This is a genomic window from Micromonospora sp. WMMD998 (assembly GCF_029581235.1).
GTDB lineage: Bacteria > Actinomycetota > Actinomycetes > Mycobacteriales > Micromonosporaceae > Micromonospora.
In genome coordinates, this window is sequence record NZ_CP120740.1 from 6,345,497 (window position 1) to 6,400,193 (window position 54,697).

General features: G+C 72.9%; 57 protein-coding genes and 1 pseudogene (2 of these 58 cut by a window edge). 29 read left to right on the forward strand and 29 right to left on the reverse strand.

Features of this window, described 5'->3' with window-relative positions; genetic code table 11:
* A protein-coding gene (locus O7619_RS28860) for a S8 family serine peptidase (protein WP_282284619.1) crosses the window boundary here: on the reverse strand, positions 1 to 202 show its start. The gene continues 3,128 nt to the left of window position 1, outside the view; the window shows 202 of its 3,330 coding nt (coding positions 1-202); its start codon is at positions 200 to 202; the stop codon falls past the left edge of the window.
* 142 nt (positions 203 to 344) lie between these two features.
* On the opposite strand from O7619_RS28860, the gene O7619_RS28865 reads away from it, so the two are divergent.
* Positions 345 to 908, forward strand: a complete 564-nt coding sequence (locus O7619_RS28865; RefSeq protein WP_282284620.1) for a sugar O-acetyltransferase — start codon at positions 345 to 347, stop codon at positions 906 to 908.
* Between the two features lie 88 nt (positions 909 to 996).
* The gene (locus tag O7619_RS28870; RefSeq protein ID WP_282284621.1) at positions 997 to 3,546 is read left to right on the forward strand and encodes a hypothetical protein; all 2,550 of its coding nucleotides are present in this window, start codon (positions 997 to 999) and stop codon (positions 3,544 to 3,546) included.
* Between the two features lie 6 nt (positions 3,547 to 3,552).
* Here O7619_RS28870 and O7619_RS28875 read toward each other — a convergent pair whose 3' ends face one another.
* From O7619_RS28875 to fdxA, 5 genes are all read right to left on the reverse strand, one after another.
* Positions 3,553 to 4,200: a nucleoside/nucleotide kinase family protein gene (locus O7619_RS28875; protein ID WP_282284622.1), complete on the reverse strand. Its 648-nt coding sequence runs from the start codon at positions 4,198 to 4,200 to the stop codon at positions 3,553 to 3,555.
* Entirely contained in the window at positions 4,200 to 4,841 is a 642-nt protein-coding gene (locus O7619_RS28880) for an SIMPL domain-containing protein (RefSeq protein WP_282284623.1), read from the reverse strand. The genes O7619_RS28875 and O7619_RS28880 overlap by 1 nt, the downstream gene beginning before the upstream one ends.
* A 5-nt stretch (positions 4,842 to 4,846) precedes the next feature.
* A complete protein-coding gene (locus O7619_RS28885) occupies positions 4,847 to 5,872 on the reverse strand; it encodes a prephenate dehydrogenase/arogenate dehydrogenase family protein (protein WP_282284624.1) in 1,026 nt (341 codons plus the stop codon).
* Positions 5,873 to 6,049: 177 nt separating this feature from the next.
* A complete protein-coding gene (gene dapC / locus O7619_RS28890; protein ID WP_282288985.1) occupies positions 6,050 to 7,159 on the reverse strand; it encodes a succinyldiaminopimelate transaminase in 1,110 nt (369 codons plus the stop codon).
* Positions 7,156 to 7,482, reverse strand: coding sequence for a ferredoxin (gene fdxA, locus O7619_RS28895; RefSeq protein ID WP_030490464.1), 327 nt, complete (start codon positions 7,480 to 7,482; stop codon positions 7,156 to 7,158). Before fdxA ends, dapC begins: the two co-directional genes overlap by 4 nt.
* A 79-nt stretch (positions 7,483 to 7,561) precedes the next feature.
* On the opposite strand from fdxA, the gene O7619_RS28900 reads away from it, so the two are divergent.
* Positions 7,562 to 8,518 carry a GNAT family N-acetyltransferase gene (locus O7619_RS28900; protein WP_282284626.1) on the forward strand — a complete coding sequence of 319 codons (957 nt, stop codon included), beginning with the start codon at positions 7,562 to 7,564 and terminating at the stop codon, positions 8,516 to 8,518.
* A 2-nt stretch (positions 8,519 to 8,520) separates the two neighbouring features.
* On the opposite strand, the gene O7619_RS28905 is transcribed toward O7619_RS28900, so the two are convergent.
* The 3 genes from O7619_RS28905 to mshB form a co-directional block, all read right to left on the reverse strand.
* Entirely contained in the window at positions 8,521 to 8,985 is a 465-nt protein-coding gene (locus O7619_RS28905; protein ID WP_282284627.1) for a hypothetical protein, read from the reverse strand.
* Between the two features lie 137 nt (positions 8,986 to 9,122).
* Complete coding sequence (locus O7619_RS28910) at positions 9,123 to 9,617, reverse strand: hypothetical protein (protein ID WP_282284629.1); 495 nt, start codon at positions 9,615 to 9,617, stop codon at positions 9,123 to 9,125.
* Positions 9,614 to 10,537: an N-acetyl-1-D-myo-inositol-2-amino-2-deoxy-alpha-D-glucopyranoside deacetylase gene (mshB, locus tag O7619_RS28915; protein ID WP_282284631.1), complete on the reverse strand. Its 924-nt coding sequence runs from the start codon at positions 10,535 to 10,537 to the stop codon at positions 9,614 to 9,616. Before mshB ends, O7619_RS28910 begins: the two co-directional genes overlap by 4 nt.
* 87 nt (positions 10,538 to 10,624) lie before the next feature.
* Here mshB and O7619_RS28920 point away from each other — a divergent pair, with 87 nt between their 5' ends.
* Entirely contained in the window at positions 10,625 to 12,769 is a 2,145-nt protein-coding gene (locus O7619_RS28920) for a prolyl oligopeptidase family serine peptidase (RefSeq protein WP_282284632.1), read from the forward strand.
* A gap of 81 nt (positions 12,770 to 12,850) precedes the next feature.
* On the opposite strand, the gene O7619_RS28925 is transcribed toward O7619_RS28920, so the two are convergent.
* Positions 12,851 to 13,135, reverse strand: a complete 285-nt coding sequence (locus tag O7619_RS28925) for a flavin reductase (protein ID WP_282284633.1) — start codon at positions 13,133 to 13,135, stop codon at positions 12,851 to 12,853.
* A gap of 180 nt (positions 13,136 to 13,315) precedes the next feature.
* Here O7619_RS28925 and O7619_RS28930 point away from each other — a divergent pair, with 180 nt between their 5' ends.
* A complete protein-coding gene (locus O7619_RS28930; protein WP_282284634.1) occupies positions 13,316 to 13,531 on the forward strand; it encodes a hypothetical protein in 216 nt (71 codons plus the stop codon).
* 149 nt (positions 13,532 to 13,680) lie between these two features.
* Here O7619_RS28930 and O7619_RS28935 read toward each other — a convergent pair whose 3' ends face one another.
* The 5 genes from O7619_RS28935 to O7619_RS28955 are packed head-to-tail and all read right to left on the reverse strand — an operon-like array spanning position 13,681 to position 19,571.
* Entirely contained in the window at positions 13,681 to 15,423 is a 1,743-nt protein-coding gene (locus tag O7619_RS28935) for an ABC transporter substrate-binding protein (protein ID WP_282284635.1), read from the reverse strand.
* Positions 15,424 to 15,458: 35 nt separating this feature from the next.
* On the reverse strand, positions 15,459 to 16,445 hold the full coding sequence (locus O7619_RS28940) for an ABC transporter permease (RefSeq protein ID WP_282284636.1): 987 nt from the start codon (positions 16,443 to 16,445) through the stop codon (positions 15,459 to 15,461).
* An 11-nt stretch (positions 16,446 to 16,456) separates the two neighbouring features.
* A complete protein-coding gene (locus O7619_RS28945) occupies positions 16,457 to 17,464 on the reverse strand; it encodes an ABC transporter permease (protein WP_282284637.1) in 1,008 nt (335 codons plus the stop codon).
* Positions 17,461 to 18,471 (reverse strand): dipeptide ABC transporter ATP-binding protein, encoded by a 1,011-nt coding sequence (locus tag O7619_RS28950; protein ID WP_282284638.1) that lies wholly within the window; start codon positions 18,469 to 18,471, stop codon positions 17,461 to 17,463. Before O7619_RS28950 ends, O7619_RS28945 begins: the two co-directional genes overlap by 4 nt.
* Complete coding sequence (locus O7619_RS28955) at positions 18,468 to 19,571, reverse strand: ABC transporter ATP-binding protein (RefSeq protein ID WP_282284640.1); 1,104 nt, start codon at positions 19,569 to 19,571, stop codon at positions 18,468 to 18,470. Before O7619_RS28955 ends, O7619_RS28950 begins: the two co-directional genes overlap by 4 nt.
* Before the next feature lie 239 nt (positions 19,572 to 19,810).
* On the opposite strand from O7619_RS28955, the gene O7619_RS28960 reads away from it, so the two are divergent.
* The 6 genes from O7619_RS28960 to O7619_RS28985 all read left to right on the forward strand — a co-directional run bounded on the left by O7619_RS28960 (position 19,811) and on the right by O7619_RS28985 (position 27,250).
* Complete coding sequence (locus O7619_RS28960) at positions 19,811 to 20,359, forward strand: Uma2 family endonuclease (protein WP_282284642.1); 549 nt, start codon at positions 19,811 to 19,813, stop codon at positions 20,357 to 20,359.
* Between the two features lie 33 nt (positions 20,360 to 20,392).
* The gene (locus tag O7619_RS28965) at positions 20,393 to 21,826 is read left to right on the forward strand and encodes a TldD/PmbA family protein (protein ID WP_282284644.1); all 1,434 of its coding nucleotides are present in this window, start codon (positions 20,393 to 20,395) and stop codon (positions 21,824 to 21,826) included.
* Positions 21,823 to 23,241, forward strand: coding sequence for a metallopeptidase TldD-related protein (locus tag O7619_RS28970; protein WP_282284645.1), 1,419 nt, complete (start codon positions 21,823 to 21,825; stop codon positions 23,239 to 23,241). The genes O7619_RS28965 and O7619_RS28970 overlap by 4 nt, the downstream gene beginning before the upstream one ends.
* 208 nt (positions 23,242 to 23,449) lie before the next feature.
* Positions 23,450 to 24,256 (forward strand): hypothetical protein, encoded by an 807-nt coding sequence (locus tag O7619_RS28975; protein ID WP_282284647.1) that lies wholly within the window; start codon positions 23,450 to 23,452, stop codon positions 24,254 to 24,256.
* A 10-nt stretch (positions 24,257 to 24,266) separates the two neighbouring features.
* Positions 24,267 to 26,180, forward strand: coding sequence for a fumarate reductase/succinate dehydrogenase flavoprotein subunit (locus O7619_RS28980; protein ID WP_282284648.1), 1,914 nt, complete (start codon positions 24,267 to 24,269; stop codon positions 26,178 to 26,180).
* Positions 26,180 to 27,250 (forward strand): succinate dehydrogenase/fumarate reductase iron-sulfur subunit, encoded by a 1,071-nt coding sequence (locus O7619_RS28985; protein WP_282284650.1) that lies wholly within the window; start codon positions 26,180 to 26,182, stop codon positions 27,248 to 27,250. The genes O7619_RS28980 and O7619_RS28985 overlap by 1 nt, the downstream gene beginning before the upstream one ends.
* Positions 27,251 to 27,414: 164 nt before the next feature.
* Here the strand turns inward: O7619_RS28985 and O7619_RS28990 are convergent, their stop codons facing one another.
* Entirely contained in the window at positions 27,415 to 27,804 is a 390-nt protein-coding gene (locus O7619_RS28990) for a (deoxy)nucleoside triphosphate pyrophosphohydrolase (protein WP_282284651.1), read from the reverse strand.
* Positions 27,805 to 28,045: 241 nt separating this feature from the next.
* Here O7619_RS28990 and O7619_RS28995 point away from each other — a divergent pair, with 241 nt between their 5' ends.
* From O7619_RS28995 to O7619_RS29015, 5 genes are read left to right on the forward strand one after another with little or no spacing between them, the layout of a single operon-like run.
* Complete coding sequence (locus tag O7619_RS28995; RefSeq protein ID WP_282284652.1) at positions 28,046 to 28,354, forward strand: 4a-hydroxytetrahydrobiopterin dehydratase; 309 nt, start codon at positions 28,046 to 28,048, stop codon at positions 28,352 to 28,354.
* 31 nt (positions 28,355 to 28,385) lie between these two features.
* Positions 28,386 to 28,748, forward strand: a complete 363-nt coding sequence (locus tag O7619_RS29000) for a PH domain-containing protein (RefSeq protein WP_282284653.1) — start codon at positions 28,386 to 28,388, stop codon at positions 28,746 to 28,748.
* 27 nt (positions 28,749 to 28,775) lie between these two features.
* On the forward strand, positions 28,776 to 29,492 hold the full coding sequence (locus O7619_RS29005; RefSeq protein ID WP_282284655.1) for an ElyC/SanA/YdcF family protein: 717 nt from the start codon (positions 28,776 to 28,778) through the stop codon (positions 29,490 to 29,492).
* 41 nt (positions 29,493 to 29,533) lie between these two features.
* A complete protein-coding gene (locus tag O7619_RS29010) occupies positions 29,534 to 30,265 on the forward strand; it encodes a class I SAM-dependent methyltransferase (protein WP_282284657.1) in 732 nt (243 codons plus the stop codon).
* Positions 30,266 to 30,276: 11 nt separating this feature from the next.
* Positions 30,277 to 30,771: a GNAT family N-acetyltransferase gene (locus tag O7619_RS29015; RefSeq protein ID WP_282284659.1), complete on the forward strand. Its 495-nt coding sequence runs from the start codon at positions 30,277 to 30,279 to the stop codon at positions 30,769 to 30,771.
* A 27-nt stretch (positions 30,772 to 30,798) separates the two neighbouring features.
* On the opposite strand, the gene O7619_RS29020 is transcribed toward O7619_RS29015, so the two are convergent.
* The 4 genes from O7619_RS29020 to O7619_RS29035 form a co-directional block, all read right to left on the reverse strand.
* Positions 30,799 to 31,593, reverse strand: coding sequence for an ABC transporter permease (locus O7619_RS29020; protein WP_282284661.1), 795 nt, complete (start codon positions 31,591 to 31,593; stop codon positions 30,799 to 30,801).
* Positions 31,590 to 32,525, reverse strand: coding sequence for an ATP-binding cassette domain-containing protein (locus O7619_RS29025; RefSeq protein ID WP_282284663.1), 936 nt, complete (start codon positions 32,523 to 32,525; stop codon positions 31,590 to 31,592). The genes O7619_RS29020 and O7619_RS29025 overlap by 4 nt, the downstream gene beginning before the upstream one ends.
* Before the next feature lie 12 nt (positions 32,526 to 32,537).
* A complete protein-coding gene (locus tag O7619_RS29030) occupies positions 32,538 to 33,377 on the reverse strand; it encodes a DUF4097 family beta strand repeat-containing protein (RefSeq protein ID WP_282284665.1) in 840 nt (279 codons plus the stop codon).
* Between the two features lie 83 nt (positions 33,378 to 33,460).
* A complete protein-coding gene (locus O7619_RS29035; protein WP_282284666.1) occupies positions 33,461 to 33,979 on the reverse strand; it encodes a ribbon-helix-helix protein, CopG family in 519 nt (172 codons plus the stop codon).
* A gap of 230 nt (positions 33,980 to 34,209) precedes the next feature.
* Between O7619_RS29035 and O7619_RS29040 the strand changes: the two genes are divergently transcribed.
* Together O7619_RS29040 and O7619_RS29045 are read left to right on the forward strand one after the other, a co-directional pair.
* A complete protein-coding gene (locus O7619_RS29040; protein ID WP_282284668.1) occupies positions 34,210 to 34,791 on the forward strand; it encodes a Uma2 family endonuclease in 582 nt (193 codons plus the stop codon).
* Between the two features lie 6 nt (positions 34,792 to 34,797).
* The gene (locus tag O7619_RS29045) at positions 34,798 to 35,211 is read left to right on the forward strand and encodes a GNAT family protein (RefSeq protein WP_282288986.1); all 414 of its coding nucleotides are present in this window, start codon (positions 34,798 to 34,800) and stop codon (positions 35,209 to 35,211) included.
* Between the two features lie 25 nt (positions 35,212 to 35,236).
* Here the strand turns inward: O7619_RS29045 and O7619_RS29050 are convergent, their stop codons facing one another.
* Positions 35,237 to 35,695: an ArsI/CadI family heavy metal resistance metalloenzyme gene (locus tag O7619_RS29050; RefSeq protein ID WP_282284670.1), complete on the reverse strand. Its 459-nt coding sequence runs from the start codon at positions 35,693 to 35,695 to the stop codon at positions 35,237 to 35,239.
* Between the two features lie 76 nt (positions 35,696 to 35,771).
* On the opposite strand from O7619_RS29050, the gene O7619_RS29055 reads away from it, so the two are divergent.
* The 4 genes and pseudogenes from O7619_RS29055 to O7619_RS30195 form a co-directional block, all read left to right on the forward strand.
* Positions 35,772 to 36,128, forward strand: coding sequence for a metalloregulator ArsR/SmtB family transcription factor (locus tag O7619_RS29055; protein WP_282284671.1), 357 nt, complete (start codon positions 35,772 to 35,774; stop codon positions 36,126 to 36,128).
* Positions 36,125 to 36,862: an aquaporin gene (locus O7619_RS29060; protein ID WP_282284673.1), complete on the forward strand. Its 738-nt coding sequence runs from the start codon at positions 36,125 to 36,127 to the stop codon at positions 36,860 to 36,862. The genes O7619_RS29055 and O7619_RS29060 overlap by 4 nt, the downstream gene beginning before the upstream one ends.
* On the forward strand, positions 36,859 to 37,260 hold the full coding sequence (locus O7619_RS29065; protein WP_282284675.1) for an arsenate reductase ArsC: 402 nt from the start codon (positions 36,859 to 36,861) through the stop codon (positions 37,258 to 37,260). The genes O7619_RS29060 and O7619_RS29065 overlap by 4 nt, the downstream gene beginning before the upstream one ends.
* Before the next feature lie 143 nt (positions 37,261 to 37,403).
* A pseudogene (locus tag O7619_RS30195) lies at positions 37,404 to 37,475 on the forward strand (GntR family transcriptional regulator); the annotation flags it as partial.
* Between the two features lie 29 nt (positions 37,476 to 37,504).
* On the opposite strand, the gene ychF reads toward O7619_RS30195, so the two are convergent.
* The 3 genes from ychF to O7619_RS29080 all read right to left on the reverse strand — a co-directional run bounded on the left by ychF (position 37,505) and on the right by O7619_RS29080 (position 39,899).
* A complete protein-coding gene (gene ychF / locus O7619_RS29070; RefSeq protein ID WP_281586736.1) occupies positions 37,505 to 38,590 on the reverse strand; it encodes a redox-regulated ATPase YchF in 1,086 nt (361 codons plus the stop codon).
* Between the two features lie 11 nt (positions 38,591 to 38,601).
* Positions 38,602 to 39,363 (reverse strand): peptidase E, encoded by a 762-nt coding sequence (locus O7619_RS29075; protein ID WP_282284677.1) that lies wholly within the window; start codon positions 39,361 to 39,363, stop codon positions 38,602 to 38,604.
* Between the two features lie 71 nt (positions 39,364 to 39,434).
* Complete coding sequence (locus O7619_RS29080; RefSeq protein WP_282284678.1) at positions 39,435 to 39,899, reverse strand: hypothetical protein; 465 nt, start codon at positions 39,897 to 39,899, stop codon at positions 39,435 to 39,437.
* Positions 39,900 to 40,111: 212 nt separating this feature from the next.
* Here O7619_RS29080 and O7619_RS29085 point away from each other — a divergent pair, with 212 nt between their 5' ends.
* The 4 genes from O7619_RS29085 to O7619_RS29100 all read left to right on the forward strand — a co-directional run bounded on the left by O7619_RS29085 (position 40,112) and on the right by O7619_RS29100 (position 45,823).
* A complete protein-coding gene (locus tag O7619_RS29085; protein WP_282284679.1) occupies positions 40,112 to 41,563 on the forward strand; it encodes an AlkA N-terminal domain-containing protein in 1,452 nt (483 codons plus the stop codon).
* A complete protein-coding gene (locus O7619_RS29090) occupies positions 41,560 to 42,072 on the forward strand; it encodes a methylated-DNA--[protein]-cysteine S-methyltransferase (RefSeq protein WP_282284680.1) in 513 nt (170 codons plus the stop codon). Before O7619_RS29085 ends, O7619_RS29090 begins: the two co-directional genes overlap by 4 nt.
* 35 nt (positions 42,073 to 42,107) lie before the next feature.
* Positions 42,108 to 43,922, forward strand: a complete 1,815-nt coding sequence (locus O7619_RS29095; protein ID WP_282284681.1) for an ABC transporter ATP-binding protein — start codon at positions 42,108 to 42,110, stop codon at positions 43,920 to 43,922.
* Between the two features lie 68 nt (positions 43,923 to 43,990).
* Complete coding sequence (locus O7619_RS29100) at positions 43,991 to 45,823, forward strand: ABC transporter ATP-binding protein (RefSeq protein WP_282288987.1); 1,833 nt, start codon at positions 43,991 to 43,993, stop codon at positions 45,821 to 45,823.
* A 286-nt stretch (positions 45,824 to 46,109) separates the two neighbouring features.
* Here the strand turns inward: O7619_RS29100 and O7619_RS29105 are convergent, their stop codons facing one another.
* Complete coding sequence (locus O7619_RS29105) at positions 46,110 to 46,313, reverse strand: DNA-binding protein (protein ID WP_282284683.1); 204 nt, start codon at positions 46,311 to 46,313, stop codon at positions 46,110 to 46,112.
* A gap of 232 nt (positions 46,314 to 46,545) precedes the next feature.
* Here O7619_RS29105 and O7619_RS29110 point away from each other — a divergent pair, with 232 nt between their 5' ends.
* Positions 46,546 to 46,704 carry a hypothetical protein gene (locus tag O7619_RS29110; protein ID WP_282284685.1) on the forward strand — a complete coding sequence of 53 codons (159 nt, stop codon included), beginning with the start codon at positions 46,546 to 46,548 and terminating at the stop codon, positions 46,702 to 46,704.
* A 114-nt stretch (positions 46,705 to 46,818) separates the two neighbouring features.
* A complete protein-coding gene (gene valS, locus O7619_RS29115; protein WP_282284687.1) occupies positions 46,819 to 49,383 on the forward strand; it encodes a valine--tRNA ligase in 2,565 nt (854 codons plus the stop codon).
* A gap of 94 nt (positions 49,384 to 49,477) precedes the next feature.
* Here valS and O7619_RS29120 read toward each other — a convergent pair whose 3' ends face one another.
* From O7619_RS29120 to O7619_RS29135, 4 genes are read right to left on the reverse strand one after another with little or no spacing between them, the layout of a single operon-like run.
* Positions 49,478 to 50,188 carry an ABC transporter permease subunit gene (locus O7619_RS29120; protein ID WP_282284688.1) on the reverse strand — a complete coding sequence of 237 codons (711 nt, stop codon included), beginning with the start codon at positions 50,186 to 50,188 and terminating at the stop codon, positions 49,478 to 49,480.
* Positions 50,188 to 51,147, reverse strand: a complete 960-nt coding sequence (locus O7619_RS29125; protein WP_282284690.1) for an ABC transporter ATP-binding protein — start codon at positions 51,145 to 51,147, stop codon at positions 50,188 to 50,190. Before O7619_RS29125 ends, O7619_RS29120 begins: the two co-directional genes overlap by 1 nt.
* Entirely contained in the window at positions 51,144 to 52,025 is an 882-nt protein-coding gene (locus O7619_RS29130) for an ABC transporter permease subunit (RefSeq protein WP_282284692.1), read from the reverse strand. The genes O7619_RS29125 and O7619_RS29130 overlap by 4 nt, the downstream gene beginning before the upstream one ends.
* Positions 52,018 to 52,932: an ABC transporter ATP-binding protein gene (locus O7619_RS29135; protein WP_282284693.1), complete on the reverse strand. Its 915-nt coding sequence runs from the start codon at positions 52,930 to 52,932 to the stop codon at positions 52,018 to 52,020. The genes O7619_RS29130 and O7619_RS29135 overlap by 8 nt, the downstream gene beginning before the upstream one ends.
* A gap of 224 nt (positions 52,933 to 53,156) precedes the next feature.
* Here O7619_RS29135 and O7619_RS29140 point away from each other — a divergent pair, with 224 nt between their 5' ends.
* Positions 53,157 to 54,697, forward strand: the 5' portion of a protein-coding gene (locus O7619_RS29140; RefSeq protein ID WP_282284694.1) for a glycosyltransferase family 2 protein. Its footprint extends 22 nt past the window's final position; the window shows 1,541 of its 1,563 coding nt (coding positions 1-1,541); the start codon lies at positions 53,157 to 53,159; its stop codon lies off the right edge, out of view.

The following is a 54,697-nucleotide window of genomic DNA, read 5'->3' on the forward strand; positions in this document are numbered from 1 at the left end:
GGCCGGGGCGTACCGCGATCCGGCCGGCGGTGGCGACGGTGACCCGGTCGCCGGTGATGAGGGTGACGGTGGCCGGTCGGCCGGACGTGGCCGTGGGGGCCGGCGCGCCGGTCGGGGCGGCGGCGTGTGCGGGCACGGGCAGGCCGAGCGCCAGGCCCAGGGCGAGGCCGAGCGCGGCCAGCTTTCTGCGATTCCGGGGCAACCTTTCCTCCTCCGTGAGGCGTTTCATCGACGGATGTCACATCGATGTGGGTTACCAGCATTGCATACCGGGTATGCAATCGGAAGTCACTAATCCGACCGAACCGGTACCAAACCTCCACCCCGGCCGGGATGATCCGTCGATGACTATGAAGGACCGGATGCTGGCCGGCGAGCCGTACGTGGCCGATGATCCCGCGATCATCGCCGACCTGGACCGCGCCGCCCGGCTCACCGAACGCTTCAACCGCAGCTCCGCCGACGACCCGCAGGGTCGCCTCGCCGCCCTGCGCGACCTGCTCGGCTCGCTCGGTGAGGGCGCCTGGATCCGACCGCCGTTCCACTGCGACTACGGATTCCAGACCCACCTCGGGCCGCGCAGCTTCGTCAACTTCAACGCGGTCTTCCTCGACGTCGCCCGGATCACCATCGGCGCGGACGTCCAACTCGGACCGAACGTGCAACTGCTCACCGCCACGCATCCGGTGGAGCCGGAGGCCCGCCGGGCCAAGTGGGAGGCGGCCGAGCCGATCACCATCGGCGACAACGCCTGGCTCGGCGGCGGGGTGATCGTGCTCGCCGGGGTGCGCGTCGGCGACAACACGGTCGTCGGCGCCGGCGCGGTGGTGACCCGCGACCTGCCGGCGAACGTGGTGGCGGTGGGTAACCCCGCCCGCCCGATCAAAAACCTGGCCAAATGTGCCTGAGCTGCCGAAACAACCCCTTCGGGGGGATGCGGATTCCGCAAATGGCGAGCACCCTGGGTAGTGGAACGCTCACTCTGGGGGAACCGCGATGGGGCGCGTGCTGGAACTACGGGTGCACGGGGTGTCCAACACCCCGCCGGATCAGCTCCTGGGCCTCGCCCCCGGGCCATGTGCCGGCGCGCCCCAACCGAATCTGGTCGCCGGCGGACAGGTGACCGGTTTCTACCGCTCCCCCGGCGCCGAGCGGGACGATCCGATCAGCGTCGAGGCGTACAGCTGGGGGACGTTGACCTCCGGCGCGCGGACCCGGCGCGACCTGCAACGCGCGCTCTGGACGCTGCTGCTGCCCTTCGCGCTGGCGAACGTCGCGCTGCACGCCCGGGCCGGCATCCCGGCGGACCCGGACCGGGAACGCTGGGCCAGCCGGTCCGGCATCACCGCCTGGCTCATCCGGCTGTTCTGCCTGAGCCTGACCTGCACACTGGTGGTCACCGTGACCGGGATCGGCGTGGACCTCGTCGGCTGGCAGTGCGTGGGCCCGCAGTGCCTCGGCCAGATCCCCGGCCCGTGGGAGTTCCTCGGCAACTCCTGGTGGCGCGAGGGCACCCGGACGCTCGCCTTCGGGCTGCTGCTGCCGCTGCTCGTGCTGGGCGTGATCGGGCTGCTCGCCTGGCGCACCTACCAGTACGAGGCGGAGATGCCGGCCGAGCCGCGCCCCCGGCCGGCTCGCGGTGACGACCCGGCCGAGCCGCTGGAGAACCCGCTCCAGGACCCGACGTTCTGGAACGGCGAGGGCCAGTTGCGCCGGGCCGCGGTGCTGCACCTGTGCACCGGGGCGGTGACCGCCGCCGCCGTGCCCGTCGCCGCGGTGCTGATCATGGATCCGCCGCGCGGCCTGCGGGCCGCCGTCGCCTGGCCGACCGTGGCGCTGTTCGTCACCGTGGTGACGATCGCCGTGGTCGCGGTGGGCCGGCCCTGGCTCAGCCGCCGCCAGGGCGCCACCCCACTGGGCCGGTGGAGCGTCGCGGTGGCGGTGCTCACCGGGCTCGGGCTGGTCGGCACGTTCGTCCTGCTGCTGCTCCCGGACGGTCCGGCCGGCCGGCCGCTGAGCACGTACCGGCCGCCGGCCGGGTGCGCGACGACACCGGACCTCGCCGGCTGTCTCACCGCGCGCCCGCTGCCCGGCTACGAGACCGGACTCGCCTGGCTGGTCACCTACCAGGTGCTGCTGCTGGTGGCGATCGGCGCGGCCAACCGCTCCGGCCGGCGGGCGCTGACCGGACCGGTGGCCGCCGCCGTGCTGCTGCCGCTCGGCGTGGCCTGGATCGAACGCGGCCTGCCCGGCCTGCCCACCGCCCCGGCCGGACTACGGACCTGGATGCTCGTCGGTCCGGCCATCGCGCTTGCCGTCGCCGGGCTGCTGCTGCCCCGGCTCCGGCCCGCCGTGCCGGCCCAGCCGCTCGGCGCGTACACCGGGCTCGCCTGGCACGGCTGTGCGCCCGCGGTCATCGCCGGCTTCGGCTGGATGATGGCCGTCGCGTACTGCGCCGGGCTGCTCTACTGGGTCAGCGAACGGCTCGCCGGGTCGGCCGGCGCGAGCGGCGTGACGCCGCCGCTCGCCGTCTTCTGGGCCGGGCTGGCCTGCGTGGTCGGGCTGCTCACCCTGCTCGCGCTGCTGGTCCGGGCCGCGGTCCTGCTGCACGGCCTGCGCCGCGCCGAGTACGCCGGGCTGACCGCCGCCGGCGGCCTCTCCGCGCACGACAGGCGCCGCTGCCGCGACGTCAGCACCTACCGGGCGCTGCACCGGCTGGTGGGCGAACACGCGGTCCGGCTGGTCGGCGGCTACGCGGCCGGGTCCGCGGTCCTGATCACCCTCTGCTGCGCCGCCACGCTCTCCGGCCACCGGCCCGGCCCGCTCTCCCCGGGCTGGCAGCTCGCCGTCCACTGGGCCGCCGAACTCGGCGACGCCGTGCTCGGCTGGCTGCCGGTGGTGACGAGCGCGCTCGGCTGGCTTGTCTACCGCACCGACTCGGTACGCCGCTCGGTCGGCGTGATCTGGGACGTGTGCACGTTCTGGCCGCGGGCCGCGCACCCGCTCGCCCCGCCCAGCTATGCCGAACGCGCCGTGCCGGAACTCCAGACCCGGGTGGCCGGGCTGCTGGCGCTGCCGCCCCACCACCCGGACCGGATGGACGGCGTGATCCTCTCCGGGCACAGCCAGGGCACCGTCATCTGCGCCGCGATGCTGCTGCAAATGCCCCGCCGGTGGCGGCGGCGGACCTGGTTCTTCTCCTACGGCTGCCAGCTCACCCGGCTCTACGGCCGGGTCTTCCCGTCGTACTTCGGGCCGGAGCGGCTGCGCTCCCTGGCCCGCGCGGTCACCTGGACCGACGGGCACGTCGCCTGGACGAACTTCTGGCGCGACACCGACCCGCTCGGCTGGCAGGTCAGCGCCGGACAGCGGGATGTGTCGGTGACCGACCCGGAGGCGCTGCACCCGTCCGGCGGCGAGGTCGCCGACCCGCCGATCCGCAGCCACAGCGGCTACCCGGACGCGGTGGAGTTCACCCGCGAGCGGGCCGTGGTGGCCCGGCTGCTGCGCCGCAGTGTGCCGTCACCCCGCCCGGAAGCCCGCTGACCGCCCTCATCCCGGCGGCGGGTCCGCCAACCGGACCACCAGATCGGCGTGCTCGGCCGTGCCGGCGACCAGCCGGGCGTTCCGCTCGTCGCTGCCGAGCGCCCACGCCTGGGCCTGCTCCGGCGACTTCCCGTACGCCACGTGCCGGTCGGTGAGGCGACGCAACCGCAACTCGGCGTCCAGATCGAGGAACCACGCCCGGTGCAGCAGCGACCGCACCTCCTCCCACGGCTCGTTCCGCAGCAGCAGATAGTTGCCCTCGGTGACCACCAGCCGCACCTCCGGCGGCACCTCGATCGCCCCGGCGACCGGCTCCTCCAGGTCGCGGCGGAACTCCGGCGCCCACACCGAGGTCGGCTCCAGCCGCCGCAACCGGCGCAGGGTGGCCACGAAGCCGTTGACGTCGAACGTCTCAGGCGCGCCCTTGCGGCCCGCCCGACCCAGCCGGGCCAGCGCCGACCCGGCCAGGTGGAAACCGTCCATCGGCACCAGCCGGGCGACCGGGCCGACCTCGGCGACGATCCGCTCCGCGAGCGTGGACTTGCCCACTCCGGGCGCGCCCGCGATGCCGAGCAACTGCCGCGGGCCGTCCTCGGCGAGCGCCCGCGCGCGGGCGACCAGCTCGTCGAGCGCGAGCACCTCCGTCCGCGGCATCAGCCGAGCACCGGCTCGCTGATGGTGAACCGCGCCTCCACCGCCGCGTGCACCGGCTGCGGCGCCGGGTCCAGCTCCAGCTCCGGCGCGGACTCGGCGGAACGGGCGTACGCGGCCTTGGCGAGCATCGGCGGGGCGGCGGTCAGGCCGGTGTCGGACAGCTCCCGCAACGCGGTGACGCGGGCGCCGAGCGCCTCCGCGTACTCCCGGGCGCGGGCCAGCGCGTCGGCGATCGCGGCGTGCCGCGCCGCCCGGTAGGCCCCGCTGTCCGGCCGCAGCGACCACACCGGGCCGGCCACCTCGACCTGCTCGTGGTCGGCCAGGCGGAGCATCAGCTCGCCGAGCGCGGTGAAGTCGGTGACCGTGACCGTGGTGCTCACCCTGCCCTGGTAGGCCACCACCCGGTCGCCCGAGCGCTTCGTCACCGGCCAGACGTTCACCTGCCCGGTCTCCCGCCCCTGGACGGCCGGCTCGGCCGCGTCGAGCAGCGCCCGCACCGCGGCGGCCCGTTCCGCCAGCCGGGTCAGCGTGGTCTCCCGATCCCGGTCCCGGGCGACCGCGGTCACCGTGAACCGGGCCAACTCGGGAGCGACCTCCTGGTACGCCTCGCCGCGTACCGCGACCACAGGTGCGTCCGCCATGCCGCTCAGCCTAACGGCGCGACGGCCGGCAGTCGCGCGGTGTATCCGACCGCGCCGCCGGCCACCCGGCACCCGGTGAGGTGGCCCCCCGCCGTGCCGATCTCCCGCAGGTAGGCCAGCTCGCCGGCGTGGTCCGCGTCGGCGGGGAACTCCCGCCGGTGCACGGTGTGGCCACGGTCGCGCAACGCGGCGCGCGCCGCCCGGGCCTCGGCCAGCCGGTCGGCCAGCGCCCCGGCGTCCCCGGCTCGCAGCGCGCCGGTCAGCTCGTCGAGGAAGACGCTCACCTCGGCCAACTCCGCCAGCACCCGGTCCCGGTTGCCCAGCAGCATGTTCGCGGTCCGCTCGGGCGGCCCGCCGGCGACCCGGGTGCCGTCGGAGAAACTGCCGGCCGCGAGCGTCAGCACCGCCTCCCGCAACGCCGACCGCCGTACCGTGCCTGCCAGCGCGCCGGCGAGCACGTGCGGCACGTGCGAGGCGAGCGCCGCGGCGGCGTCGTGCTCCGGGGCCGACATCGGCACCACCCGGGCGTGGAAGACGTCGACGAGCAACGCGGCGAGCCGCCGGAACGCGGCCAGCCCGGTCGGGCCCGGGCAGAGCACCCAGGCCGCGCCGTCGAGCAGCTCCGGGCGGGCCGCGCCCAGCCCGGCCCGGTCGGCGCCGGCCATCGGGTGGCCGGGCACGAACCGGTGCCCGACCCCCTGCGCGCTGGCGACGACGGCGACCTCCGCCTTGACGCTGCCCACGTCCGTGAGCACACACCCGTCGTCGGTGGCGGCGGCCACCCGGGCCAGGGTGGCGGGCAGCGTGGGCAGGGGACCGCAGGCGAACACCACGTCCCGGCCGGTCACCGCTTCCTCGACGGTGTCCGGGACCGCGACCCCCTGCTCGCGCACCTGCCGCCGGGTCTGCGGATCCGGATCCCAGCCGGCGACGTCGAGCCCGGCGTCGCGGAGCCGGAGCAGCACCGAACCGCCGATCAACCCGGTCCCGACCACCGCCGCGCGTGCCAGCCCGTCGGCCTCGCCCACCATCGGTCCACCTCGGCGTCCGCGTCGTCGGCGGAGCCCGGGTGGCCCCGCGGGAAGTCCCCGCCGAGGATATCGCCCACCGTCCCCCCGAGGCCCGGGTGTAAGGCGGGGCCCCTTTTTAACACCTGGTGTTAAGAAGGGGCCCCGCCTCTACCGAAAGCGTTAAGCGGGGGCCCCGCCTTACGAGCGGGCGAGGCGGGTGGGCACCGCGTTGATGTGCGCGTCGGACTCGGTGAGCGCCGCCCGCACGTGCCGGGCGCCGGCCGGGCCGTAGAAGGCGCCGGCGGCGACCAGGATCCCCCGCCGGGCCAGCCAGTCGACGGTGTCCCAGCAGTCCTCGTCGCGGGTCAGCCAGAGGTAGAGCCCGGCCTCGGAGTGCTCGACCGTGAAACCGGCGCCGGTGAACGCCGCCCGCAGCGTCTCCCGGCGGGCCCGGTAGCGCTCCCGCTGCGCGTCGGCGTGCGCCTGGTCGCCGAGCGCGGCCACCATGGCGGCCTGCACCGGCGCCGGCACGATCATGCCGGCGTGCTTGCGGACCTTGAGCAGCTCCGCCGTCAACGCCGGGTCGCCGGCCACGAAGCCGGCCCGGTAGCCGGCCAGGTTGGAGCGCTTGGAGAGCGAGTGCACGGCCAGCACGCCGGCGTACGACCCGCCGCACACCTGCGGGGAGAGGACCGAGACGGGTTCGGCGTCCCAGCCCAGCGGCAGGTAGCACTCGTCGCTGGCGACCACCGCGCCGCGCTCCCGGGCCCACTCGACCACCTTGCGCAGGTGGGCCGCGGGCAGTACCCGACCGGTCGGGTTGCCCGGCGAGTTGACCCAGACCAGGCGGACCCGGGGATCGGGACCGAGCGCGGTCAGCGAGTCGCTGCGCACCGTGGTCGCGCCGGCCAGCCGTGCCCCGTCGGAGTAGGTGGGGTAGGCCACGGACGGCACCACGACCACGTCACCGGGGCCGAGCCCGAGCAGCGTGGGCAGCCAGGCCACCAGCTCCTTGGAGCCGATCGTGGGCAGCACGCCCAGCCCGTCGACGCCCGCGCCGCAGGCACGGGCCACCCAGGCCGCGATGGCGTCCCGCAGAGCGGGCGTGCCGGCGGTCAGCGGATAGCCCGGCGCGTCCGACGCCTCGGCCAGCGCCTGCCGGATCAGCGGCGGCACCGGGTCGACAGGCGTGCCCATGGAGAGGTTGATGAGACCGTCCGGGTGCGCCGCGGCCGTGGTGGCCGCGGCGTCCAGCGTGTCCCAGGTGAACTCGGGCAGCCGCGCCGAGACCGGCGTGGGCCGGCTCAGTGGCCCTCGCCGCGCGGTGGCTGCGCGGCGACGAAGGTGGCGTCCTTCTCCACCTTGCCGACCTTCGAGGCGCCCCCGGGCGAGCCCAGGTCCTCGAAGAACTCGTAGTTCGCGCCGGTGTAGTCCTTCCACTGCTCCGGCACGTCGTCCTCGTAGAAGATCGCTTCGACCGGGCAGACCGGCTCACAGGCACCACAGTCGACGCACTCGTCGGGGTGGATGTAGAGCATCCGGTTGCCCTCGTAGATGCAGTCGACCGGGCACTCCTCGATGCATGCCTTGTCGAGCACATCCACGCACGGCTCGGCGATGATGTAGGTCACCGGTCTTCTCCTCCGCAAGACTCGTCGCGATCATCCGCAACGGTAAGAGCCTAGTATCTCGCCGGGGAGGGGGTCGATCGTGCTCCGACAGCAGGACGTGGGATACCGAATAGTGGTCCGCCGGATTGTGGGGATTCGCGAGGGCCGACCGCTGTTCGCGGACGCGCTCGGCGAGTTGGTCGAGCTGAGCGAGACCCACATCACGTTGGCCACCGACGGCGGGCCGCTGCGCGTCCCGGTCGGCGAGGTGCACCGGGCCCGGCGGGTGCCGCCGGCCCGCCGGCCGACCGCCACCGCGATGATCGCGCTGGAGACGGCCGCCGACGAAGCCTGGCCGGCCCCGGTCCGCGGCCGGCTCGGCGACTGGCGACTGCGCGCCGCCGCCGGCTGGACCGGCCGGGCGAACAGCGCGCTGCCGATCGGCGACCCGGACCGCCCGCTGCCCGCGGCGCTGGACGCGGTGCAACGCTGGTACGCCGACCACGGCCAGCCGGCCCTGGTGAACACGCCGCTGCCGCTGGCCGCCCCGGTCGGCACGGAACTGGACGCGCGCGGCTGGACGTCCCGCCCGCCGGTGCTGGTGCAGACCGTCCCACTGGCCACCCTGACCGCCCCCGCGCCGGGCGCCGCCGACCTGCCGCCCGTGGCGCTGAAAGCCGCCCCCACCGACGACTGGCTGGGTGTCGCCGCCGACCGCAAGGGCGGCCTCCCGGACGCCGCGCGGCACGTGCTCACCGCCGTGGACCGGGTCCGCTTCGCCGAGCTACGGGTCGACGGCCGGCTGCTCGCGGTGGGGCGCGGCACGGTCACCGGCGAGGGCCGGTGGCTCGGTGTGAGCCTGCTCGAGGTGCTGCCGGAGGCCCGCCGGCAGGGGTACGCCGGCACCGTCGTCCGCGCCCTGGCCGGCTGGGCCGCCGCCGAGGGCGCGACCCGCGCGTTCCTCCAGGTGGAGCAGCGCAACGTCGCCGCCGTGGCGCTCTACCGCCGGCTCGGCTTCACCACCCACCACACCTACCTGACCCGGGTGGCGCCCTGACGTCAGCGGCGGACGACCTTGCGGGGCCGCGACTGCTTCAGCTCGGCGTACCGCTTGAGCTGGCGGGAGCGGAAGTCCCGGCCGAGCGCGGTCAGGGTCAGGAAACCGATCAGCACGCCGGCCGCGGTGGCCGCCAGGTAGAGCCAGATCTGGGCGAAGAAGAGGCCGGCGCCGCCGCCGAACGGGTTCTCGCCGACGAGCAGCGGGCCGACGAACACGGTGAGCGCCAGCGCCGTGACCACCGCGACGGCCAGGTCACCGGCCCAGTGCCCCACCGGCCGGTCGGCGCCCCACCGGAACGAGACGCCGGCCAGGATCAGGCCGATCGCCAGGAACATCACGAGCGAGACCCGGTCGGCGGCGGTGTCGTCGTCCGGAAAGGCGAATGTGATGACCAGCCGGGCCACCACGTTCACCAGGAACAACCCGGCCGCCAGCACGCCGACCGCACGCCACCGCTGACCCATCGCACGCCTCCCGCCGTACCGCCCGCCGCCACGGCGGGCCTCTGGCAGAAATGTCTACCACCGTCACCTGTGCCGCGTCAGCACCTCGGCCCGCGCGGGAAGCGGCGCCGGCGTCAGCCCCGGCGCCGGCGCCGGCGTCAGCTCGGCGCGGGCGGCGGTGCCACGAGGTGCCGGAAACCGAGCACCGCGAACGTGACCGCGCCGGCCACGATCAGCGCGAGGCCGAGCACGTTGTCGCCGGCCAGGGCCAGGTCGCCCTCGGTGGTCCGGAACCCGCCCACGACGATCACCAGGAACCACGGCACCGCGGCCAGCGCCACCGCCCACCGGCTGCCGGTCGAGGAGTGCGCGAACCAGCCGAGCAGCACCGTCGACGCCGCCACCGCGGCGATCCCGGCGACCGCCAGCCCGATGCCGACGAGCGCCTGCGCGCCGCCGGAGCGGCCCTGCACCGTCTCCCAGGCCCAGGTCGCGAAGATCAGGTCGAGCAGCGCGACGAGCACGCCGGCCCAGACCGCCACCACGCCGCCGACCACCCGCAACACGCCGTCGAGCGTCCGCTCCGCCCGGCTCGGCGGTGCGGGCGGCTGCGGCTCGGGAAGGACCGACACGGGTACGGCGGGCGACGTCACCGGAGGCCGGCCGCCGCGACCGGGGAACGGTCCGGACCGCCCGGGGCCACCCCGGCGAAGAGGTCGTCCTCCCAGCCGTACGGGCCGGCGCCCGGACCCCTCTCGCCGACCGCGAGCGTGAAGTATTCGACGCCCATGAACTCGGCGCCGAAGTTTCCGGCGATGGCGTAGAGCCAGGAGTTGGCCGGGATCTGGGTGGCGTGCGCGCGCATCGCCGCCTCCTTGGCCGCGTGCTGCTCGGTGGCGTCGATCCGCGCCGCGATCTGCGCGTCCGGGGTGCCGAACGGCAGCTCCGACACGTCGGAGATGCCGGCGAACGGGTTGTCCGACGAGTCGGTGAACGCCTCCAGGCCGGCTTCGAGCACGCTGCGCGGCATGGCCGTCCAGTAGACCTTCGCCGGGGCGATCCCCTCGGCCGCGGCCAACTCCACTCCGCGCATCGCCACCCGGTGCGCCTGGATGTGGTCGGGGTGGCCGTAGAAGCCGTTCGGGTCGTACGTGATCACGACCTGGGGGCGGACCTCCCGGATGACCTCCAGCAGGTGCCCGGCGGCGGTGTCCAGGTCGGCCCGCCAGAACGCCCGCGGATGCTCGTTGGTGACCAGCCCCATCATCCCGGAGTCGCGGTAGCGGCCCGCGCCGCCGAGGAACCGGTGGTCGGTGACGCCGAGCGCGGCGCAGGCCGCGTCCAACTCCCCGATCCGGTAGCCGCCGAGCTGGTCGGCCTCGGCCGCGGCCAGCCGCGCCAGCTCCGGCACGTGGATCTCACCCTCCTCGCCGAGCGTGCAGGTCACCAGCGTGACGTGGGCGCCGGCGGCGGCGTAGTGCGCCATCGTCGCGCCGGTGCCGATCGACTCGTCGTCGGGATGCGCGTGGACCAGCAGGAGGCGTCGGTCGGGCAGCGTCGTCACGCCCGTCACTCTAACCGGCGGTCCTGCCGCCCCGACGGTGATGCGTACGCCCAGGTCGCTCACATCACGCCCGACGCCCGCCTACGATCTGCAGGCGTGGACTTTCCCGAGCTGGCCGCCCGTACCCGTCGGTTCAGCCACGGGGCGCCGCGCGCCGTCACCGTCGCGGGGGACGGCTCCCGGGTGCTCTTCCTGCGTTCCGCGGGACCGGAGGATCCGGCCGACGCGCTCTGGCTGCTCGACGTCGACAGCGGCGAGGAGCGTCTGGTCGCGGACCCGGCGGTGCTGCTGGGCACCGACGCCGAACCGGCGCGGGTGGCGCCGGGCGAGCGGACGCTGCGCGAACGGCTGCGGCTCAGCGCCGGCGGCATCGGCTCGTACGCGCTCGACGCGGCCGGTCGGGTGGCGGTGTTCGCGCTGGCCGGGCGGCTGTTCCGGGCCGACCTCGGGCACGGCGACGTGGTCGAGGTGGCCACCGTCGGGCCGGTGATCGACCCCCGGCCCGACCCGACCGGCGAGCGGCTCGCCTACGTCACCGACACCGCCGAGGGCGTCCGCCGGGGTCAGCTCCGGGTGGTCGAACCGGACGGTACGGACAACCTGCTCGCCGGCGAGGACAGCGGGGTGACCTGGGGGTTGGCCGAGCACATCGCGGCCGAGGAGTTCCGCAGGTACCGGGGCTACTGGTGGGCCCCGGACGGGCGTTCGGTGCTGGCCGCCCGGGTCGACGAGTCCCGCCTGCCCCGCTGGTACCTGCACGACCCGGCCGACCCGGCGAGCCCGCCGACGTCGCTGGCGTACCCCCGCGCGGGTGGCCCGAACGCGGAGGTCAGCCTGCACCTGCTCGACCTCGACGACGGCTGGGTCGACGTGCACTGGGACCGGGAGACCTACCCCTATCTGAGCGCGGTCGAGTGGGCGGACGGCGGGCCGCTGATCACGGTGCTGCGCCGCTCGCAGCAGCACGGCCTGGTGCTCGCGGTGGACCCGCGCACCGGCGAGACGCAGGTGCACGCCGAGCTGGCCGACCCGCGCTGGGTCGAGCCGATCCCCGGCACCCCGGCGCACCTGCCCGACGGGCGGGTGCTGGTCGGCGGCGAACTGGCCCACGACGGGTACGACGCCCGCTGCCTGTTCGCCGACGGCACGCTGCTCACCCCGCCCTCGCTGTATGTGCGGCGGGTGGTCGGACGGCTGCCGGGCGGCCCGAACACGGCCGCCGACCTGCTCGTCGAGGCGAGCGAGGGCGAGCCGAGTCAGAGCCACCTCTATCGGGTGCGGACCACCATCGGCGGTGGGATGGACGCCCGCCGGATGGGCAGCGACCCGGGCTGGCACACCGCCGCGATCGGCGGGTCCACGCTCGCGGTGGGGGTCGCGTCGCTCGAGCACGCCGGGGTCCGCTGGCGGATCTGGCACGGCGACCGTGAGGTGGGCGAGTTGCGCTCGCTTGCCGCCGTCCCGTCGTACGCCCCCCGGCCGACGCTGGTGCGGGTGACCGACCGGCGGCTCCCGAGCGCGGTGCTCTACCCGACCGAGCACGTGAAGGGCACCCGGCTGCCGGTGCTGGTGGACGTCTACGGCGGTCCGGGGCACCAGGAGGTCGTCGCCGTGCGGGGCGCCTGGTTGGAACGGCAGTGGTGGGCCGATCAGGGCTTCGCCGTGGTGACCGTCGACAACCGGGGTACGCCGGGCATCGCGCCCTCGTTCGAGAAGGCGATCCACCGCCGGGTCGCGGACGTGATCCTGACCGACCAGGTGGACGCGCTGACCGCGCTCGCCGGCAAGCACCCCGACCTGGACCTGGACCGGGTGGCGGTGCGCGGATGGTCGTTCGGTGGCTGGCTCGCCGGCCTGGCGGTGCTGCGCCACCCGGAGCTGTTCAAGTGCGCGATCGTCGGCGCGCCGGTCACCGACTGGGCCTGGTACGACACCGCCTACACCGAGCGCTACCTGGGGCTGCCGGAGGACGGCATGGACGTCTACGCCCATCACTCGCTGGTCGAGCTGGCCGCCGAACCGTTCGGTGACCCGGCGGAGGCCCGACCCATGCTGCTGGTGCACGGCCTGGTCGACGACAACGTGCTGGCCGCGCACACGCTGCGGCTCTCCGCCGCGCTGCTGTCCACCGGCCGCCCGCACGCGGTCCTGCCGCTCACCGGCGCCAGCCACCTGGCGGCGGGCGGCGTCGCCGAGCGCCTCCTCCGCCTGGAGCGGGATTTCCTCCTCCGCCACGTGTAAGGCGGGGGCCCCGCTTAACGCATTCGGTATAGGCGGGGGCCCCTATTAACACTCGCGTGCCGGGCGCACCGCCAGAGGCGGTCAGGGCTCGATGTGGCCGAGGTTGCGGATCCGGCTGCGGTAGACCGTGAGGTGCCGGACCCAGCCGAGGAATCTGCCGTAGAGCGCCAACGGGTCGGGCGGAGCCGGGCACAGCCCGGTCATGTCTTCGGTCGCCTCGTTCAGCAGCCCCGCCATGTCCAGCGCCAGGTACTGAGGCTCGCCAGCATACTCGGCGGTCAGCTCCAACCGGGCAGGTCCGCACGGCCAGGGGTGGGCGCAGGCGGTGCAGATCCAGAGCGGCTTGAGCGGGGCGTGTCGCTGCACTTCGACCTCCTGGGTGAGCCGGCTCCGGCACCCCGTCCTGCCGGGCAACGCTAAACCGACGGGGTCTCGCCCCATTGCATCCCGGCACACCCATCCCCGTCAACATTGACGGGTCAACATAGGCGGGATTATTTAATCGCGTCGCCAGCGTCGGGTCAGGCAGCTCCTACCGTCGAAGACGTGACCAAGGAGACGGGGCCAGGCGAACTCGTCGCGGCCGGCGAGATCCTGAAGATGCTCGGTGTGGGCAGGTCGAGGTTTCGGGAGATCCGGCGGCACCCCGCCTTTCCTGCGCCGTACCAGGAACTGTCGGTCGGCGCGGTCTGGCTGAAGCGGGACGTGGAGCGCTACATCCGGGACCACCGACCGCCCCGGCCGGCAGACGATGAGGAGTAGGCCCGACGACTGATCGACACCAGCTCGGTGAAGTGGTGCGATCTTTCCGGCCGGATACCGCCACTGCGCCGAGCTGGCGTCCGGCAGGGCCACCCTGACAACGGGAGGGGTGGGCAGCCGCGGCTGCCCACCCCTCCCGACGTGCGGCCCTACTGCTTGACGTAAGCGTTGATGAAGTTCGGATACCCGAAGACGGAGGAGATGAAGACGCCGCCGGCCTTGGAGCCGTGCACGTTGTACGCCACGTCGACGTAGAGCGGCACCACGGGCGCGAACTCCTTCATGATCCGCTCGTCGAGCTTGCCCCACTCGGGGCCCTGGTCGGCCGGCGGCATGGCCAGGATCCGGTCCATCTCGGCGTTGATCGCGTCGTCGTTGAAGTAGGACTGGTTGCTGTTGCCCTCGGCCTTGATGGTGCGGCCGTCGTAGAGCACCGGCAGGATCGAGGCGCCGCTGGGCCAATCGGCGGCCCAGTTACCGATGTAGAGGTCCCACGGGTTGTCCTTCTTCTTGATCTCGTCCAGCTTCGAGTCGTCCGGGATGTTCCGCACGGTGATCTTGAAGCCGGCGCGCTCCAGGTTCCCCTTGAGCTGCACCCCCTGCTGCTGCTCGGTGGTGTTGTCGGCGACGCCGAGGACCAGCTCGGGCGTCTGACCGCCGAGCAGTTCCTTCGCCTTCTCCATGTTGCCGTTGGCGCCCGCCGGGTAGGCGTCGTACGCCTTGTAGCCGATGGTGGAAGGCGGCATCAGCGTGGTGATCGGCTGGGCGACGGTCTGTCCGCCGAGCGCCTTGACCATGCCCTCGCGGTCGATCGCGTAGTTGAGCGCCTGGCGGATCTTCAGGTCCTTGACCCGCTGGGTGTTGATCACGAGCTGGTTGGCGCTCGGGGTCGGGGACAGCAGCGTCCGCGACTTCAGCGCCGCATCACCGGCGACCTTGGCGACGAGCGAGGCGGGCACCGAGTTGAAGGCGATCGCGCTCTGGTCGGCGCCGTTGTCGGCGATCACCCGGTTGTTGGCGGCGTCCGCGGTCGGGCCGAAGGTCCAGACGAACTGGTCCGGGTACTGGTGCCGCACCGGGTCGGTCTTCGGGTCCCAGTTCGGGTTGCGGTCCAGCGTGAGCTGGACGCCCACCTGGTTGTTGGCGATCTTGTAGGGGCCGGACGAGAACGGGCGCTGGTCCAGGTTGATCCCGGTGTCCTTCTCCGGCTTCAGCGGCGCGGTGGTGGGCAGTGAGACCGCGAACGGCAGGTCGCAGCGGGGCTTGGCGAACTCGAAGCGCAGCGTCTTGTCGTCCGGCGTGGTCAGGCCCGGCGGCAGCGACGTCTTGTTCTTCTTGAAGTCCCACTTGGTGTCGTACTGCGGGCTGTCGGCCAGCCACTCCTGGATGTAGGTCGGGCCGCTGGTGAGGTCCGGGTCGAAGGAGCGGGCGATGCCGTACGCGATCTCCTTGGCGGTGATCGGGCTGCCGTCCTCAAACTTCACCCCGTCCTTGATGGTGAACTCCCAGACCTTGCAGTCGTCGTTGACGTTCTTGCCCGGGGTCTCGGCCAGGTCGCCCACCAGGACGAGGCCGCCCTTGCCGTCGTCCTTCCAGGTGGTCAGGTAGCGCGCGAAGAGCGGGCTGGCCATCAGGCCGGCGAACGAGTACGTCCGCTGCGGGTCCAGGTGGGAGATGGAGGTCTCCCGGATGATGGTGAACGTGCCGCCCTTGGCCGCGCCGTCCACCTCCGCCGCCGGCCCCTGCGAGTCCTTCGGGTCGGTCGCGATGACGCCGGTCTGCTGCCGGTTGCCGTCGACCTCGGTGCCCTCGCCCGTGTTCTTCGAGCAGGCGCCCAGCCCCACCACGAGTGCGATGGCGCCGACGGCGGCCACTGCGCGTGGTCGTCTCATCTTCTACCTCCAGGAATTGGTTTCGATGGGTTCGTTCAGCCCAGCCGCACCCGGGGATCGATGACGGCGTAGAGCAGGTCCACCACCACGTTCGCCAGCACCACGAAGACGGCCGCGATCAGCACGGTCGCCATGATGGTCGGCAGGTCACCGGCGCGGACCGCGTCGACGGCGGTCCGGCCCATCCCGTTCAGGCCGAACGTCGTCTCGGTGATCACGGTCCCGCCGAGCGCGCCGCCGACGTCCAGCCCGGCGATGGTCACCACGGGCGTGATCGCGGCGCGCAGCGCGTGCCGGCCGTAGACGGATCGTTTGGCCAGGCCCTTGGCCCGCGCGGTGCGGACGAAGTCCTCCGACAGCGTCTCCAGCATCTGGGCCCGGGACAGTCGGGCGTAGATGGCGGAGAAGAGGAAGGCGAGCGCCACCCAGGCCAGCACCAGCCCGCTGCCCCACTTCAGCGGATCGTCGAAAAGCGACGTGTAGCGGGGCACCGGCAGCAGCCGCAGGTTGTAGACGAAGACGATGAGCAGCACCGCGCCGACGAAGTAGAGCTGGAGGGAGGCGCCGGTCAGGGAGAAGCCGATCGCCGCCCGGTCCAGCCAGCTACCGCGGCGCAGCGCCGAGAGCATGCCCAGGCCGACGCCGAGCAGCAGCCACAGGACGGCGGCCGGGATGACGATGCTCAGCGTCACCGGCAGCACCCGGGCGATGGTGTCCGACACCGCCTCGTTGGAGACGTACGACCAGCCGAGGCAGGGCGCGTCGCACCGGCCGCCCTGGGCGCTGCCCAGGTCCCGGCCGGTGACGATGCCCTTCATGTAACCGGCGTACTGGCTGATCAGCGGGTCGCGCAGGCCCAACTCCTGGCGGACCCGTTCCAGCCGCTCCGGGTTGCAGTTCTTCGGGCACATGCCGCTGACCGGGTCCCGGGGCAGGGCGAAGAACATCAGGAAGCTGAGCACGCTCACCGCGAAGAGGGTGAGGGCGGCCGAGAGCAGCCGGCGGACGAGGAAACGCGTCATGGGTCGGCCTCCTACCGGGACGACTTCGGGTCGAGCGCGTCGCGCAGCGCGTCGCCGAAGAGGTTGAAGGCGAACACGAGCGCGAAGATCGTGATGCCGGGGAAGAAGACGTACGCCGGATCGGTCTGGAGGTAGTCGAGGCTGCGGTAGATCATCCGCCCGAAGCTCGGCGTCTCGTCGGTCAGTCCGACGCCGATGAACGACAGTGCCGCTTCGCTGGTGATGTATTGCGGCACCGCCAGCGAGAAGGCGACCAGGATCGGCGCCCAGACGTTCGGCAGCAACTGCCGGAACAGCATGTGCCCCAGCCCGGCGCCGCTGGCCCGGGCCGCCTCCACGAACTCGCGCTCGCGCAGCGCGATGATCTGACCCCGGACCAGGCGGGCGGTGCTGGTCCAGCCGAACAGCGCGAAGATCGCGATCAGCACCCCGATCTGGAAGTACGCCGGGACGGCCTCCCGCGGGCCGTAGAAGCGCAGCGCCACGGTCGGCATCAGCGCCAGCGCGATGATCAGGAACGGCATGGCCAGGGTCAGGTCGGTGATCCAGTTGATCACCGTGTCCAGCCAGCCGCCCAGGTAGCCGGCGAGCGTACCCAGCGTCACGCCGATCACGGCGGTCAGCACGGCGGCGGCGAACGCGATGAACAGCGACGTGCGCAGGCCGTGCACCATCCGGACGAAGATGTCCCGGCCCAGGCCGGGTTCCAGCCCGAACCAGTGCTCGCCGGTGACGCCACCGGCGTAGCCCAGCGGCATGCCGTAGCCGTCGAGCCGGCTCTGGAACTGCTCCTTCGGCCCCACCCCGTAGAGCGCCTCGATCAGCGGGACGGCGAGCGCGACGAGCACGAAGAAGACGAGCAGCGCGCCGCTGACCAGGGCGGTGCGGTCCCGCCGCAGCCGCGCCAGGGCGAGTTGGCCGGGCGAGCGGCCGACGAACTCCCGGTCCCGGCGCTCGTCGCCGTCGCCCGGTGAGTCGATCTCGGCGAGCGCCACGCCCTCGACCGGGGACAGGCTCATGTCGGCACCTCCACGGATTGGCTCGTCGGGGTGTTCTCCGGGTGGTGGCAGGCGGTGAGTTGAGCGCCGCCGTCGCGGGTGACGAGCGCCGGTTCCTCGGCGGCACAGCGGTCGGTGGCCTTCCAGCAGCGGGTGCGGAAGCGGCAGCCGGAGGGCGGGTTGAGCGGGGTGGGCACGTCACCGGTGAGGCGGATGCGGCCGGCCGGTCCGAGCGTGGTGACGTCGGGGATGGCCGACAGCAACGCCCGGGTGTACGGGTGTTGCGGGCGGGTGTAGATGGCGTCCCGGTCGCCGATCTCGACGATCCGGCCGAGGTACATGACCGCGACGCGGTGGCTGAAGTGGCGGATCACGGCCAGGTCGTGGGCGATGAACACGAACGCCAGGTCGAGGTCGCGTTGCAGGTCGCGCAGCAGGTTGATGACCTGCGCCTGGATGGAGACGTCGAGCGCGCTGACGGGTTCGTCGGCGACGATCAGCTTCGGTTCCAGGGCCAGGGCCCGGGCGATGCCGATGCGTTGACGTTGCCCGCCGGAGAACTCGTGCGGATATCTGTTGTAGTGCTCCGGGTTCAACCCGACGAGTTCCAGTAACTCCTGTACGCGCTTCTTCACCCCGCCGGGCGGGGTGATCCGGTTGACCTGCAACGGCATCGCCACGATCCGCCCGACGGTGTGACGGGGGTTCAACGACGCGTACGGGTCCTGGAAGATGATCTGTAGGTCCTGCCGCAGCGAGCGGAGGTCACGACGGCCGGCGTGGGTGATGTCCCGGCCGGCGAACGTGATGCTGCCGGCGGTGGGCTCCAGCAGCCGCACCAGCATGCGCCCGGTGGTGGTCTTGCCGCACCCCGACTCCCCCACCAGGCCCAGGGTCTCCCCCGGCCGCACGTCGAAGTCGAGCCCGTCGACCGCCCGCACCACCCCCCTGCCCCGCAGGCCGTCGCGGACGGGGAAGTGTTTGGTCAGCCCCCGCACCGACAGCAGTGCGGTCGAATCGGCACTCATCGGACCACTCCCACCTGGGCAATCTCGTCGCGGTAGATCCGCTGCCGGTCCGCCGCGGACAGGTGACAGGCCACCAGATGCTCCGGCTGGCCGGCGTCACGCAACCGCGGGACCTCGGTACGGGACCGGTCGCCGTTGACGTCGGCGTACCGGCACCGCGGGTGGAACGCGCACCCCGACGGCAGATGGATCAACGACGGCGGGTTGCCCGGGATGGGCACCAGGTCCGCGTCCGCGTCGCCGTGCAACGACGGCACGCTCGACAACAAGCCCCAGGTGTACGGATGCTGCGGCGCCCGCAGCACCTGGGCCACGCTGCCCCGCTCCACCGCCCGTCCCCCGTACATGACGAGCACGTCGTCGGCCACCTGCGACACCACACCCAGGTCATGGGTGATCAGGATGATCGCCGAGCGGAACTCCTCCTGAAGGTCGGCGAGGAGGTCGAGGATCTGCGCCTGCACGGTCACGTCCAACGCCGTGGTCGGCTCGTCGGCGATCAGCAGGTCCGGGTCGTTGACCAGGGCCATCGCGATCATCGCGCGCTGCCGCATGCCACCGGAGAACTCGTGCGGGTACTGCTCGTACCGCCGCTCGGGCTGCGGGATCCCCACCCGGCCCAGCATGTCCACCGCCCGCGTCCGGGCCTCCCGCCGACCGGCCTTCGGGTGGTGCACCCGGTACGCCTCGGCGATCTGCCTGCCCACCGTGAAGTAGGGGTGCAACGCGGACAGCGGATCCTGGAAGATCATCGCCATGTCCCGGCCCCGCAGCCGCCGTACCTCCTCCTCGGGCCGGCCGACGAGCTGACGCCCGCCGACGGAGATCTCCCCGGTGATGGTGGCGCGTGCGGAGTTGTGCAGCCCGAGGATCGCCAACGACGTCACGCTCTTGCCGGAGCCGGACTCGCCCACGATGCCCAGCGTGCGACCCCGCTGGACGGCGAACGACACCCCGTCCACGGCCCGGACCACGCCGTCCTCGGTGTCGAACCGCACCCGCAGGTCTCTGACCTGGAGATACGGCGCGTCGCCGGCGCGTTGCTCCGGCGCCTCGGGGCGGTCCGGCTCCCCGGACGGCGCCGCCTCCGACCTGCTCATGACCGCCTCCCCCTCGGTGATGAAGAGAACCTACAGCAATCCTCTGGAGGCGAAAATAAGCTACATCGAGCGGTCTGTCAGCGGTCAGAGCGTAACGACTGGGTTTCCGACCCGCAGCCCGTCACCTGGGACATTCACCATCGCAACTAGGCGTGACCGCCCCCTTCGTCGCACCCGAGGTGCGACCATGGTCGCGGCGACCACGGGACGATTCCCGCCGACGCGAGGTGGAGGTGACCATGACGGCGGCGGTGTTCGGCCACGACGGCCCATGGACCGAAGAGGAATACCTCGCCCTCGACACGACGCGGCAACGTGTCGAACTCTTCGACGGGAGCCTCCACGTGACGCCGGCACCAACCCCACGGCACCAACGCATCCAGCGCAACCTCGGCAACCTGCTGGAGGCGGCGGCGCGCCGCGTGGGCCTGGAGCTGCTGGAGACGGTGAACGTCCGGCTACGGCCGGGCCGGATCCCCATTCCCGATCTGGTCGTCACCGAGCCGATCGACTTCGACGAGCCGATGATCGAGGCACGGGACGTGCGGCTCGTCTGCGAGGTCATCTCGCCCGGCAACGCGGCCACCGACAAGGTGCTCAAGATGCACTACTACGCCGCTGCCGAGATCGAGTGGTACCTGCTCGTCGAGCAGGAGAACGGCACGCTCCACCTCTACCGGCGGCAGGGGCGGCACTACCGGGAGGTGTCGGTGACCAAGCCCGGCGACGTGCTGGAGCTGTCCGAACCCGTCCGGGCCACGATCCGGCCGGAGGAACTCGTCCCCTGACGGATGTCGGTGCGCTCGCCTAGGGTCGGGCGCATGGGATTCGATGCGGCGACCGCCGCCGTGCAGGCCGCCCTCGACGCGGGGGCCCGCTACGCCGACGCCCGGGTGATGTACCGCCGCTACGAGTCGATGTCGGCCCGCAACGGCGACGTCGAGGAGCTGACCCAGCACGAGAGCATCGGGCTGGGCGTGCGCGCCCTGGTCGGCTCCGGGTGGGGCTTTGACGCCGTACCCGAGCTGTCCGACGCCGCGGCCCGCGACGCCGGCCGGCGCGCCGCGGTGATCGCCGCCGCGAGCGCGCGGGTTCCCGGCCCGCCGATCGACCTGGTGCCGGTCGACGCGGCGGTGGCGAGTTGGGCCTCGGAATGCGCGGTCGATCCGCTCGGGGTGCCGCTGTCGGCAAAGGGCGACCTGCTGGTCGGCGCCACCGCCACGATGCGCGAGCACGGCGCCGACCTTGCCGAGGGGCTCTACCAGATCTGGGACACCACGAAGTGGTTCGTCTCCAGCGAGGGCCACCGGATCGACCAGCACATCCGGGAGTGCGGCGGTGGCATCTCGGCCACCTCGATCGGCGACGGCGAGACGCAACGGCGGTCCTACCCGAGCTACCGCGGGCAGTACGGCACCACCGGTTGGGAGCTGGTCACCTCGCTCGACCTGGCCGCGCACGCGGCCCGGATCGCCGAGGAGTCCCGGGAGCTGCTCACCGCGCCGGAGTGCCCGGCCGGCGAGACCGACCTGATCCTCGGCGGTGAGCAGCTCGCGTTGCAGATCCACGAGTCGGTCGGGCACGCCATCGAGCTGGACCGCATCCTCGGCTGGGAGGCGGCCTTCGCCGGCACGTCCTGGCTCGACCTGGCCCGCCTCGGCTCGCTGCGCTACGGCTCCGAGCTGATGAACGTGACCATCGACCCGACCATCCCGGGAGCGCTCGGCAGCTTCGGCTTCGACGACGAGGGCTCCCCGGCGGTCGCCCGGGACGCGGTCCGCGAGGGTCGGTGGGTCGGCGTGCTCGCCGGCCGGGACTCGGCCGCCGTCGCCGGCCTGGGATACGGCGGCAGCGTACGCGCCGACGGCTGGGCCCGGCTGCCGATGGTGCGGATGACGAACGTGGGCCTCGAACCGGGCCCGCACACGCTCGACGAGATCATCGCGGCCACCGACGACGGGGTGCTGATGGACATCAACAGGTCCTGGTCGATCGACGACAAGCGGCTCAACTTCCAGTTCGGCTGCGAGGTCGGCTGGGAGGTGCGCAACGGCCGGCGGGGGCGGATGCTGCGCAACCCGACCTACACCGGCATCGGGCCGGTCTTCTGGCGCTCGATGGACATGCTCTCCGCGGAGAGCGTCGCCTGGGGCACGCCCAACTGCGGCAAGGGGCAGCCCGGCCAGGTCGGGCACACCGGCCACCCGGCCGCGCCGGCCCGCTTCCGCAACATCCGCGTGGGGGTGCGCGCGTGAGCGAACGCACCGAGCGCAGCGACGAAGGGGATCTCGCGGCCCGGGTGGTGGAGTTGGTCCGGCGCGCGGCCGGACCGGCCGCCGAGGTCGAGGTGCTGGTGACCCGCTCCGAGCTGGCCCTGACCCGGTTCGCCAACTCGTTCATCCACCAGAACGTGGCCGAGAGCGGCACCGCCGTGCACCTGCGGCTGCACGTCGACGGCCGGACCGCCACGGGCGGCGGCAGTCGGTTCGACCCGGACGGGCTGGCCGCGCTTGTCGAGCAGACCCGGGCGGCGGCCCGGCTCGCCCCGCTCGACCCGGCCTGGCCGGGGCTCACCGCGCCGACGCCGACGCCGTCCGGCCCGGCCGTCGACCAGGCCACCGCGTTCGCGTCCCCCGACGACCGGGCCACCCGGGTACGCGCGTTCGTGGACGCGGTCGAGGGATTGGAGGCGGCCGGCTACTGCCGCACGGCGTACCGGTCCGGGGCGTTCGCCAACTCCGCCGGGCATTCGGCGGTGGGGCAGGCGGCCGAGGCGGCCATGGACGGCATCGCCCGCACCGGCGGCGCGGACGGGGTGGCCCGGCACTGCGCCGACCGCCTCGCCGACCTGGACGGCGCCGCGCTCGGTGCCCGCGCGGCGGCGAAGGCGCGGGCCGCGAGCGACCCGGTCGAGCTGCCGGCGGGGCGCTACGAGGTGGTGCTGGAGCCGGCCGCCGTGGCGGACCTGCTGCAGAACCTCGCCTGGTACGGCTTCAACGGCAAGCGGCACACCGAGGGGCAGTCCTTCGCCGAACTGGGCACGGCCCAGTTCGATCCGGCGGTGACGCTTGTGGACGACCCGTTGCACGCCTCGACGCTGCCGTTCGACCTGGAGGGCACGCCCCGGCGGGCGTTGCCCCTGGTGGAGGCGGGCACCACCCGGGCGGTGGCGCACGACCGGCGCAGCGGGGCCGAGGCGGGCGCCGGGTCCACCGGGCACGGCATGCCCGGCGGGTCGACGTTCGGCCCGATCGCGGGCAACGTCCGCCTGCTGCCGGCCGGGAACCCGGCCGGCGGGGTCGCGGCCGGGCCGGTGAGCGCCGGGGTGACCGGGGCGGTGGGCGACCCGGACACCGCGGCCCTGGTCGCCGGCGTGCGGCGCGGGTTGCTGGTGAGCGACTTCTGGTACACGCGGGTGCTCGATCCGAAGCGGTTGGTGATCACCGGGCTGACCCGCAACGGCGTGTGGCTGGTCGAGGACGGCGTGCCGACCCGGGCGGTGCGCGACTTCCGGTTCACCGAGTCCTACCCGCGCGCACTGGGGCCGGGTCGGGTGCTCGGCCTGGGCCGGCGCGCGGTCCGCCAGCCGGACCGCGTCGACGGGTCCTGGTCGGAGGCGCCGGCGCTGCGGTTGGCCTCGTGGAACTTCACCGGCGGCGCGTCCGGCTGACCGGTCGGCTCCGCCAGGTGACCGGTCGGCGCGCCGCGCATCTTGATCATGATTCGGGGCTTTCCAACCAGCGGGACACACGGGACACTGCGTTGCGCGGCCGGGCCGTGAAGATCGGCGTAACGTGTGTCACTTGACCGCGCCGGTTTCGGGGCGCGGTCCCGCATGTGCGCAGGACGTGACAGTGACGTCAGGGAGATGACTCGACATGACATCAACGGCAACGAGACCGCGGGGCGCGCGGGCGCGTGCCGCCATCGCGGCGAAGACGTTGCGGACCGACCGCTGGTGGCTCGCGCCACTGATCACCGTCGTCGGACTCAGTGCCTGGGTCATCTACGCGACCGTCCGGGTCTTCATGCACAAGTGGTACTGGGTCGACCAATACCACTACCTGACGCCGTTCTACTCGCCGTGTGTGACCGAGCGGTGCGTCGAGGGCTCCTCGCACTTCGGCAGCTTCCTGCCCGGCTGGTGGATCATTCCGGACGCGGCGCTGACCCTGCCGTTCCTGCTGCTGTTCCGGCTGACCTGCTACTACTACCGCAAGGCGTACTACCGGTCGTTCTGGCTGTCGCCGCCGGCCTGCGCGGTGCCGGACGGGCACCAGTCGTACAGCGGTGAGACCCGGTTCCCGCTGCTCGGGCAGAACCTGCACCGTTACTTCTTCTACGCCGCCGCGATCATCTCGCTGATCAACACCTGGGACGCGATCTACGCCTTCCACTCCCCGGAGGGCTTCGGTTTCGGCCTGGGCAACATCGTGCTGCTGGTGAACGTGGTGATGCTCTGGGCATACACCATCTCCTGCCACTCCTGCCGACACATCATCGGCGGCCGGCTCAAGCACTTCTCCAAGCACCCGGTGCGCTACAAGGCGTGGACCGGCGTGTCGTGGTTGAACGTCCGGCACATGCAGCTCGCCTGGATCACCCTGGGCACCCTGGCGCTCACCGACTTCTACGTGATGGCGGTGGCCGCCGGCTGGTTCAACGACCTGCGGTTCATCAACTGAGAGCCTGGACATGACTGAGACGCGAATCGAACGACACCACTACGACGTCGTCGTGATCGGGGCCGGTGGCGCCGGCCTGCGCGCGGCGATCGAGGCCCGGCTGGCCGGCAAGAAGACCGCGATCATCTCGAAGTCGCTGTTCGGCAAGGCCCACACGGTGATGGCCGAGGGCGGCGCCGCGGCGGCGATGGGCAACGTGAACTCGCGGGACAACTGGCAGGTGCACTTCCGGGACACCATGCGGGGCGGCAAGTTCCTCAACAACTTCCGGATGGCCGAGCTGCACGCCAAGGAGTCGCCGCAGCGGATCTGGGAGCTGGAGACGTACGGCGCGCTGTTCGACCGGACGAAGGACGGCAAGATCTCGCAGCGCAACTTCGGCGGCCACGAATATCCGCGCCTGGCGCACGTGGGCGACCGGACCGGCCTGGAGCTGATCCGCACGCTCCAGCAGAAGATCGTCTCTCTCCAGCAGGAGGACAAGCGCGAGTTCGGCAGCTACGACGCCCGGATCCGGGTCTTCTCCGAGACCACGATCACCGAGCTGCTGCTCGACGGCGACCGCGTCGCCGGGGCGTTCGGCTACTACCGGGAGTCCGGCGAGTTCGTCCTGTTCGAGGCGCCGGCCGTGGTGCTGGCCACCGGCGGCGTCGGCCGGTCCTACAAGGTCACCTCGAACTCCTGGGAATACACCGGTGACGGTCACGCGCTGGCGCTGCGTTCCGGGGCCACGCTGATCAACATGGAGTTCCTCCAGTTCCACCCGACCGGCATGGTCTGGCCGCCCTCGGTGAAGGGCATCCTGGTCACCGAGTCGGTGCGCGGCGACGGCGGCGTGCTGAAGAACTCCGACGGCAAGCGGTTCATGTTCGACTACGTCCCGGACGTCTTCCGCAAGCAGTACGCGGAGACGGAGGAGGAGGCGGACCGCTGGTACACCGACCCGGACAACAACCGGCGTCCGCCGGAGCTGCTGCCCCGCGACGAGGTCGCCCGGGCGATCAACACCGAGGTCAAGGAGGGCCGGGGTACGCCGGCCGGCGGCGTCTACCTGGACATCGCCTCCCGCAAGTCGGCGGAGGAGATCCGCCGCCGGCTGCCGTCGATGTACCACCAGTTCAAGGAGCTGGCCGACGTCGACATCACCAAGGAGCCGATGGAGGTCGGGCCGACCTGCCACTACGTGATGGGCGGCGTCGAGGTGGACCCGGACACCGGCGCGGCGGCGGGCACCGTACGCGGGCTCTTCGCCGCCGGTGAGGTCTCCGGCGGCATGCACGGCTCCAACCGGCTCGGCGGCAACTCCCTGTCCGACCTGCTGGTCTTCGGCAAGCGGGCGGGCGGGCACGCCGCGACGTACGCGGACGGGCTCAGCGCACGCCCGGCGGTGTCGGTGGCGGCGGTGGAGGCCGCGGTGGAGACGGCGCTGGCGCCGTTGCAGCGCGACACCGGCGAGAGCCCCTACCAGCTCCAGCAGGATCTCCAGGTGGTGATGGGCGACCTGGTCGGCATCATCCGGCGGGAGGGTGAGCTGGCCGACGCGCTGGGCCGGCTGGCCGAGCTGCGGGAACGGGTGGCGAAGGTGAGCGCGGTCGGCGGCCGGCGCTACAACCCGGGCTGGCACCTGGCGCTCGACCTGCGCAACATGCTCGTGGTGTCCGAGTGCACCGCGAAGGCGGCGTTGGAGCGGCAGGAGTCGCGCGGCGGCCACACCCGGGAGGACTACCCGGCGATGGATCCGAAGTGGCGGCGGGTCAACCTGGTCTGCTCGCTCGACGGTGACGCCGTCCGGCTGACCCACAAACCGCTGCCGAAGATGCGGCCGGAGTTGATCGGGCTCTTCGACCGGGCCGAGCTGTCCAAGTATCTGACCGACGAGGAACTCGCCGAGTTCGACGCCCTCACCGAGGAGGCGAACAACTGATGGGAAGCAAGCGCCAGTTCCGCATCTGGCGGGGTGACGAGACCGGCGGCGACCTCAAGGACTACACGGTCGAGGTGAACGAGGGCGAGGTCGTCCTCGACGTGATCCACCGACTCCAGGCCACCGAGGCGCCGGACCTGGCGTGCCGGTGGAACTGCAAGGCCGGAAAGTGCGGCTCCTGCTCGATGGAGATCAACGGCAAGCCGCGGCTGGGCTGCATGACGCGGATGTCGACGTTCGAGGAGGCGGAGACCGTCACGGTCACCCCGCTGCGTACCTTCCCGGTGATCCGGGACCTGGTCACCGACGTCTCGTTCAACTACGAGAAGGCCCGGGAGACGCCGGCGTTCGCGCCTCCGGCGGACGTGGCGCCCGGTGACTACCGGATGCAGCAGGTCGACGTCGAGCGCTCGCAGGAGTTCCGCAAGTGCATCGAGTGCTTCCTCTGCCAGAACGTCTGCCACGTGATCCGTGACCACGACGAGAACAAGCAGGCGTTCTCCGGCCCCCGGTTCTTCATCCGGGCCTCCGAGCTGGACATGCACCCGCTCGACGCGCGCACCGACCGCAAGGAGTACGCGCAGTCCGAGATGGGCCTCGGCTTCTGCAACATCACCAAGTGCTGCACCGAGGTCTGCCCCGAGCACATCAAGATCACCGACAACGGGATCATCCCCATGAAGGAACGGGTCGTCGACCGCAGGTACGATCCCCTCGTATGGCTCGGTAACAAGATCTTCCGGAGGGGTCAGGTGCCTCAGACCAGCGCGACCAGCGGGCATTCGAGCGGCGCGGTGACCGCCGGCGCGGCCCACGGCGGGGTGCACTCGCACGCCGGCGGCTCGCACGACAGCGGCGCCGAGCGCCAGGCCCAGCAGGGCGTCAACTGGCAGCGCGAGGTGCCGCACCCGACGGCCCCGGCGGTCGACGCCAGCGGCCGGCTGCCGCTCACCGAGCTGACCTTCGACCGGGCCGCCGCGCCGTCGCCGTTCGGCGACGACGTGGAGTTCCCGCTGCCGGCGGAGCACCTCAACTTCGCCCACCCGCAGCAGGACGAGCCGAAGCACTGAGCAGCGGCACGACGATGACGGGGGCCAGCGGCACACGCCGCCGGCCCCCGTCCCGTTTCCGACCTGCTGTCCGCTTCGGCGGCGGTCCGGGCCGGCGCGGCTCAGGCGGCGGCGACCCCGCCGGGCGCGCGTCAGGACGGGGCGGCAGCTTCGGCCGGCGCGGCTCAGGACGGGGCGGCGAGCAGGGGGCGCAGCGCGGGCACGATCGGCACGTCGGCCGGCAGCCAGTCGACGCTGTCCAGCTCGGCTGCGGAGAGCCAGCGCAGCTCGGCGTGCTCCAGGGCGGTCGGCTGGTCGCCGTGGAGCAGGCGGGCCGCGTAGATCCGCAGGACCGACCGGCCGTGCGCCATCCGCACGTCCCGCCCGACCCGCGCGCCGACCGCGACCCGGACACCCAACTCCTCGGCGCACTCCCGGGCCAGCGCGTCGGTCTCGGTCTCCCCCGGCTCGACCTTGCCGCCGGGGAACTCCCATCGACCCGCCACCTCGGGGGGCGAGGAGCGTTCGCAGGCGAGGACCCGGCCGGCCACGATGATCGCCGCTCCGACGACCACTCTCGGCTCCCGCCGGTCGGCCTGCCCGCCCTCGCTAAACCGTTCGGTCCGCACGGGCCACCAGCGTGCCAGATCAATCGGCGGTTTGGGTAGCTGAGTCGGCCATCAGGCCAGCAGAACACGGAAGTGTGGGCGTGGACACACCATCTAAGCGACGACAGACTAGAGGGCGTCGACTGGGACACGGGATGGCGACGATTTGGCCACAAGCCGGCAACAACGACGCCTGGGAGGTGCGGTGATGCGCGTGCTGTTCAGCAGCCGGGCGAAGCACGACTACCTCAGCGACGCACTCGCCCTGCTGTCGGGATGGACGCGCGAGGGCGAGCAGATCCGCCGCACGCTGGTCCTCGACGACACCCAGCATGCCGCGCTCACCGAGCGGGTGGCCGTGGTGGCCGACGCCCTGCGCCTGCGCCCCGAGATCAGCCGCCGGGCCGACCACACCCAGATCCGGCTGGGACACGACGACGGCGAGCCACTCACCGAGGGTGAGGTGCTGCTGGCGGCACGCATCGAGGACGCGGTCCGGGCGGTCACCGAGCACTGAGCGCTGGCACGCCTGCCCTACCGTCTAGGGCATGTCTGGCCCGACGTACGACCGCAAGGAACAGTTCCAGCAGATCCAGAGTGGGCTGCTGCCCGGTGAGCAGATCATCGCCGTCTACGACGCCGTCGGCACCGGCACCGGCTTCATCGGCCTGACCGACCGGCGGGTGATCATCCAGGACCGCTCCTTCGTCGGCAAGCGGTACGCCATCACGAGCATCCCGTACTCGAAGATCACCAGCGTGAGCGTGGTGAGCAACAAGTCCTGGGGTGGTTCGTTCTTCTCCACCGGGTCGATCGCCGTGCACGTCGGCGCGCACACCTACGAGGTGGAGTTCCGGGGCTCGGAGAAGAGCCACCACGTGCACAACGTCATCCTGCACCACATCTCCTGACCGGACGGTCGTGACACAATCACCGCCATGCGGGGGCTGATCGCACGGTGGCGCGCCTGGCGCGCCACCCACCGGCGGGCCGTACGCCTGGTCCGCCGGCTCGTCCTGGTCGCCGCGGCCGGGGTGGTGCTGCTGGCCGCGGCGACCGCGGCGAGCGTGGCCTGGATCCGCGCCGACGCCCGGGGGCACCTGTTCACCGCCGCCGGCGTGCCGGACGCGCCGGTGGCCCTGGTGCTGGGCGCCAAGGTGGAGGCCGACGGCAGCCCGTCGCCGTTCCTGGCCGCCCGGCTGGAGATCGCCCGCCAGCTCTACGCCGCCGGCAAGGTCAAGGCGGTCCTGGTCTCCGGCGACCACATGAACTGGGACTACGACGAGCCGGACGCCATGCGTCGCTGGCTCGTCGACCGGGGCGTGCCGGCCGACAAGGTGGTGCTCGACCACGCCGGCTTCGACACCTACGACTCGTGCGTCCGGGCCCGGCGGGTCTTCGGCGTGCGGCGGGCCACCGTGGTCACCCAGTCGTTCCACCTGCCCCGCGCGGTGGCGCTCTGCCGGCACGTCGGCGTCGAGGCCAACGGCGTCGGGGACGACACCGTCCGCCGGTACGCCGGGCAGTGGCGGATCAGCGCCACCCGGGAGTACGGCGCCAGCGTGAAGGCCACGGTGGACGTGCTGTCCGGGCGGGATCCGGTGCACCTCGGCCGCCGGGAGACCGGCGTGGACGACGCGCTGCGGGCGCGGTAATCCGCTTGTCCACCGGGGACGGTCGCTGGTCTGCTGGCGTCATGTCAGTCTTCGATGACCCCGGCCTCTTCGGCCGGCTCTGGGCCGCCGGCTACGACAGCCCCGGCAATCCCGACCCCGCGCCGGCGGTCGACTTCCTCGCGCCGCTGGCCGAGGACGGTCCGGTGCTCGAACTGGCCGTCGGCACCGGTCGGGTGGCTCTGCCGCTGGCCGCCCGCGGCCTGGCCGTGGAGGGCGTCGAGGCGTCCCCGGAGATGGTGGCGCACCTGCGCGCCAAGCCGGGCGGCGAGCACATGCCGGTCACCATCGGCGACATGGCGGACGTGCCGGTTACCGGGCCGTACCGTCTGGTCTTCCTGGTCTTCAACACGCTGTTCAACCTGGTCGACGCGGAGCGTCAGGCGGCGTGTTTCCGCAACGTGGCCCGGGTGCTGGCCCCGGGCGGGGCGTTCGTCATCGAGACCTTCGTGCCGAACCCGGCCGGCTTCGACCGGGACGAGCAGGTCCAGGTCCGCGAGGTGACCGAGGACTCGGCCACCATCCGGATGCATCAGTACGACCGGGCGGCGCAGACGTTCGTGCGTCAGACGATCACGTTCGACGCCGGCGGTGTGCACCTCAAGCCGTTCGCCATGCGGTACGCCTGGCCGGAGCAGATCGACGAGATGGCGGAACGGGCCGGCCTCCACCTCGCCGAGCGGTACGCCGACTGGGACCGGACGCCGTTCGACGCGGACAGCCGCGCCCACATCTCCGTCTACCGCCTCCGGTAGCGTTCCCGTCGATGACAGCCACCGTTGCCGCGATGGACGACGCGCACGCCGACGCCGTGCTGGAGATCTACCGCCTCGGCATCGACGAGGGCGACGCCACGTTCGAGACCGAGCCGCCGGGCTGGGACCGGTTCACCGCCGGCCGGCTGCCCGGCCACCGGTGGGTGGCGCTCGACCCGACCGGGCGGGTGCTCGGTTGGGTGGCCTGCTCGGCGGTCTCCGACAGGTGCGTCTACGCCGGGGTGGTCGAGCACTCCGTCTACGTGCATCCCGAGGCGCGCGGGCGCGGCGTCGGCCGGATGCTGCTGGACGCGCTGATCGCCTCCACCGAGGCGGCCGGCGTCTGGACCATCCAGTCCGGCGTGTTCCCGGAGAACACCGCCAGCCTGGCCCTGCACGCGGCCCGCGGGTTCCGGGTGGTCGGCACCCGGGAGCGGATCGGCCGTCACCACGGCATCTGGCGGGACGTCACGCTCATCGAACGGCGCAGCCCCCGGATCCGCTGACGACGGACCGGGGGCTTCGCGCCGGGTCTAGCGGTTGAACAGCCGCCTCGACCAGAGGTAGCCGCCGAGCGCGATGGCGGCGCACCAGCCGAGCGCGATCCAGCCGTCGTGCCCGATCGGCTCGTTCATGAGCAGCCCGCGCAGGCTCTCGATCATCGGGGTGAACGGCTGGTGCTCGGCGAACCAGCGCAGGCCGGCCGGCATCGAGTCGGTGGGCACGAACCCGCTGCCGAGGAACGGCAGCAGGATCAGCGGCATGGGCAGGTTGCTCGCCGTCTCGACGCTCTCGCTCACCTGGCCGAGCGCGACGGCCAACCAGACAAGCGCGAACGTCACCGCCGCGAGGAGACCGACCGCGCCCAGCCAACCGGCCGCACCGGCGGTGGGGCGGAAGCCGACGAGCAACGCCACGCCGATCACCACGGTCAGGCTGATCGCCGCCTGGATCATGCTGCCGAGGACGTGGCCGGTCAGCACCGACACCCGGGCGATGTGCATGGTGCGGAACCGGGCGATGATGCCCTCGGTCATGTCCATGGCGATCGAGATCGCGGTCCCCTGGACGGTGGCCGCCACGGTCATCAGGATGATCGCCGGCGCCACGTAGTTGGCGTACTCGGCGCGCCCGCCGCCGCTGCCCAGCCCGGCCCCCAGCGTGCCGCCGAGCACATAGACGAAGAGCAGTAGGAAGACCACGGGCATCCCGACGAGCATCACCGTCATCGACGGGTAGCGCAGCATGCGCCTGAGGTTGCGACGCAGCATCGTCACCGAGTCGCGCAGCGGGTGGAAGCGGAGGCCGGTGAGGGCGGGGGTGCTCATGGCGTGGTCACCTTCCGGTCGGTGAGGGCGAGGAAGACGTCGTCGAGGTCGGGGGTGTGCACGGACAGCTCGTCGACCTCGATGCCACCGTCGTCGAGCCGCCCGATCAGGGCCTTCAGCGAGCGCAGGCTGCCGTCGCCGGGCACCCGCAGGGCGAGCGCGTCGGGCTCGCGCGTGGCCCGGTCGAGCACCCGTACCGCCTGGTCGAGACGCTGCGGGTCGGCGAACCGCAGCCGGACGTGCCCGCCGGGGATGCGGCGCTTCAACTCCTCGGCCGTGCCCTCGGCGACCACCCGGCCGTGGTCCAGGACCGCGATCCGGTCGGACAGCTCGTCGGCCTCCTCCAGATACTGGGTGGTCAGGAGGATGGTGACGCCGTCGGCCACCAGGTCGCGGACGATCTGCCACATGTCGCGGCGGCTGCGCGGGTCCAGCCCGGTGGTCGGCTCGTCCAGGAAGATCACGCGCGGGTTGCCGACGAGCGTCATCGCCAGGTCGAGCCGCCGCAGCATCCCACCGGAGTAGGTGGACGCCGGCTTGCCGGCCGCGTCGGTCAGGCCGAACCGGTCCAGCAGCCCGGCCACGCGCCGCCGGCCCTCGTCCCGGCGCAGGTGGTGCAGGTCCGCCATCAGGCGCAGGTTCTCCGCGCCGGTGAGCAGCCTGTCCACCGCGGAGAACTGACCGGTGACGCCGATCGCGGCGCGGACCGCGTCCGGCTCGCGGGCGAGGTCGTGCCCGGCGACCCGGGCCTCGCCGCCGTCGGCGGCGAGCAGCGTGGACAGGATCCGCACCGTCGTGGTCTTGCCCGCGCCGTTCGCGCCGAGCAGCGCGAAGACCGTTCCTTCGGGTACGCGCAGATCGATGCCGTCGAGCACGACGTGGTCGCCGGACGACTTCCGCAACCCGGTGACGGCGATCTGGTTCGTGGTCATGGTCGTCCTCCCTCAGGACCGGTGGATGGTGATGTCGCCGTAGGAGGTGCTGCCACGCACCTCGACGGTCTCCTCGGCGTCGCCGGGCCGGGCGGTGTTCTCCAGCAGGTTGTGTACCTGCCCGAAGCCGGTGTTGACCTCCAGCCACGCGGCGGTGCCCGGCGCGACCCCGATGTCCAGGTCGCCCATGGCCGTGCGGAGCACGACCGAGCCGCGCGCCACCTCGCCGACGCGGATGCCGCCGTTGGAGGTCTTCGCGTCGACGCCCGCGCCGGCGCGGGTGACCTCGACGGCGCCGTTCGCGTTGCGCACCCGCACGTCGCCGGTGGCCGCGTCGATCGTGGTGCCGCCGTTGGAGTTCTTGACCGCCACGGCGCCCTCGACCGCGCCGACCCGGACCGTGCCGGAGCCGGTGGAGATCTCCGCGTCGCCCGTGACCCCGTCGACGGCGACGTGGCCGACACCGGTGTGCAGGCGCAGCGGGCCGGTCCGCTCCAGCCGGACGTCGCCGGTGGTCTTCACCTGGGTCTCGCCGAGCCGGCCGGTGCCGCTGACGCCGCCCATCAGCAGGTGCGCGGAGAGCCGGGAGTCGCTCGGCAGCTCGATCGAGACGTCCACCGAACGGCTCTTCTTCGAGAAGTCGAAGGCGCGCCTCGGGCCGGTGACCTGGAGCGCGCCGTTGGCGAAGTCGACGCGTACCTGCGCGGCGGCCTGGACGTCGGACTCGTCGGCGGCGTTGCTCGGGCGGACCTCCACCACGGTGTCGGCGCGGTCGCCGGCGGCGATCCACACGGAGGCGACGCCGAGGTCCATCGTGACGGTGATCGATTCGGGCGTGTCGAAAACAGGCATGGTTGTCCCCGCATTCCGGGTCGGTGGGTCGTCCCCGCAGGTCAGGGGGACGTGAGAGGAAAAGACGAGTGGATCGGTGCGGTCTAGTGCACCCAGCCGGTCAGGCGCTGCTGGGACCGCTTGCCGCCGTGGCGCGGCTCGGGACGCGACTCCCGGTCGGCCCGGGGCAGGCCGGCGGCGGCGGCCCGGACCAGCCAGGCGTTGACCGACCGGCCCTCTGCCGCGGCGGCCTCCTCGACCGCGGCCTTGAGTTGCTCGGGCATGCGGACGTTGATCCGGGCGACCGGACCGTCCTCGGCGATCGGCAGGTCGATGTCGGGTGCCGCGCTCTCCCCGGGGGAGGCGAGGAGCGGCTCGCCGGGTGGCGTCGTCACCACGAAGTCCGGGTCCCGGCCGCGCAGGCGCAGCTCCACCGAGCCGGGGGCCAGCTCCCGGGTTATCTCGTCGGCGGCGGCCGACAGCGCGTCCAGCAGGGTCATCCGGATCGCCGACTCCAGCGGCCCGGTCAGGCGCTCGACCAGCGCACGCGACTCGTCACCGCCGGCCTCGGCGAGGGCGGCGAACTCCCGCCCGAGGTTGCTCACATACGAGGTCAAGTCCATGGCACTACTGTGGCACACAGGATGGCACCACCGCAAGCCTAGATGGCATCACTTTGGCACGCGGTGACCTCGGTGCAAGGAATCGTTGCTGCTCAAACGTCGTCCAACCCGTGGCATCATCGTGACGCCACGGCGGCATTCGCCGGTGCCGCAACGCTGGCATTGCCCATCCGGCGCGCCGGCAGGATGAGCGCGCAGGTCGGGCCGTTGCCGAGCGCTAGCATGAGGTCATGACTGCGGTGCCCGAGTGGATGCGGCCGCCTCGCCCGGAGGGCTGGTACTCCGAGGACTTGGACCAGCTCACCGAAGCACCACGTCACACCGAACTCATCGACGGAGCACTCGTCTTCATGATGTCTCCCCAACGGGTCTGGCACGCCCGGATGGTCACCGCCCTGGTGAACGCCCTGACGGAGCAGGCACCGACCGGCGTCGAGGTCGACCGGGAGATCACGATCCGGCTCGACAGATGGAATCGCCCCGAGCCCGACCTCCTGGCCACGACCGCGCCGTACGATCCATCCCGCACCTTCTACACGCCCGAAGAGACGCTGCTGGTCGTGGAGGTGGTCTCGCCCGAGTCGGCGCATCGCGACCGCACCGTCAAGCTGCGCAAGTATGCGGAAGCGGGTATCGCGAACTACTGGCGGGTCGAGGACGCGGACGGATCACCGGTGGTCCACACTTACGAGATCGACGGCCCCACCCGGTCGTACGCGCCGACCGGAATCCATCGGAACGAGCTGCACACCTCAACGCCGTTCGCAGTCAAGATCGATCTTGATGGCCTGGTGCCCGGGCATAAGAGCTGAGCCTTCATCCGCCGGCAGTGGAGTCGGGCTGACAGCGGTGCGGGTGTTTCGCTCGCAATCGCCGATCAGGTCACCGGCCAAGCGATCGGCTCGATCGTACTCATGCTTCGGCCGCAGCCGGGCGTGGTCGGCTTCGGCTACTGGGTCATCCCTTCGATGCGGGGGCGAGGCATCGCCACGCGTGCGGTGATGCTGGCGTCCGCCTGGGCGTTGGACGTCGCGGGCATCGAGCGGGTGGAGGCGTGGGTGGAGCCGGACAACCGGGCGTCCCAGCGGGTTCTCGCCGCCGCCGGCTTCGCGCAGGAGGGCGTGCTGCGCAGCTTCCTGGCCTTTCCCGGCCGCCGCGCCGACGCGGTTGTCTTCTCCAGGATCCGGAATGGCCCAGGCGTGAGCAGCCTCGCGCGCCCGCCTTCTCGATGAGGACGGGCGCGCTCGGGCGTGACGATCAGCAGCTACAGGTCGCGGCCCCGCTGGTGGCCGGCTCCTTCCCGTCGGCCGGGGTGCAGCACGCGCTCTCGGCGACCTTGTCCAACTGGGCCGAGTCGGCCTTGACGGTGTAGACCTCCCACGGCTCGTTGCCGGGGCCGCGTACCCAGACCTTGTCCTGGAGGGCGTAGCAGCACTCGGTGTCGTTCTCCTCAAGCGTGATCAGGCCGGCGTCGGTGAGGCGGCTGGTCGCGGCGTTGACCTCGTCGGTGCTCGCCACCTCGACGCCCAGGTGGTCCATGACGGTGGGCTGGTCGCCCTCGCCTTCGAGGAGGACGAGCTTCAGGGGCGGGTTCTCGACCGCGAAGTTGGCGTACCCGGGGCGACGCTTGGCCGGCTCGACGCCGAAGAGCTTGGCGTAGAAGGCCACGGAGCCTTCGAGGTCGGACACGCGCAGGGCGAGCTGGACACGGGACATGAGCACCTCCAGATTAGATCTTTGTCGAAGCAAGGCCCAGGTTGCAGCCTGTTTTGAATTCTGTCAACCTAGAGGCATGTCGAAACAAGCCCTGCCGGGGGTGGCGTGCTGCCCCCCGATCGCGGCCCGCCCGATGGACGCCGAGCAGGCGGCCGTGGTCGCGCCGATGTTCAAGGCCCTGGGCGACCCGGTCCGGCTGCGGCTGATGTCGATGATCGCCTCGGTGCCCGAGATGTGCGTCTGCGACCTGACCCCGGCGTTCGACCTCTCCGGGCCGACCATCTCCCACCACCTGAAGGTGCTGCGCGAGGCCGGCCTGGTCTACTCGGAGCGGCGCGGCACGTGGGTGTGGTACCGGGTGCGGCCGGAGGCGTTCCGGCAGCTCGGCGCGTTGCTCGACATCTCCGCCACCCCCGCCGGCACCGTCGCGTGAGCCTCGCCCTGCCCCGGCGGGCCTCGGCGGAGTTCGCCGGCACCGCCCTGCTCGTCGCCGCCGTGGTCGGCTCCGGGATCGCCGCCACCCGGCTCTCCCCCACCGACGTCGGTCTCCAACTGCTGGAGAACGCGCTCGCCACCGCCCTGGCACTGGGTGCGCTGATCCTGACCTTCGGGCCGGTCTCCGGGGCGCACTTCAACCCGGTCGTCTCCGCCGTCGACTGGTGGATCGGCCGCCGCGCCGGCACCGGCCTCACCGGCCGGGACCTCGCCGCCTACGTCCCGGCCCAGATCGGGGGCGCCATCGCCGGCGCGGTGCTGGCCGATCTGATGTTCGGCCTGCCGGCCGTGGCCTGGTCGCGCACCGGCCGGGCCGGAGGCAACCTGTGGCTGGCCGAAGTGGTCGCCACCACCGGCCTGATCCTCCTGGTCTTCGCCCTCGCCCGATCCGGCCGCACCGCCGCCGCGCCGGCCGCCGTGGGCGCCTGGATCGGGGCCGCCTACTGGTTCACCTCGTCGACGTCGTTCGCCAATCCGGCCGTCACCATCGGCCGGGCCTTCACCGACACCTTCGCCGGCATCGCCCCGGCGTCCGTGCCCGGCTTCGTCGCCGCCCAGCTCGCCGGCGGCCTGGTCGCCACCGCCGCCCTCGCCGTCTGGTATCCGCACGCCGCCGACACGGCTGACGCCGTGGTCGTGCCCCACCTCGCACCGGAGACCGAAGCCCGATGAGCGACAAACCCAGCGTCCTGTTCGTCTGCGTCCACAACGCCGGCCGCTCCCAGATGGCCGCCGGCTGGCTGCGCCACCTCGCCGGCGACACCGTCGAGGTCCGCTCCGCCGGCAGCGAGCCCGCCGACCGGATCAACCCCGTCGCCGTCGAGGCCATGCGTGAGGTCGGCATCGACATCACCGACCAGACGCCCGCCAAACTCACCTGGGACACGGCCGAAGCCAGCGACGTCATCGTCACCATGGGCTGCGGCGACGCCTGCCCGGTCTTCCCCGGCAAGCGCTACGAGGACTGGACGCTCATCGACCCCGCCGGCCAGCCCCTGGACGTCGTACGCCGGGTGCGCGACGACATCCGCACCCGGGTCCAGAAGCTGGTCGACGACCTCCGCCCGTAGTTCTCGGCGACGTCCGACCGGCCTGGCGGTTCAGTTGTAGACCTTGGAAGAAATTGGCCCCTGGAGGGGCCTTCCGCTTCCAAGATCTCGCACTCTCCCGGGTCGCTCGGTCGACTTCCGGGCCCGCAGGCCGGGTTTTGTACGCGATGCAGGTGCTACGGATCAAGGGCATGACCGAGACGCTGCCGGGCGTAGGCGCCTTCGTCGCCGAATAGCCGGTCGGCACGCCTCAGGCACGCCGGATTCAGACGTTGAAGCGGAACTCGACCACGTCGCCGTCCTGCATGACGTACTCCTTGCCCTCGATCCGGACCTTGCCGGCGGCCTTCGCCGCCGCCATCGATCCGGCCGCGACCAGGTCGTCGTAGGAGACCACCTCGGCCTTGATGAAGCCGCGCTGGAAGTCGCTGTGGATCACCCCGGCGGCCTCCGGCGCGGTCGCCCCGATCGAGACGGTCCAGGCCCGCGCCTCCTTGGGGCCGGCGGTGAGGTACGTCTGAAGCCCGAGCGTCCGGAAGCCCACCCGGACGAGTTGGTCGAGCCCCGGCTCGGACTGCCCGATCGACTCCAGCAGCTCGCGGGCCTCGTCCTCGGGCAGGTCCACCAGCTCCGACTCGATCTTCGCGTCCATGAAGACCGCTTCGGCGGGCGCGACCAGGGCGCGCAGCTCGTCGAGGAACGCGGCGTTGCCCAGCTCGGCCTCGTCGACGTTGAAGACGTAGATGAACGGCTTGGTGGTGAGCAGGTGCAACTCGCGCAGGTGCTCCAGCTCGACCTTGGCGGCGGCGGCGCCCGCGTACAGGGTGATGCCGTTGTCGAGGACCTCGGCGGCCTTCTTCGCGGCCTCGACGGCGGCGGCCCGGTCCTTGCGGAGCTTGGCCTCCTTCTCCAGTCGGGGCAGCGCCTTCTCCAGCGTCTGAAGGTCGGCCAGGATCAGCTCGGTGTTGATCGTCTCGATGTCGTCGGCCGGGGAGACCTTGCCGTCGACGTGCACCACGTTCGGGTCGGAGAAGGCGCGCACCACCTGGCAGATCGCCGAGGCGTCGCGGATGTTGGCCAGGAACGCGTTGCCCCGGCCCTGCCCCTTGGAGGCGCCCCGGACCAGGCCGGCGATGTCGACGAACGAGACCGGCGCCGGCAGCACCTTCTGCGAGGAGAAGATCTCGGCGAGCTTGCCCAGGCGCTCGTCGGGGAGCCCGACCACGCCGACGTTCGGCTCGATGGTGGCGAACGGGTAGTTCGCGGCGAGCACGTCGTTCTTGGTAAGCGCGTTGAACAGGGTGCTCTTGCCCACGTTGGGCAGGCCGACGATGCCGATGGTGAGACTCACGACGAGCCAGCTTACGCGGTCGGTCGGTCGTCCGGCCCGGTGGGCAGCAGCCGGGGTTCGATCCGGGTCTCCCGCACCGTGCCGTCGTCGGCGCGGACCAGCTCGTACGCGGCCACGCCGGCCCGGTCGGCCACCGCCTCGACCAGCCGGGTGCCCCGGTAGACCAGCCCGACGCCGTCGTCGGTGCAGTGGCTGGTCGGCAGCGTGCCGTCGGCGACCAGCCGGTGCATCAGCGGCCGGCGCTGCTCCTCGCTGTCGTAGTGCACGCCGTTGCCGTACGGCAGCCAGGCCAGCCCGTCGGTGAAGGGGCGCAGGTCCGGGCCGTAGCTGTCGGTGGCGCCGCCGACGTGCCAGCAGATCGAGCCGGCGGAGACGCCGGCGAGCACCACGCCGGCCTGCCAGCACTCGTGCAGGATCTCCGGCAGGTCGTGCACCCGCCACACCGCGCACAGGTTGGCCACGCTGCCGCCGCCGACCCAGATGATGTCCTGGGCGAGCAGGTGGGCGCGTACGTCCGCGACGTTCGGCATCGGGTAGAGCGCCAGGTGGGAGGCGCGGAACCGGGTGCCGGCGAACGCGCCGTAGAACATCGCGAGGCCGGTGGGCTGGTCGCCGACGGCCTGGCCGAGATAGCAGACCCGGGGCGCGTCGCCGGCCCGCGCCAGCTCGGCCATGAGGTCGAAGAGCTGACTGGGCCGGGCGTCCCAGGGGCCACGCCGCCGGCTGAAGTAGCCCATGCTGGTGGCGACGAGGGTCGGTTCGGTGGCGGGCACGGGGGTCCTTGCGGTCGGCTACGGTGACGCTGGTCATCCTGCCCGACGGCGGGCCGGCCGACCGATCGGGGTCAGCCGGCCCGCAGCCGACGCCGGCCCGCCGGGTGGGTGTCGGCGGCCACCTCCGCGGGCAGCGCGCCGGGCGGCAGCTCCGCGGCGGCGGCGAGCGGCAGGGTGAACCGGTGGGCGGCGGCGGCCCCGGCCGCGTGTGACCGGTCCAGCAGCCAGCGCACCTCGTCGACGGTCCAGCCGAGGCCGGGCCGGGCGGCGATCTCGCGGACCAGGCGCAGGCCGACACGGGTGTCGTCGTCGTAGAAGCGCATGCACCAGTGGTGCGCCCACATGCCGAGCGCGCGCAGCCCGGCCGGGTCGAGCGAGCCGACGAGCCGGCCGCAGGCGGTGTCGGCGAAGGGCCGCCCGGGGTCGTCGGCCCGGTCGCGCTCGATCGCGCCGTAGGCGGCCGGCGCGACGGCCCGCATCCGGTCGTAGAAGCCCTGCACCACCGCGGCGTCGATTCGTGCTCGCCCCGATCGCATATGCCCCGCACCTCTTCTTGAGTTGGTGGCGGGACGGTACCGACCACTTACGACACTTTCCCGGCCGGGTCCCCAAGATCCACGCCACCTCGCCGAGGTGGCGGCATCCGGGGGCCGGGGAAACCGCCACCTCGGCGACCTGGCGCAACTGCCTCATGCCACGTCCGATTCCCGCCAGCCCGGCGCGTGGCCTGCGAGGCAGTATCGGTGGCATGGAGCTGGACTTCGAGCGGTGCTACCGGGCCGTCGACAGCCGCGACCCGCGGTTCGACGGCTGGTTCTACACCGGCGTGACGTCGACCGGGATCTACTGCCGGCCGTCCTGTCCGGCGATGACGCCGAAGCGGCAGAATGTCCGGTTCTTTCCGTCGGCCGCCGCCGCGCAGGGCGCCGGGCTGCGGGCCTGCCGCCGGTGCCGGCCGGACGCCGCGCCGGGCTCCCCGCACTGGGACGTCCGGGCCGACCTGGTCGGTCGCGCGATGCGGCTGATCGCCGACGGCGTGGTCGACCGGGACGGCGTGCCCGGGCTGGCCGTCCGCCTGGGCTACACCGAACGGCACCTGCACCGGATGCTCCGGGCCGAGCTGGGCGCCGGCCCGCTGGCGCTGGCCCGGGCACAACGCGCGCAGACCGCCCGGATCCTGGTCGAGACCACCGGCCTCGGCCTGGCCGAGGTGGCGTTCGCCGCCGGCTTCGGCAGCGTGCGGCAGTTCAACGACACGATCCGCGAGGTGTACGGCATCACCCCGTCCGAGCTGCGGGTCGCCCGGAGCAGCCGACAACCGGCCGGCGGGGCGGGCGCCATCACGCTGCGCCTGGCCTACCGGCCACCGCTGCACGCCGGCGCGCTGCTGGACTTCCTCGCGCTGCGCGCGCTGCCCGGCGTCGAGGAGGTGCGCGACGGGGCGTACCACCGGGGCCTGCGGCTGCCGCACGGACCCGGCACGGCGGTGCTGACCCCGGCCGACGGGCACGTCGCGGCCACGCTGCGGCTGGCCGACATGCGCGACCTCGCGCCCGCGGTGGCCCGCTGCCGGCGCCTGCTCGACCTGGACGCCGACCCGGTCGCGGTGGACGCCACCCTCGCCGGCGACCCGGCCCTGGCCCCGGCGGTCGCCGCGGAGCCGGGCGTCCGGCTGCCGCACACGGTGGACGGTTTCGAGACGGCCGTCCGCGCCGTCACCACCCAGCAGGTCTCGCTCCGGTCGGCCCGGACCACGCTCACCCGCCTGATCGCCGGTGCCCGCCCCGACGGCGGCCCGGTCGTCGACGGGTTACCGGGCGGTCCGCGGGCGTTCCCCACTCCGGCGGAGGTGCTCGCCGCGCCGGACGAGGCGTTCCGGATGCCGGCGGCCCGGCGGGCGACGATCCGGGCGGTGGCCCGGGCCGTCGCGGACGGCGAGCTGGACCTCGAACCCGGCGGCGACCGCGCGGAGGCCGCCCGGCACCTGGCCGAGCTGCCCGGCATCGGGCCGTGGACCGCCGGCTACCTGGCCATGCGCGCGCTCGGCGATCCCGACGTCATCCTCGCCACCGACCTGGGCGTCCGCCGCGGCGCCGCCGCGCTCGGCCTGCCCGACGACCCGAAAACCCTGACCGCGTACGCGGACCGCTGGCGCCCCTGGCGGTCCTACGCGACGATCCGACTCTGGAGAGCGGCATGACCACTGTGGACAGCACCGTCATCGACACTCCCGCCGGGCCGCTGAGCGTGCTCGCCGGGCCCGGCGGGGCGGTACGCGCGGCCGGCTTCACCGCCGACCCGACGGCACTGGTGCCGTTGACGCACCCGAGCCTGCGCGGCGACCTGCGGGAGCGGGCCGACCTCGGCCCGGTGACCGCCGCCGTGCGGGCCTACCTCGACGGCGACCTGGCGGCGATCGACGCGATCGAGGTGGAGCAGCGCACCGACGGCCTGTTCCTGACGCACGCCTGGCAGGTGCTGCGCGACGTCAAACCGGGCGACCCGGTGACCTACACCGGGTTCGCCGCGCTGGCCGGCCGACCGGCCGCGATCCGCGCCGCCGCGGCGGCCTGCGCCCGCAACGCCGCCGCGCTCTTCGTGCCCTGCCACCGGGTGCTGCGCACCGACGGGACGCTCGGCGGCTACCGCTGGGGGCTGGACGTGAAGAAATGGCTTCTCGGGCATGAGGGACGGCTGACGGCTAGCTGACCCCGAGTGACGCCCCCGGCCGTTACCGTCGGTTGGTGCCCGCGCCCAGCGACAGCAATGCCGCGGCGCATCCCGACGCCCGGTTCCAGCCGCTGCGCAACCTCTGGCGGCTGCGGCCCTACCTGCGCCCGTACGCGACGGAGTTCGCCTGGCTGCTGCTCGCGGCGCTGACCGCGACCGCGGCGAGCCTGGCGGTCCCGCTCGTGGTGCAGCGGGTGGTGGACGGACCGGTGGCCCGGCACGACGGGGCCGGGCTGCTGCGACTCGGCGGCCTGGCGCTGCTGCTCGGCGTCGCCGAGGCGGTGCTGATCTTCATCCGGCGGTGGACACAGTCGTCCTCCTCGGTGGGCATGGAGGCGGCCATCCGGGCCGACCTCTACGCCCACCTGCAACGGCTGCCGCCCAGCTTCCACGACCGCTGGCAGTCCGGCCAACTGCTCTCCCGGGTGACGAGCGACCTCTCGGTGATCCGCCGGTTCCTCTCCTTCGGGCTGCTCTTCCTGGTGCTCAACCTGACCACCTACGCCGCCGTGGTGGTGCTGTTGATCCGGCTGCACCTCTGGCTGGGCCTGCTGGTGGCGGCAAGCGCCATTCCGCTGTTCCTGATCAGCCGCCGGTTCGCCCGGCACTACCACGCGGCCTCCCGCCGCATGCAGGATCAGCAGGGCGACGTGGCGACGCTCGTCGAGGAGACGGCGCAGGGGCTGCGCACCATGCGGGCGTACGGGCGGGGTCCGGAGCTGGCGGCCCGGTTCGCCGTCGGCGCCCGCCGGCTGCACGACACCGGGATCGGCAAGGCCCGGTTGCTGGCCCGCACCTCCGCGCTGTTCGACCTGGTGCCCAACCTGACCCTCGGCGCGGTCCTGGTCGCCGGCGCCGCCGCCGTGGCCGGAGGCGCGCTCACCATCGGGCAACTCGTCGCCTTCGTCAGCCTCCAGCTCATGCTGATCTGGCCGGTGCAGTCACTCGGCTGGATCATCGCGAACGGGCAGGAGGCCGCCACCGCCGCCGACCGCATCCAGGAGGTTCTCGACACCCGCCCGGCGATCGTGGACCGTCCGCGCGCGCGGACGCTGGACCGGTCGCAGGTGCGCGGCCGGCTCCGGTTCGAGCGGGTGACCTTTCGCTACCCCGGCGCGTCCGCTCCGGTCCTGCACGAGCTGGACCTGACCGTCGAGCCGGGCGAGACGCTCGCGCTCGTCGGCGCCACCGGCTGCGGCAAGAGCACGCTGCTCTCGCTGGTCCCCCGGCTGCACGAGGTGACCGGCGGCCGGCTCACGCTCGACGGGCACGACGTGCGTGACCTGCGGCTCGGTTCGCTGCGAGAGCTGGTCGGGATGGCCTTCGAGGAGCCCACCCTGTTCTCCATGTCGGTGCGGGAAAACCTCACCCTGGGCCGGCCGGACGCCGGCGAGGAGGAGATCCGGGCCGCGCTGACGCTGGCGCAGGCGGACTTCGCGTACGAGCTGCCGTGGGGGCTCGCCACCCGGATCGGCGAGCAGGGGCTGTCGCTCTCCGGCGGGCAGCGGCAGCGGCTGGCGCTGGCCCGGGTGGTCCTCGGCCGACCCGCCCTGCTGGTCCTCGACGACCCGCTCTCCGCGCTCGACGTGCACACCGAGGCGCTTGTCGAGGCCGCCCTGCGACGGGTGCTGCGCGGCACCACGGCCCTGCTGGTGGTGCACCGGCCCTCCACGGTGGCGCTCGCCGACCGGGTGGCGCTGCTGGAAGGCGGCCGGATCGTCGCCGTCGGCACCCACTCCGAGATGCTGGCCGGGGTGCCGGCCTACCGCGCGGTGCTCTCCGCCGAGCCGGAACGCCGGCCGGGCGGCATCGGCCTGGTGCGGTCGTGACCGGCCGCGTCCCACGATCCCGCCGCCGCGACGCCGCCCCGCCCGACGCCGACGCCGCCGACGACGAGCTGACCCGGTGGCGGGGCCTGGCCACCGACCCGGACGCCGACCGCAGCCGCGCCGAGGACTCGTCCCCCGCGGCGGTGACCCGGCTCCGCGCCCGCAGCCGGCTCCTGCTGCGCCGCCTGCTGCGCCCGCACCGACGCCCGCTCGGGGTGGCGGTGGCGCTGCTGCTGGCCCAGAACGCCGCCGCGATGACCGGCCCGTACCTGGTCATGCTCGGCATCGACCGGGGCATCGGGCCGCTGCGGGCCGGCGACCCCGGCCCGCTGATCGCGGTCGCCGCCGCGTTCGTCGTCGCCACCGCCGTCGAGTACGCGGCCCGGCGCGCGTTCCTCGCCCTCGCCGCCCGGATCGGCCAGGCCGTCCTGCTCGACCTCCGCCGCCGGGTGTACGCGCACTTCCTCCGCCTCGACGTCGGCTTCCACGAGCGCTACACGTCCGGCCGGATGGTGTCCCGGCTGACCAGCGACCTGGAGTCGATCGGCGAACTGGTGGACGGCGGGATCGACCGGCTGGTGATGGCCGTGCTGTCGGTGCTGTCGGTGGCGGGCATCCTGCTCTGGCTGGACCTGCCGCTGGCCGCGGTCACCCTGTTCGCCTTCCCGTTCCTGTTCTGGCTGTCCCGCTGGTTCGCCCGCGCCTCCGCCGGGGCGTACCGGCGCACCCGGGAGGCGGTGGCGCTCGTCATCGTGCACTTCGTCGAGTCGCTGCGCGGGATCCGGGCGGTGCAGGCGTACCGCCGCGAGGCCCGCAACCAGCGCATCTTCGACGCGGTGAACGACGACTACCGGCAGGCCAGCCTCAGCGCGTTCCGGCTGATCGCGATCTACTCGCCGGGCATCCGGCTGATCGGCAACCTCACCGCCGCGACGGTGCTGGCGTACGGCGGTTGGCGGGTGCTGGACGGCCACACCGAGGTCGGCGTGCTCGCCGCGTTCCTGCTCTACCTGCGCCGCTTCTTCGAGCCGATGGAGGAACTGAGCCAGTTCTACAACTCGCTCCAGTCGGCGACCGCCGCGCTGGAGAAGCTGGCCGGGGTGCTGGACGAACGCCCGGCGGTGGCCGAACCGACGCGGCCGGTGCCACTGCCCGCCGGGCCGCCGCGCGGCGCGGTGGACTTCCGCTCGGTCTCCTTCGGCTACCGGCCGGACACGCCGATCCTGTCCGGCCTGGAGCTGACCGTGCCGGCCGGGCAGACCGTCGCGCTGATCGGGCCCACCGGCGCCGGCAAGTCCACCGTCGCCAAGCTGCTGGCCCGCTTCCACGACCCGGACGCCGGCGCGGTCCGCCTGGACGGCATCGACCTGCGCGACCTGGCCGACGCCGAGCTGCGCCGGGCGGTGGTGCTCGTCACCCAGGAAACCCACCTGTTCAGCGGCACCGTCGCGGAGAACATCCGGTTCGGCCGCCCGGACGCCGACGACGCCGCCGTGATCGCCGCCGCCCGGGCCATCGGCGCGCACGAATTCATCGCCGCGCTGCCCGACGGGTACGCCACCGACGTGCACCGGCGCGGCGGCCGGCTCTCCGCCGGGCAGCGGCAACTTGTCGTGTTCGCCCGGGCGTTCCTGGCCGACCCCCGGGTGCTGATCCTCGACGAGGCCACCTCGTCGCTCGACGTGCCGACCGAACGGCTGGTGCAGCGGGCGTTGCGGAGCGTGCTGTGCGACCGGACCGCGCTGGTGATCGCGCACCGGCTCTCCACCGTGGAGATCGCCGACCGGGTGCTGGTGCTGGACGCCGGCGGGATCGTCGAGGACGGCCCCCCGGCCGAACTGGCCGCCGCCGGAGGCCGTTACGCCGCCCTGCACCGCCAGTGGCGCGACTCCCTGCTCTGAGCGCGAGGCGCGAGGCGCGAGGCGCGAGGCGCGAGGCGCGAGGCGCGAGGCGCGAGGCGCGAGGCGCGAGGCGCGAGGCGCGAGGCGCGAGGCGCGAGGCGCGAGGCGCGAGGCGCGAGGCGCGAGGCGCGAGGCGCGAGGCGCGAGGCGCGAGGCGCGAGGCGCGAGGCGCGAGGCGCGAGGCGCGAGGCGCGAGGCGCGAGGCGCGAGGCGCGAGGCGCGAGTAGATCTTGGTACGAAATGGCCCCCGGAGGGGCACTTTCGTACCAAGATCTCCACGGTGGGCCTACGCCTCGTCGTCAACCTCACCGAGATGCGGGCGGTGCTCTCGAATCCAAGCCTCGACATCGACCTTCAGCCAGACAGCGCCCATGCCCAGCCGGTCGTACGGCTTCGGGAAGTCGGGCCGGTCGATGATCTGCCGAGCCCGTTGGCGACTGACGCCCAGCCGGGCCGTGATCTCGCCCGCCCCGTACAGGTGGCGTGGCACGGCCGCAGGGTAGCCAGGAGTGAAGTAGTCAAACCGCATCTCGGCTTAGTGCAGGTTACACCTTGACAAGGGGTGAGCTGAAGGCGACGCTCGATCGATGCCGCACAACACTCCATCTGCGCCCAACCGCCCGTCCCGCACAGTCCGCCCACATCACCCGATGCGGCCCACCTGGCTCTGCCGAGTGTGTGCGGCCCCTTGGCCCTGCCAGCCAGCGCGGCTCTTACTCGGCATGGAGTATCGGGGCGACCGGGCAGGGCTCGCGGTCTACATGGCGGGCATGCTGTTCGACGCGATCGGGGATCTCCTCAGGCTCAACCCGAACCCCGGCCCGCAGCCGGACGAGATGTTCTCCCGCTTCATCAGTTGGACCGGCCCTGCCGTCCGGTGAGGCGCAGTCCGCCCCGGCTCGGAACCCGCAACGGCCCTTCCGGCCTCAGCGGCACCGACCGGCCGCCCCGCGAAAGCCGTGGAGCGGCCGGGTGCGGGTGCCTACCATCGGCGGATGACCGACACGACGAGGACCGCCCGCGCCGGCGTCCCTGAGCGGCCGAGCCTGGACGGGCTCGAGGAGACCTGGGCCCGTCGCTGGCAGTCCGACGGCACGTACGCGTTCGACCGCTCGAAGGAGCGCGCCGACGTCTACTCGATCGACACCCCGCCGCCGACCGTGTCGGGCGAGCTGCACATGGGGCACGTCTTCTCCTACACGCACACCGACACGGTGGCCCGGTTCCAGCGGATGCGCGGGCGGACCGTGTTCTATCCGCTGGGCTGGGACGACAACGGGCTGCCCACCGAACGCCGGGTGCAGAACGTCTACGGCGTGCGCCCCGACCCGGCGCTGCCGTACGACCCGGACTGGCGACCGCCGGCCGCCCCGGTCGGCGACGACGCGCGGACGAACCCGACCGCGATCTCCCGGCGCAACTTCATCGAGCTGTGCGAGTTCCTGACCGTGGAGGACGAGAAGGTCTTCGAGGCGCTGTGGCGACGGCTCGGCCTGTCGGTGGACTGGTCCCTGACGTACACCACGATCGGGCCGGCGGCGCGGGCGGCCAGCCAGCGCGCGTTCCTGCGCAACCTGGCCCGAGGTGAGGCATACCAGGCGGAGGCGCCGACGCTGTGGGACATCGGGTTCGGCACCGCGGTCGCGCAGGCGGAACTGGAGGACCGGGAGCGGCCGGGCGCCTACCACCGGCTGCGGTTCACCGGGCCGGGCGGGCGCGAGGTGCTCATCGACACCACCCGGCCGGAGCTGCTGCCGGCCTGCGTGGCGCTGGTCTGCCACCCCGACGACGAGCGGTACGCGGACCTGGTCGACACGTCTGTGCGTACCCCGGTCTTCGGGGTCGAGGTGCCGGTGCGCGCGCACCCGCTGGCGGACCCGGCCAAGGGCACGGGCATCGCGATGGTGTGCACGTTCGGTGACCTGGCGGACGTGACCTGGTGGCGGGAGCTGCGGCTGGACACCCGGGTGGTGGTCGGCCGGGACGGCCGGCTGCTGCCGGAGCCGCCGGCCGGCGTGCCGGCGGAGCCCTACGCGGCGTTGGCCGGGCAGACGGTCAACGGCGCCCGGCGGACGGTCGTGGCGCTGCTGGGCGACGCCGGTGACCTGGTCGGCAAGCCGCGCCCGATCACCCACCCGGTCAGGTTCTACGAGCGCGGCGACCGGCCGCTGGAGATCGTGTCGACCCGGCAGTGGTATCTGCGTAACGGCGGCCGGGACGCCGGCCTGCGCGACGAGCTGCTGGCCCGCGGGCGCGAGCTGCGCTGGGTGCCGGAGCACATGCGGCACCGGTACGAGCACTGGGTGGGTGGCCTCACCGGCGACTGGCTGGTCAGCCGGCAGCGGTTCTTCGGCGTGCCGGTGCCGGTGTGGTACCGGCTCGACGACGCTGGCGAACCGGACTGGAACCACCCTCTCACACCGGACGAGGCGACGCTGCCGATCGATCCGACGAGCGAGCCGCCGCCCGGATTCACGGAGGCCCAGCGCGGCCGGCCCGGCGGCTTCACCGGCGATCCGGACGTGCTCGACACCTGGGCCACGTCGTCGCTGACCCCGCAGATCGTCGGCGGGTGGGTGACGGACCCGGACCTGTTCGGCCGGGTCTTCCCGATGGACCTGCGCCCGCAGGGGCACGACATCATCCGCACCTGGCTGTTCGCCACCGTGGTCCGGTCCCATCTGGAGCACGGCGCGCTGCCCTGGCGCACGGCGGTGCTCTCCGGCTGGATCCTCGACCCGGACCGGAAGAAGATGTCCAAGTCCAAGGGGAACGTGGTCACGCCGATGGCGCTGCTGGCGCAGCACGGCTCCGACGCGGTGCGCTACTGGGCCGCCAACGGCAAGCCCGGCATGGACCTGGCGTTCGACCCGGCGCAGGTCAAGGTGGGTCGGCGGCTGGCCACCAAGCTGCTCCACGCGTCCCGGTTCGCGCTCGGGCTGGGCGCCGCCGACGCGCTGCGGGCCCCGGCCACGGAACCACTCGACACCGCGATGCTCGCCGAACTGTCCGGCGTGGTCGCGACCGCGACCACCGCCTTCGACGGGTACGACCACACGGCCGCGCTGATGGCCACCGAGGCGTTCTTCTGGCGGTTCTGCGACGACTACATCGAGTTGGTGAAGGAGCGCGCCTACGGCGAGGGGCCGGCGGCCGACTCGGCGCGGGCGGCGCTGGCGACCGCGTTGTCGGTGCAGTTGCGGCTCTTCGCCCCGGTGCTGCCGTTCGTCACCGAGGAGGTGTGGTCGTGGTGGCGGTACGGCTCGGTGCACCTGTCGACGTGGCCGACCACGTACGAGGTGGGCCGCGCGATGCGCGCGCCGGGCGACCCGGCGTTGCTGCGGCTGGCCGCCGACGCGCTGGGGCAGGTCCGGCGGGCCAAGTCGGAGCGGAAACTGTCGATGAAGGCGGAGGTGCCGCTGGCCGAGGCGCTCGGGCCGGCGGCCCTGCTCGACCAGCTCACCACGATCGCCGGCGACCTGCGCGCGGCGGGGCGCATCGCCACGCTCGACCTGCTGCCCGACCGCACTCCCGAGCTGGTCATCGCCTGCGCCTTCTGACCCCTCGCCGGTTAGGCGGGGGCCCTTATTAACACGTGGGTGTTAACAAGGGCCCCCGCCTCTACCGAATGCGTTAAGCGGGGCCCCCGCCTTACTAGCTGGTCTCCCCCGCCACGCTGAACGAACGCAGCCGGTCGATGGCCAGCACCGTGAAGCCGATCGCCACCAGCGCGGTCAACACGGCCGCGACCGGCACCGAGACGGTGGTGCCGAGCAGCGGGGTGGGCGCCATCTTGTCGGCGAGCGCGATCACCCACTGCTGGATCGAGAGCACCTTGGTGCCGTTGACGAACCGGCCGAGCAGACCCTCCCAGATCAGCACGTAGACCAGGCCGAGCAGCACCGGCCGCCGGGTCACCAGGCTGAGCGCCAGGAACAGCGCCGAGTACGCCAGCGCGCCCGCCGCCGAGGCCGCCACCAGGGCCAGGCCGAGGCGTACCGAGTCGGCAAGCACGCCCGCGACGTAGAGCGGGACACCGACGGTGACCGCGCTGACCGCAGCCGCCACCGCCAGCTTCGGCAGCACGATCTGCCAGCGGGGCAGCGGCTTGGTGAGGATGTGCACCACGGTGCCGTCGTCGATCTCGGCGCCGAGCACACCGGTGCCCACGATCAGGGCCACCACCGGCAGCACCACGGCCAGGCCGAGACCGACGAGCACCGGCGGCCCCCACTGGCCCGGGTCCACCCCGAGCGACCGGCAGAGCACCGCCAGGCCGATCAGGATCAGCGGCAACGGCAGCAGCATGAGGAACCGGCTTCGGCCGAACAGACCACGGGCGGTGATCCAGGTGACTGTCGACATCATGCCTCCACCAGATACGAGAAGACGCTCTCCAGCGACTCGTCCGCCGGCAGCAGTTGCCGGACCCGGATGTCGTGGCGGAGTGCGATCCTGGGCAACGCCCGGGTGAAGGCGCCGTAGTCGTTCGCCTTCACGGTCAGGCCGGTGCGGTCCAGCTCGACGCCGGAGACGGAGGTCTCGGCCATCAGCGCCACCGCGAGCGCCCGGTCGTCGGTGGAGCGCACCCCGAAGACGTGCGGGCGGTTCGTCATCAACCGGCGGATGGTCCGGTAGTCGCCGGAGGCGGCCAGCCGGCCGGCGACCATCACCTGGACGGTGCCGGAGACCTGCTCGACCTCCTCCAGGATGTGCGAGCTGAACAGGATGGTCCGGCCGTCGTCGCCGAGCCGGTGCAGCAGCCCCATCATGTGCAGCCGCTGCCGGGGGTCCATGCCGTTGAACGGCTCGTCGAGCAGCAGCACCTGCGGGTCGTGCACGAGCGCGGCGGCCACCCGGGTGCGCTGCCGCATGCCCTTGGAGTAGGTGCCGATCCGGCGACCCTGCGCGTCCTGCATCTCGACCATCTCGATCGCCCGCCGGGCCGCCGCCTCCGGCTCCGGCAGCCGGTGCAGCTTCGCGCTCGCCAGCACGAACTCGTAGGCGGTGAGGAAGGTGTGCACCGCCTCCCGTTCGCTGACCAGGCCGAGCCGCCGGTAGACACCCGGGTTGCGCCAGGTCGGCTCCCCGTCCAGCGTCACCGCGCCCCGGGACGGGGCGAGGAAACCGGCCATCATGTGCAGCAGCGTGGTCTTCCCCGCGCCGTTCGGGCCGAGCAGACCGGTCACCCCGGGGCCGAGCCGCATGGTGACGTCGTTGACCGCCACCACGTTGCCGTACCAGCGGGAGACGCCCGCCAGGTCGAGGGTGCTGGCCGCGGCGGCGGACACGCCGGCCGCCGGTTGTGTGCTGAGCGCCGTCATCGGGCGGCCACCTTCCGGTATCGCAGGAACAGCAGGCTGACGCAGGCGGCGACCAGCAGCACGGCGACCACGGCGTAGACCGGGCCGAAGTCGCCGATCGGTATGCCGCCCTCCTGTCCCTGGGTCAGCAGGCTGCCGAGCGCCCAGGTGCCCACGCCACTGACCAGCGACGACGGAGAGGCGAGGAAGGCCAACTCGTTGACCGTCCGGGAGGGCAGGATGGAGAGCACGCCGACCACCGGCGTGGTCATCAGGAAGACCGCCACGATGCCGCCGGCGGCGAAGGCCCGCTTGCCGGTCAGCGAGGCGACAAGCAGGGCGATCGAGGCGAAGACCACCGCCCACAGCCCGGCGTAGAGCAGGCCGGGCAGCAGGTCGAGCAACTCGTCCCAGACCCCGCGCACCCCCCGCGAGGTGGTGAACGCCGCGCCCAGGAACATCACCAACTGCGGGCCGCCGAGCAGCAGCCAGAGCGACGTGACAAGCGCCAGCAGCTTGGCCAGCGCGTAGTCGCCGCGCGGCAGCGGCCGGGAGAAGTAGAGCGGCAGCACGCCGCTGCGCAGGTCGCGGGAGACCAGCTCGGGGGCGGCCACCGCGGCGAAGAAGATGACCAGCCAGCTCATCGCGTCGGCGAACTGGGCGTACGTCATCACCACCTGGCCGGTCTGGCTGCGCACCGCGGTCAGCCCGGCGGCCACCACGGTGACCACGGAGACCACCAGCCACGGGAAGATCTTCGCCTTGGCGCTGCGGCCCAGCCCGAAGACGGTACGCACGCCGTGACCGTAGAGCGCGCCGAAGACCTGCCAGCGGCCCAGCCGCGGGCCGGTGTAGCGCTGGTAGCCGATGTCGTGGATGACGCCGGTGGCTTCAGGCATGGCTGGGCTCCCTCGGGGCGAAGAGCTCGGCCACCCGGTGCCGTCGCTGGTCCAGCCGGTGCAGGGGCAGGTCCAGCTCGGCGACCGCGCCGAGGATCAGGTCGTAGGTGTGGTCGTCGGCGAGCGGGACGAGCAGCAGCCGGCCGTCCCGGGACACCGGCAGGTCGAGCGCGGCGAGCCGGGCGGCCAACTCCTCCGTACCCTCGCTCACCTCGACGGCGAGCACGTCGGTGGCGGTGGTCATCGCGGCGACCCGGTCGGCGCGCAGCAGCCGGCCGCCGTCGATCGCGACGAGCGTGTCGCAGATCCGCTCCACCTCGCCGAGCAGGTGCGAGCAGACGACCACGGAGATGCCGAACTCGGTGCCGATCCGGTGGATCAGGGCGAGCATGGCGTCCCGACCGGCCGGGTCGAGGCCGTTCGTGGGCTCGTCGAGCAGCAGCAGGTCGGGGTCGTGCACGAGCGCCTGGGCGAGCTTCACCCGCTGCTTCATGCCGGTGGAGTAGCCACCGACGGCCCGGTGCCGCTCCTCGTGCAGGCCGACGTGGCGCAGCGCCTCGGAGGCCCGTTCCCGGGCGACCGTGCGCGGCAGCCCGCTCATCCGGCCCAGGTGGGTGACCAGCTCGGCGGCGGAGAGGTCCGGCGGGAGGGCGTCGTGCTCGGGCATGTAGCCCACCCGGGCGCGGACCGCGGCCGGGTCGGTGGTGGGGTCGAGGCCGAGCACCTGCACCCGGCCGTTGGTCGGCGGGAGCAGACCCAGCAGGATCTTGATCAGGGTGGACTTGCCGGCGCCGTTGGCGCCCACCAGCCCGATGATCCCCGGCTCGACCGACACGGTGAGGTCGGCCAACGCGGTGACCCGGCCTCCGTACGTCTTGGTCAGCGACTCGGTCGCGAGCAGTGTCACGCTGACAGCCTAGAAACCCCCGTCCCGTCCGGGCACCAGGAAACGCTCGGGGTTGTCCCTGATTCCGCCCCGACGCGCGCCCGGCGCCGGCCGGTTCCCGTTTCCCGCCCGCCGTCCCAACAGGTGTCGACGGGGTGGCGGGCGCGTGCGGAAACTGCGACCGTGTGGAGCGGATCGGCCCCGAACGGGGCGGGCGCGGTCCGTTCGACCGTTGGGGGAACGGCATGGGTGGCGGTACGGACCGGCCCGGGGTGAGCGTCGTGGTGCCCACCCACAACAGCGGGCCGCACCTCGGTCCCCTGGTCAGCTCGCTGAGCCGGCAGGGGTTGCCGCCCGGCGGCTACGAGGTGATCTTCGCCGACGACGGGTCGACGGACGACACCCCGCAGCGCCTGGACGAGCTGGCCGCCGCGGATCCGCACGTGCGGGTGCTGCACCTGGAGCACTCGGGCTGGCCGTCGCGCCCCCGCAACCTGGGCGTCGAGGCGGCGCGCGGTGAGTACGTCTTCTTCGCCGACGACGACGACTGGTTCGGTGACGAGGCGCTGGCCCGGCTGCTCGCCTGTGCCCGGGAGCACGACGCGGACATCGTGATCGGCCGGATCGTCGGGCACGGCCGGGGCGTGCCGCGGGAGCTGTTCCGGGAGAACCGGTTCGACGCCGACCTGACGAACGCGCCACTTGCCGACAGCATGACCTGCCACAAGCTGTTCCGGCGGGCCTTCCTCGAACGGCACGGGCTGCGGTTCCCGGAGGGGCGCCCCCGCCGCCTCGAGGACCACCGGCTGGTGGCGGAGGCGTACGTGCTCGCCGGGCGCGTCTGCGTGCTGGCCGATCATCCCTGCTACCACCACGTCCGCCGCGCGGACGCCGGCAACGTCACCGCGACCCGGATGGACCCGGCCGAATACTACGCCGCTCTCCGGGCGGCGATGGATGTCGTGGACGCGCACGAGCCTCCCGCCGTGGCCCGACTCCGGCTGCACCGCCGCTGGCTGCGCCAGGAGGTGTTGAACCGGCTCCGGGGGTGTGCCCTGCTGGCCGCGCCGGAGCCGTGGCTCGAACAGGTCGTGCACGAGGTGGGACCGCTCATCCGGGACCGTTTCGCGCCGGAGGCCGTCGCCGGGGTGCCGCCGCTCTACCGGGTGACCGCGCACCTCGCCGAGCAGGGACGGGTCGCGGACCTGCGCCGGTTGGCGGAGTGGGAGGTGGGCGTCCGGGCACACGCCACCGTCGACGACGCCACGGTCGTGGGCCGGACGCTGACGATTGACCTCTCCGCCCACCTGACCGCCGGAGAGGAGCCGCTCCGGTTCGACGACCGGGGCCTGCCGGTGCTCCCGGTGGCCGGGGCGGAACCGCCGAGCGGGGCCGCGATGCGGGCCAGCGGCGCGAGGACGGATGTCGTCGTGCGCCGCCGGGAGACCCGGGACGAGTTCTTCCTGCCGTCCGTCACCACGACCGAGCGGATCCCGACCGGCACCGGCGCGGACGCCCAGGTGCGGCACCGGACCACCGCCACGGTCGACTTCGCGGCGCTCAACGGCGGCCGGACCCGGGGCGCCTGGGAGGTCCGGGCCCGGGTGACGCAGGCGGGATGGGCCTTGGATACCCGCCTGCCCCTGGTCGTGCACTGCGCCACCGACGGCGGTGTGCCGCGCGTGGAGGACCCGCGCCGATCCCGCTCCCGCCTCCGCCGGGCGGTCCGGCGGATCCGCCGCGCGCTCCGCCGGACGGCGCGCGTCGGCAGCCGGTCGCCCGATCG

What these genes read in the sequence shown, in the direction of transcription:
- O7619_RS28905 (WP_282284627.1), bottom strand. Translation starts at nt 8,985, where the DNA reads ATGGGTCAGCGGTGGCGTGCGGTCGGCGTGCTGGCGGCCGGGTTGTTC.
- O7619_RS28965 (WP_282284644.1), top strand. Translation starts at nt 20,393, where the DNA reads ATGGGATTCGATGCGGCGACCGCCGCCGTGCAGGCCGCCCTCGACGCG.
- O7619_RS29040 (WP_282284668.1), top strand. Translation starts at nt 34,210, where the DNA reads ATGACTGCGGTGCCCGAGTGGATGCGGCCGCCTCGCCCGGAGGGCTGG.
- O7619_RS29035 (WP_282284666.1), bottom strand. Translation starts at nt 33,979, where the DNA reads ATGGACTTGACCTCGTATGTGAGCAACCTCGGGCGGGAGTTCGCCGCC.
- O7619_RS28960 (WP_282284642.1), top strand. Translation starts at nt 19,811, where the DNA reads ATGACGGCGGCGGTGTTCGGCCACGACGGCCCATGGACCGAAGAGGAA.
- O7619_RS29030 (WP_282284665.1), bottom strand. Translation starts at nt 33,377, where the DNA reads ATGCCTGTTTTCGACACGCCCGAATCGATCACCGTCACGATGGACCTC.
- O7619_RS28870 (WP_282284621.1), top strand. Translation starts at nt 997, where the DNA reads ATGGGGCGCGTGCTGGAACTACGGGTGCACGGGGTGTCCAACACCCCG.
- O7619_RS28995 (WP_282284652.1), top strand. Translation starts at nt 28,046, where the DNA reads ATGCGCGTGCTGTTCAGCAGCCGGGCGAAGCACGACTACCTCAGCGAC.
- O7619_RS28950 (WP_282284638.1), bottom strand. Translation starts at nt 18,471, where the DNA reads ATGAGTGCCGATTCGACCGCACTGCTGTCGGTGCGGGGGCTGACCAAA.
- O7619_RS29120 (WP_282284688.1), bottom strand. Translation starts at nt 50,188, where the DNA reads ATGTCGACAGTCACCTGGATCACCGCCCGTGGTCTGTTCGGCCGAAGC.
- O7619_RS29130 (WP_282284692.1), bottom strand. Translation starts at nt 52,025, where the DNA reads ATGCCTGAAGCCACCGGCGTCATCCACGACATCGGCTACCAGCGCTAC.
- O7619_RS29015 (WP_282284659.1), top strand. Translation starts at nt 30,277, where the DNA reads ATGACAGCCACCGTTGCCGCGATGGACGACGCGCACGCCGACGCCGTG.
- O7619_RS29090 (WP_282284680.1), top strand. Translation starts at nt 41,560, where the DNA reads ATGACCACTGTGGACAGCACCGTCATCGACACTCCCGCCGGGCCGCTG.
- O7619_RS29085 (WP_282284679.1), top strand. Translation starts at nt 40,112, where the DNA reads ATGGAGCTGGACTTCGAGCGGTGCTACCGGGCCGTCGACAGCCGCGAC.
- O7619_RS28880 (WP_282284623.1), bottom strand. Translation starts at nt 4,841, where the DNA reads ATGGCGGACGCACCTGTGGTCGCGGTACGCGGCGAGGCGTACCAGGAG.
- O7619_RS29000 (WP_282284653.1), top strand. Translation starts at nt 28,386, where the DNA reads ATGTCTGGCCCGACGTACGACCGCAAGGAACAGTTCCAGCAGATCCAG.
- O7619_RS29055 (WP_282284671.1), top strand. Translation starts at nt 35,772, where the DNA reads ATGTCGAAACAAGCCCTGCCGGGGGTGGCGTGCTGCCCCCCGATCGCG.
- O7619_RS29065 (WP_282284675.1), top strand. Translation starts at nt 36,859, where the DNA reads ATGAGCGACAAACCCAGCGTCCTGTTCGTCTGCGTCCACAACGCCGGC.
- O7619_RS28955 (WP_282284640.1), bottom strand. Translation starts at nt 19,571, where the DNA reads ATGAGCAGGTCGGAGGCGGCGCCGTCCGGGGAGCCGGACCGCCCCGAG.
- O7619_RS29110 (WP_282284685.1), top strand. Translation starts at nt 46,546, where the DNA reads ATGGAGTATCGGGGCGACCGGGCAGGGCTCGCGGTCTACATGGCGGGC.
- O7619_RS28980 (WP_282284648.1), top strand. Translation starts at nt 24,267, where the DNA reads ATGACTGAGACGCGAATCGAACGACACCACTACGACGTCGTCGTGATC.
- O7619_RS29020 (WP_282284661.1), bottom strand. Translation starts at nt 31,593, where the DNA reads ATGAGCACCCCCGCCCTCACCGGCCTCCGCTTCCACCCGCTGCGCGAC.
- O7619_RS29025 (WP_282284663.1), bottom strand. Translation starts at nt 32,525, where the DNA reads ATGACCACGAACCAGATCGCCGTCACCGGGTTGCGGAAGTCGTCCGGC.
- O7619_RS28945 (WP_282284637.1), bottom strand. Translation starts at nt 17,464, where the DNA reads ATGAGCCTGTCCCCGGTCGAGGGCGTGGCGCTCGCCGAGATCGACTCA.
- O7619_RS28875 (WP_282284622.1), bottom strand. Translation starts at nt 4,200, where the DNA reads ATGCCGCGGACGGAGGTGCTCGCGCTCGACGAGCTGGTCGCCCGCGCG.
- O7619_RS28940 (WP_282284636.1), bottom strand. Translation starts at nt 16,445, where the DNA reads ATGACGCGTTTCCTCGTCCGCCGGCTGCTCTCGGCCGCCCTCACCCTC.
- valS (WP_282284687.1), top strand. Translation starts at nt 46,819, where the DNA reads ATGACCGACACGACGAGGACCGCCCGCGCCGGCGTCCCTGAGCGGCCG.
- O7619_RS28975 (WP_282284647.1), top strand. Translation starts at nt 23,450, where the DNA reads ATGACATCAACGGCAACGAGACCGCGGGGCGCGCGGGCGCGTGCCGCC.
- O7619_RS28885 (WP_282284624.1), bottom strand. Translation starts at nt 5,872, where the DNA reads ATGGTGGGCGAGGCCGACGGGCTGGCACGCGCGGCGGTGGTCGGGACC.
- O7619_RS29005 (WP_282284655.1), top strand. Translation starts at nt 28,776, where the DNA reads ATGCGGGGGCTGATCGCACGGTGGCGCGCCTGGCGCGCCACCCACCGG.
- O7619_RS28935 (WP_282284635.1), bottom strand. Translation starts at nt 15,423, where the DNA reads ATGAGACGACCACGCGCAGTGGCCGCCGTCGGCGCCATCGCACTCGTG.
- O7619_RS29125 (WP_282284690.1), bottom strand. Translation starts at nt 51,147, where the DNA reads ATGACGGCGCTCAGCACACAACCGGCGGCCGGCGTGTCCGCCGCCGCG.
- O7619_RS29050 (WP_282284670.1), bottom strand. Translation starts at nt 35,695, where the DNA reads ATGTCCCGTGTCCAGCTCGCCCTGCGCGTGTCCGACCTCGAAGGCTCC.
- O7619_RS29010 (WP_282284657.1), top strand. Translation starts at nt 29,534, where the DNA reads ATGTCAGTCTTCGATGACCCCGGCCTCTTCGGCCGGCTCTGGGCCGCC.
- O7619_RS28865 (WP_282284620.1), top strand. Translation starts at nt 345, where the DNA reads ATGACTATGAAGGACCGGATGCTGGCCGGCGAGCCGTACGTGGCCGAT.
- O7619_RS29080 (WP_282284678.1), bottom strand. Translation starts at nt 39,899, where the DNA reads ATGCGATCGGGGCGAGCACGAATCGACGCCGCGGTGGTGCAGGGCTTC.
- O7619_RS28985 (WP_282284650.1), top strand. Translation starts at nt 26,180, where the DNA reads ATGGGAAGCAAGCGCCAGTTCCGCATCTGGCGGGGTGACGAGACCGGC.